General features: G+C 34.3%; 53 protein-coding genes, 1 tRNA gene and 1 pseudogene (2 of these 55 running past the window's edge). 16 read left to right on the top strand and 39 right to left on the bottom strand.

All coding sequences use genetic code 11. The annotated features are described in order from the left end of the window. Together ASE21_RS05225 and ASE21_RS05220 are read left to right on the top strand one after the other, a co-directional pair. Nucleotides 1-940 carry the 3' portion of an MFS transporter gene (locus ASE21_RS05225; RefSeq protein ID WP_057122336.1) on the top strand. 644 nt of this gene lie to the left of the window's left edge, so only the last 940 of its 1,584 coding nucleotides appear in the window; its start codon lies off the left edge, out of view; its stop codon occupies nucleotides 938-940. 299 nt (nucleotides 941-1,239) lie between these two features. Continuing rightward, nucleotides 1,240-1,767, top strand: a pseudogene (locus ASE21_RS05220) (HAD family hydrolase); the annotation flags it as partial. Between the two features lie 431 nt (nucleotides 1,768-2,198). On the opposite strand, the gene ASE21_RS05215 reads toward ASE21_RS05220, so the two are convergent. Then, complete coding sequence (locus ASE21_RS05215) at nucleotides 2,199-2,429, bottom strand: helix-turn-helix domain-containing protein (protein WP_057121515.1); 231 nt, start codon at nucleotides 2,427-2,429, stop codon at nucleotides 2,199-2,201. 86 nt (nucleotides 2,430-2,515) lie between these two features. On the opposite strand from ASE21_RS05215, the gene ASE21_RS05210 reads away from it, so the two are divergent. Continuing rightward, entirely contained in the window at nucleotides 2,516-2,755 is a 240-nt protein-coding gene (locus ASE21_RS05210) for a hypothetical protein (protein WP_057121514.1), read from the top strand. A 434-nt stretch (nucleotides 2,756-3,189) separates the two neighbouring features. Here the strand turns inward: ASE21_RS05210 and ASE21_RS05205 are convergent, their stop codons facing one another. Continuing rightward, nucleotides 3,190-3,663 (bottom strand): hypothetical protein, encoded by a 474-nt coding sequence (locus ASE21_RS05205; protein ID WP_057121513.1) that lies wholly within the window; start codon nucleotides 3,661-3,663, stop codon nucleotides 3,190-3,192. 79 nt (nucleotides 3,664-3,742) lie between these two features. Further along, nucleotides 3,743-3,827 (bottom strand) — tRNA-Leu (locus ASE21_RS05200). A gap of 109 nt (nucleotides 3,828-3,936) precedes the next feature. On the opposite strand from ASE21_RS05200, the gene ASE21_RS05195 reads away from it, so the two are divergent. After that, nucleotides 3,937-5,331, top strand: a complete 1,395-nt coding sequence (locus ASE21_RS05195) for a dipeptidase (RefSeq protein ID WP_057121512.1) — start codon at nucleotides 3,937-3,939, stop codon at nucleotides 5,329-5,331. A gap of 349 nt (nucleotides 5,332-5,680) precedes the next feature. Here the strand turns inward: ASE21_RS05195 and ASE21_RS05190 are convergent, their stop codons facing one another. Next, complete coding sequence (locus ASE21_RS05190; protein ID WP_057122335.1) at nucleotides 5,681-7,045, bottom strand: saccharopine dehydrogenase family protein; 1,365 nt, start codon at nucleotides 7,043-7,045, stop codon at nucleotides 5,681-5,683. Between the two features lie 187 nt (nucleotides 7,046-7,232). Here ASE21_RS05190 and ASE21_RS05185 point away from each other — a divergent pair, with 187 nt between their 5' ends. Both ASE21_RS05185 and pckA read left to right on the top strand, forming a co-directional pair. Beyond that, nucleotides 7,233-7,619 (top strand): DUF423 domain-containing protein, encoded by a 387-nt coding sequence (locus tag ASE21_RS05185; RefSeq protein WP_057121511.1) that lies wholly within the window; start codon nucleotides 7,233-7,235, stop codon nucleotides 7,617-7,619. Between the two features lie 206 nt (nucleotides 7,620-7,825). Further along, nucleotides 7,826-9,430: a phosphoenolpyruvate carboxykinase (ATP) gene (gene pckA / locus ASE21_RS05180; protein ID WP_057121510.1), complete on the top strand. Its 1,605-nt coding sequence runs from the start codon at nucleotides 7,826-7,828 to the stop codon at nucleotides 9,428-9,430. 119 nt (nucleotides 9,431-9,549) lie between these two features. On the opposite strand, the gene ASE21_RS05175 is transcribed toward pckA, so the two are convergent. Together ASE21_RS05175 and ASE21_RS05170 are read right to left on the bottom strand one after the other, a co-directional pair. Beyond that, a complete protein-coding gene (locus tag ASE21_RS05175) occupies nucleotides 9,550-10,608 on the bottom strand; it encodes a phytase (RefSeq protein ID WP_057121509.1) in 1,059 nt (352 codons plus the stop codon). A 74-nt stretch (nucleotides 10,609-10,682) separates the two neighbouring features. After that, nucleotides 10,683-13,493: a TonB-dependent receptor gene (locus ASE21_RS05170; protein ID WP_057121508.1), complete on the bottom strand. Its 2,811-nt coding sequence runs from the start codon at nucleotides 13,491-13,493 to the stop codon at nucleotides 10,683-10,685. Between the two features lie 230 nt (nucleotides 13,494-13,723). On the opposite strand from ASE21_RS05170, the gene ASE21_RS05165 reads away from it, so the two are divergent. Continuing rightward, nucleotides 13,724-14,824 carry a DUF4407 domain-containing protein gene (locus ASE21_RS05165; RefSeq protein ID WP_057121507.1) on the top strand — a complete coding sequence of 367 codons (1,101 nt, stop codon included), beginning with the start codon at nucleotides 13,724-13,726 and terminating at the stop codon, nucleotides 14,822-14,824. Nucleotides 14,825-14,966: 142 nt separating this feature from the next. Here the strand turns inward: ASE21_RS05165 and ASE21_RS05160 are convergent, their stop codons facing one another. The 7 genes from ASE21_RS05160 to ruvC all read right to left on the bottom strand — a co-directional run bounded on the left by ASE21_RS05160 (nucleotide 14,967) and on the right by ruvC (nucleotide 19,702). Further along, nucleotides 14,967-15,668, bottom strand: coding sequence for a PH domain-containing protein (locus ASE21_RS05160; RefSeq protein WP_057121506.1), 702 nt, complete (start codon nucleotides 15,666-15,668; stop codon nucleotides 14,967-14,969). 108 nt (nucleotides 15,669-15,776) lie between these two features. After that, nucleotides 15,777-16,145, bottom strand: a complete 369-nt coding sequence (locus tag ASE21_RS05155; RefSeq protein WP_057121505.1) for an MmcQ/YjbR family DNA-binding protein — start codon at nucleotides 16,143-16,145, stop codon at nucleotides 15,777-15,779. A 6-nt stretch (nucleotides 16,146-16,151) separates the two neighbouring features. Then, entirely contained in the window at nucleotides 16,152-16,502 is a 351-nt protein-coding gene (locus ASE21_RS05150) for a DUF4260 domain-containing protein (RefSeq protein ID WP_057121504.1), read from the bottom strand. After that, on the bottom strand, nucleotides 16,502-16,900 hold the full coding sequence (locus ASE21_RS05145) for a GNAT family N-acetyltransferase (protein ID WP_057122334.1): 399 nt from the start codon (nucleotides 16,898-16,900) through the stop codon (nucleotides 16,502-16,504). Before ASE21_RS05145 ends, ASE21_RS05150 begins: the two co-directional genes overlap by 1 nt. A 132-nt stretch (nucleotides 16,901-17,032) precedes the next feature. Continuing rightward, complete coding sequence (locus ASE21_RS05140) at nucleotides 17,033-17,809, bottom strand: cyclase family protein (protein ID WP_057121503.1); 777 nt, start codon at nucleotides 17,807-17,809, stop codon at nucleotides 17,033-17,035. Between the two features lie 78 nt (nucleotides 17,810-17,887). Continuing rightward, a complete protein-coding gene (hemW, locus tag ASE21_RS05135) occupies nucleotides 17,888-19,063 on the bottom strand; it encodes a radical SAM family heme chaperone HemW (RefSeq protein WP_057121502.1) in 1,176 nt (391 codons plus the stop codon). 84 nt (nucleotides 19,064-19,147) lie between these two features. Continuing rightward, nucleotides 19,148-19,702 (bottom strand): crossover junction endodeoxyribonuclease RuvC, encoded by a 555-nt coding sequence (gene ruvC, locus ASE21_RS05130; protein ID WP_073075455.1) that lies wholly within the window; start codon nucleotides 19,700-19,702, stop codon nucleotides 19,148-19,150. Between the two features lie 147 nt (nucleotides 19,703-19,849). Here ruvC and ASE21_RS05125 point away from each other — a divergent pair, with 147 nt between their 5' ends. Both ASE21_RS05125 and ASE21_RS05120 read left to right on the top strand, forming a co-directional pair. After that, nucleotides 19,850-20,794 (top strand): lysylphosphatidylglycerol synthase domain-containing protein, encoded by a 945-nt coding sequence (locus ASE21_RS05125; protein WP_057121501.1) that lies wholly within the window; start codon nucleotides 19,850-19,852, stop codon nucleotides 20,792-20,794. Between the two features lie 26 nt (nucleotides 20,795-20,820). Continuing rightward, entirely contained in the window at nucleotides 20,821-21,894 is a 1,074-nt protein-coding gene (locus ASE21_RS05120; RefSeq protein WP_242410229.1) for a glycosyltransferase family 2 protein, read from the top strand. 6 nt (nucleotides 21,895-21,900) lie between these two features. Here the strand turns inward: ASE21_RS05120 and ASE21_RS05115 are convergent, their stop codons facing one another. Both ASE21_RS05115 and ASE21_RS05110 read right to left on the bottom strand, forming a co-directional pair. Continuing rightward, nucleotides 21,901-22,386, bottom strand: a complete 486-nt coding sequence (locus tag ASE21_RS05115) for a hypothetical protein (RefSeq protein WP_057121499.1) — start codon at nucleotides 22,384-22,386, stop codon at nucleotides 21,901-21,903. 49 nt (nucleotides 22,387-22,435) lie between these two features. Then, nucleotides 22,436-22,819 carry a hypothetical protein gene (locus ASE21_RS05110; RefSeq protein WP_057121498.1) on the bottom strand — a complete coding sequence of 128 codons (384 nt, stop codon included), beginning with the start codon at nucleotides 22,817-22,819 and terminating at the stop codon, nucleotides 22,436-22,438. 45 nt (nucleotides 22,820-22,864) lie between these two features. On the opposite strand from ASE21_RS05110, the gene ASE21_RS05105 reads away from it, so the two are divergent. Next, nucleotides 22,865-23,365 carry a DUF456 domain-containing protein gene (locus ASE21_RS05105; protein WP_057121497.1) on the top strand — a complete coding sequence of 167 codons (501 nt, stop codon included), beginning with the start codon at nucleotides 22,865-22,867 and terminating at the stop codon, nucleotides 23,363-23,365. A gap of 283 nt (nucleotides 23,366-23,648) precedes the next feature. Then, nucleotides 23,649-24,251, top strand: a complete 603-nt coding sequence (locus tag ASE21_RS05100) for a DUF937 domain-containing protein (protein ID WP_057121496.1) — start codon at nucleotides 23,649-23,651, stop codon at nucleotides 24,249-24,251. A gap of 65 nt (nucleotides 24,252-24,316) precedes the next feature. Here ASE21_RS05100 and ASE21_RS05095 read toward each other — a convergent pair whose 3' ends face one another. The 8 genes from ASE21_RS05095 to ASE21_RS05060 all read right to left on the bottom strand — a co-directional run bounded on the left by ASE21_RS05095 (nucleotide 24,317) and on the right by ASE21_RS05060 (nucleotide 30,252). Continuing rightward, complete coding sequence (locus ASE21_RS05095) at nucleotides 24,317-25,225, bottom strand: pseudouridine synthase (RefSeq protein ID WP_057121495.1); 909 nt, start codon at nucleotides 25,223-25,225, stop codon at nucleotides 24,317-24,319. A gap of 220 nt (nucleotides 25,226-25,445) precedes the next feature. Beyond that, nucleotides 25,446-25,979 (bottom strand): hypothetical protein, encoded by a 534-nt coding sequence (locus ASE21_RS05090; protein ID WP_057121494.1) that lies wholly within the window; start codon nucleotides 25,977-25,979, stop codon nucleotides 25,446-25,448. Between the two features lie 6 nt (nucleotides 25,980-25,985). Next, nucleotides 25,986-26,942, bottom strand: coding sequence for a geranylgeranylglycerol-phosphate geranylgeranyltransferase (locus tag ASE21_RS05085; RefSeq protein WP_057121493.1), 957 nt, complete (start codon nucleotides 26,940-26,942; stop codon nucleotides 25,986-25,988). Nucleotides 26,943-27,002: 60 nt separating this feature from the next. Further along, nucleotides 27,003-27,593 carry a DUF502 domain-containing protein gene (locus ASE21_RS05080; protein WP_057121492.1) on the bottom strand — a complete coding sequence of 197 codons (591 nt, stop codon included), beginning with the start codon at nucleotides 27,591-27,593 and terminating at the stop codon, nucleotides 27,003-27,005. A 63-nt stretch (nucleotides 27,594-27,656) separates the two neighbouring features. After that, nucleotides 27,657-28,595: a mevalonate kinase gene (locus tag ASE21_RS05075; RefSeq protein WP_057121491.1), complete on the bottom strand. Its 939-nt coding sequence runs from the start codon at nucleotides 28,593-28,595 to the stop codon at nucleotides 27,657-27,659. 3 nt (nucleotides 28,596-28,598) lie between these two features. Beyond that, entirely contained in the window at nucleotides 28,599-28,904 is a 306-nt protein-coding gene (locus ASE21_RS05070; RefSeq protein ID WP_057121490.1) for a type II toxin-antitoxin system RelE/ParE family toxin, read from the bottom strand. Then, nucleotides 28,904-29,122, bottom strand: coding sequence for a hypothetical protein (locus ASE21_RS05065; RefSeq protein ID WP_057121489.1), 219 nt, complete (start codon nucleotides 29,120-29,122; stop codon nucleotides 28,904-28,906). Before ASE21_RS05065 ends, ASE21_RS05070 begins: the two co-directional genes overlap by 1 nt. Nucleotides 29,123-29,151: 29 nt before the next feature. Next, nucleotides 29,152-30,252: a diphosphomevalonate/mevalonate 3,5-bisphosphate decarboxylase family protein gene (locus ASE21_RS05060; RefSeq protein WP_057121488.1), complete on the bottom strand. Its 1,101-nt coding sequence runs from the start codon at nucleotides 30,250-30,252 to the stop codon at nucleotides 29,152-29,154. 141 nt (nucleotides 30,253-30,393) lie between these two features. Here ASE21_RS05060 and ASE21_RS05055 point away from each other — a divergent pair, with 141 nt between their 5' ends. Continuing rightward, nucleotides 30,394-30,870, top strand: coding sequence for a TspO/MBR family protein (locus ASE21_RS05055; RefSeq protein ID WP_057121487.1), 477 nt, complete (start codon nucleotides 30,394-30,396; stop codon nucleotides 30,868-30,870). A 43-nt stretch (nucleotides 30,871-30,913) separates the two neighbouring features. On the opposite strand, the gene ASE21_RS05050 is transcribed toward ASE21_RS05055, so the two are convergent. The 14 genes from ASE21_RS05050 to ASE21_RS04990 form a co-directional block, all read right to left on the bottom strand. Beyond that, the gene (locus ASE21_RS05050) at nucleotides 30,914-31,579 is read right to left on the bottom strand and encodes an MBL fold metallo-hydrolase (protein ID WP_057121486.1); all 666 of its coding nucleotides are present in this window, start codon (nucleotides 31,577-31,579) and stop codon (nucleotides 30,914-30,916) included. 60 nt (nucleotides 31,580-31,639) lie between these two features. Further along, nucleotides 31,640-31,885, bottom strand: a complete 246-nt coding sequence (locus tag ASE21_RS22215) for a hypothetical protein (RefSeq protein ID WP_242410228.1) — start codon at nucleotides 31,883-31,885, stop codon at nucleotides 31,640-31,642. A 24-nt stretch (nucleotides 31,886-31,909) separates the two neighbouring features. Next, entirely contained in the window at nucleotides 31,910-32,212 is a 303-nt protein-coding gene (locus ASE21_RS22210; RefSeq protein ID WP_242410227.1) for a Crp/Fnr family transcriptional regulator, read from the bottom strand. A gap of 2 nt (nucleotides 32,213-32,214) precedes the next feature. Then, nucleotides 32,215-32,862 carry an HAD family hydrolase gene (locus ASE21_RS05040; protein ID WP_057122332.1) on the bottom strand — a complete coding sequence of 216 codons (648 nt, stop codon included), beginning with the start codon at nucleotides 32,860-32,862 and terminating at the stop codon, nucleotides 32,215-32,217. Between the two features lie 7 nt (nucleotides 32,863-32,869). Next, nucleotides 32,870-34,078 (bottom strand): NAD(P)/FAD-dependent oxidoreductase, encoded by a 1,209-nt coding sequence (locus ASE21_RS05035; RefSeq protein ID WP_057121485.1) that lies wholly within the window; start codon nucleotides 34,076-34,078, stop codon nucleotides 32,870-32,872. A 178-nt stretch (nucleotides 34,079-34,256) separates the two neighbouring features. Continuing rightward, on the bottom strand, nucleotides 34,257-34,934 hold the full coding sequence (locus ASE21_RS05030; protein ID WP_057121484.1) for a glycerophosphodiester phosphodiesterase: 678 nt from the start codon (nucleotides 34,932-34,934) through the stop codon (nucleotides 34,257-34,259). Nucleotides 34,935-35,164: 230 nt separating this feature from the next. Continuing rightward, entirely contained in the window at nucleotides 35,165-36,832 is a 1,668-nt protein-coding gene (locus ASE21_RS05025; protein WP_057121483.1) for an alpha-amylase family glycosyl hydrolase, read from the bottom strand. A gap of 248 nt (nucleotides 36,833-37,080) precedes the next feature. After that, nucleotides 37,081-38,955, bottom strand: a complete 1,875-nt coding sequence (locus tag ASE21_RS05020) for a glycoside hydrolase family 13 protein (RefSeq protein ID WP_057121482.1) — start codon at nucleotides 38,953-38,955, stop codon at nucleotides 37,081-37,083. A gap of 25 nt (nucleotides 38,956-38,980) precedes the next feature. After that, nucleotides 38,981-39,523, bottom strand: coding sequence for a hypothetical protein (locus ASE21_RS05015; RefSeq protein WP_057121481.1), 543 nt, complete (start codon nucleotides 39,521-39,523; stop codon nucleotides 38,981-38,983). Between the two features lie 186 nt (nucleotides 39,524-39,709). Beyond that, nucleotides 39,710-41,824, bottom strand: a complete 2,115-nt coding sequence (locus tag ASE21_RS05010; RefSeq protein WP_057121480.1) for a glycoside hydrolase family 97 protein — start codon at nucleotides 41,822-41,824, stop codon at nucleotides 39,710-39,712. A 27-nt stretch (nucleotides 41,825-41,851) separates the two neighbouring features. Further along, nucleotides 41,852-44,155 carry a glycoside hydrolase family 65 protein gene (locus ASE21_RS05005; protein ID WP_057121479.1) on the bottom strand — a complete coding sequence of 768 codons (2,304 nt, stop codon included), beginning with the start codon at nucleotides 44,153-44,155 and terminating at the stop codon, nucleotides 41,852-41,854. Between the two features lie 189 nt (nucleotides 44,156-44,344). Next, a complete protein-coding gene (gene pgmB / locus ASE21_RS05000; protein ID WP_057121478.1) occupies nucleotides 44,345-45,004 on the bottom strand; it encodes a beta-phosphoglucomutase in 660 nt (219 codons plus the stop codon). Next, nucleotides 44,997-46,511, bottom strand: coding sequence for an MFS transporter (locus ASE21_RS04995; protein WP_057121477.1), 1,515 nt, complete (start codon nucleotides 46,509-46,511; stop codon nucleotides 44,997-44,999). The genes pgmB and ASE21_RS04995 overlap by 8 nt, the downstream gene beginning before the upstream one ends. Nucleotides 46,512-46,688: 177 nt before the next feature. Beyond that, on the bottom strand, nucleotides 46,689-47,720 hold the full coding sequence (locus tag ASE21_RS04990) for a LacI family DNA-binding transcriptional regulator (RefSeq protein ID WP_057121476.1): 1,032 nt from the start codon (nucleotides 47,718-47,720) through the stop codon (nucleotides 46,689-46,691). Nucleotides 47,721-47,955: 235 nt separating this feature from the next. Between ASE21_RS04990 and ASE21_RS04985 the strand changes: the two genes are divergently transcribed. From ASE21_RS04985 to ASE21_RS04970, 4 genes are all read left to right on the top strand, one after another. Then, on the top strand, nucleotides 47,956-50,937 hold the full coding sequence (locus tag ASE21_RS04985; RefSeq protein WP_057121475.1) for a SusC/RagA family TonB-linked outer membrane protein: 2,982 nt from the start codon (nucleotides 47,956-47,958) through the stop codon (nucleotides 50,935-50,937). A 35-nt stretch (nucleotides 50,938-50,972) separates the two neighbouring features. Beyond that, a complete protein-coding gene (locus tag ASE21_RS04980; protein ID WP_057121474.1) occupies nucleotides 50,973-52,577 on the top strand; it encodes a RagB/SusD family nutrient uptake outer membrane protein in 1,605 nt (534 codons plus the stop codon). A gap of 20 nt (nucleotides 52,578-52,597) precedes the next feature. Beyond that, nucleotides 52,598-53,695 (top strand): SusE domain-containing protein, encoded by a 1,098-nt coding sequence (locus ASE21_RS04975; protein ID WP_057121473.1) that lies wholly within the window; start codon nucleotides 52,598-52,600, stop codon nucleotides 53,693-53,695. 83 nt (nucleotides 53,696-53,778) lie between these two features. Next, on the top strand, nucleotides 53,779-56,655 hold the full coding sequence (locus ASE21_RS04970; protein ID WP_057121472.1) for an alpha-amylase family glycosyl hydrolase: 2,877 nt from the start codon (nucleotides 53,779-53,781) through the stop codon (nucleotides 56,653-56,655). Between the two features lie 109 nt (nucleotides 56,656-56,764). Here ASE21_RS04970 and ASE21_RS04965 read toward each other — a convergent pair whose 3' ends face one another. Both ASE21_RS04965 and ASE21_RS04960 read right to left on the bottom strand, forming a co-directional pair. Next, on the bottom strand, nucleotides 56,765-56,992 hold the full coding sequence (locus ASE21_RS04965) for a DUF6814 family protein (RefSeq protein ID WP_057121471.1): 228 nt from the start codon (nucleotides 56,990-56,992) through the stop codon (nucleotides 56,765-56,767). A gap of 13 nt (nucleotides 56,993-57,005) precedes the next feature. Further along, nucleotides 57,006-57,671: the 3' portion of an MFS transporter gene (locus ASE21_RS04960; protein WP_057121470.1), read on the bottom strand. 831 nt of this gene lie beyond the right edge of the window; only the last 666 of its 1,497 coding nucleotides appear in the window; its start codon lies beyond the right edge, outside the window; it ends in the stop codon at nucleotides 57,006-57,008.

The raw sequence follows: 57,671 nt of genomic DNA, 5'->3' as shown, positions 1-57,671 counted from the left end.
TTCTATTCTTTGCGGTGCCTATTTTTTTGTGTACGCCGAAAAAAAATATTGGTTCGAATCTTCAGAAATGGTTTTAATGTTGATGATTTCGCTCATAACCGGAGGTTTATTTATTTTTAAAGAACGTTTGGTAAAACGACCAAGTTTCAATTTTGAAGTCTTAAAATATGCCAATCTTAGAATTGGATTTTTATTGTTTTTTTTATTTTACATCAGCCGTGCCACATTGAGTTTGTGTCACGGGGCGATGTATTCGATTTGGAATTGGGATCCGTCGCGTGTGGCGGGCGTGCAGTATATTAACGGATTAGGAAATGTAATAGGGCTAATTTTAGCCGCTTTTTTTCTGATGAAATCCGTTTCCACCAAAATCATTTTCATGATTGGTTTTACGTTGATTGCGATTTTTCATTTTTGGTTTACGTTTTTATTTGTTCCCGATGTAGCACTGAGCGATATTATCATTCCGTATATTTTGCAGGGAATCGGTGTTGGGTTTTTATTTGTTCCGCTCATCTTATTTACCACATCATCTGTTCCGGCAAATATGGCGGTTTCTTCTGGAATTGTTGGGGTTTCAGGACGTTTTTGGGGAAGCACAATTGGTTTTTGCGTGATGCAGAATGCAATGGTATTTCTCAATAAAAAACACTTTTTAAAGTTAAGCCAATTTGTAACCGGAGAAAATCCCGAAGCACAGCAAAATATCGCCGCAGCCGCACAAAGTTTTATCGCAAAAGGATATTCTGCAGATAATGCGAATACTTTAGCCTTAAAAAAGGTTTTCGGTACAATTACGAAACAATCAACTTTACTGGCTGATATGGAAATTTACACCATTGTAGGCTACGGACTTGTGGTTTTGATTATTCTAATTGCATTAAATCAGCATTTGAGACAAACGATGACTTTGGTAAAAAGTAAAATTTGGATCGGATAAAATTTTGTTTCAGGTTTAAAGTTTCAAGTTCAAAGTTATTCCGTGTAGTTTGTTATTTCGACGAAGGAGAAATCTCCGCAAGTAACTCCGCAAAGTAAGGCCAATCTTTGTAGAGCTTCTCACGGAGATTTCTCCTTCGTCGAAATGACAAAAAATGAGAACAAAACTTTGCGTCTTTGCGACTTTGCGAGATTCAAAAAATCCTTTTAATCTTATTAATCTGTGGCAAAAAGAAAATTAAACTTTGCGGTAACCAACACTTATCAGTACCTTGCAAACTGTAAAACAACAAAATAATTATGAGCCAAAAATGTGTAATTTTTGATATGGACGGCGTAATCTGCCACACCAATCCGCATCATGTAGTCGCTTTTGAAGAATTTTTCGATAAATATAAAATTCCGTACACCAATGAAGAATTTGAAGAACATATGTACGGAAAACACAATAGTTATATCATGACACATTTTTTCAAACGTCCGATAGAAGGAGAAGAATTATCCAGACTCGAAGACGAAAAAGAAGGAATGTTCCGTGAGATTTATAAAGACAAAGTGGAAACGATTCCGCACTATTTGAGATTTCTGGATGAACTAAAATTCCACGGATTTAAAACGGCCGTTGCCACTTCGGCGCCGAGAGCAAATCTCGATTTGATTGCCAATTTTCTGAAACTCGACCAAAAAATGGATTCGATGATGTCAAGCGAAGACGTAACAATGCATAAACCAAATCCGGAAGTTTACCTGAAATCGGCAGAACGTGTTGGCGTTTCTCCGTCGGATTGTGTGGTTTTCGAAGATTCTTTCTCGGGAGTTACAGCGGGATTAAATGCCGGAATGAAAGTCGTTGGCGTTTTGAGTACGCATACTAAAGAACAATTGCCTCCATGTGATTTTTATATCAATGATTACAGCGAAGTCAATGTTGATAAGGTTATTGAAATATTAGGGAAATAAAATTCGAATTTTTTATCCCGAAGCTTCTGGACCAAATTCCAAATCGATACGAGAAACCTTTGTTAAAATTTTAAACTTTGACAAAGGTTTTTTTTGTATAAAGCAACCCCAAAGTTTGTCATTTCGACGAAGGAGAAATCTTCGCAAGTAGCTCCGTTTTAATAGGCTAATCTTTGTGGAGTTTCTCGCGAAGATTTCTCCTTCGTCGAAATGACAAAACTAGATGAATTGCCTCCTGCTTTAGCTGGAGGTTTTTTTATGGTCTTGAAGGAAAATAGCTTTAGCCGAAAATTAAAGTTCTATTTCAAAGGAAAATTCAATAACTCTTTAGGCTCAACATCCAAAGCATTGGCAATTTTTACAAGAGTTTTTATCCCAGTATTTACTTTCGCAACTTCTAATCTTGCTATTTGAGATTTGGTAATATTACAGTCGTCCGCTAAGCCTTGTTGGGATAAGCCTTTCTTTTCACGTAATTGCCTAACGTGAATACCAAGATTTACAAGAAAAGTTTCTTCTGAAATATTCATATTTCAAAAGTGGAAAGATTTATTTTGTTCATGTAGGCTAATTCGCCTACAAATTATTATATTTGCATCAAATAAAAAATAAGACAATGGCTACAAATAATCTTTCGAAAGAAACCGAAAAAAAGCTTTTAAACTTTTTCAATGAAGTAATCGATCCTAAAGATTTGGTTAAAGCCATAAGGCAGTTAAACTATATTATTGCAATAAGCATTGTAGCAGAAGATGAATTTGGAACAACCTATTCTCAGAGTGAGAATTTAGAAAAAGGTTTTAACTGGTTAAATGAACTGGCAGAAATTCTCCTCCCTTATTTGGAAGTTAAATAATTAAATATGTTTTAAAAACAGCTCATTTCGACGAAAGGAGAAATTAAGCAAACCGACAAATTTGAGATTGTCTTTTCAGTTTTTTCATTATGTGTACCTGGTCGTAATGCTTAAATCTTCTTTCGTCCAGGTGAATGAAAAAGAGAATATTGATTTTTAGTTTAAAAATATAGCCAATGGTTTCAATCATTGGAACGCATTGATTATGGATTTTGTATGTGTCCACGTGGTTGAAACCACGGGTTATGTTTGAGAAACAGTTTTTTAAAAATAGATAATGTCAACTCAAAGTTTGTCATTTCAAGGAACGAGAAATCTTAGCGAGAAATTCGGCAAAGATTGGATTATCGTTGTAGAGCTACTTGCGAAGATTTCTCGTTCCTTGAAATGACAAGATTGTGGCTAAATATTGGGTGATTTTGCTGAGGTTAAGCTCACTTATAAGAAATTCTTAATTCCATTTCATTTTCTTTTACGAATTTTAAGAAGATTATTAAATCGACGATGCTATTAGTATTCCAGTCGGTTTTTTGCTTCTCATTCATTCTTTGAAGAGTTATTAAGAAATTATCAATCGACCAATCTAAATCATTTTCATTGATTAAAAGATCAATATCATCCCAGCGCCAGCCTTCACATTCGTTGTAATCTTTGATGAATTTTGGTAAGTAAGTAGGGTTTAAATGGTTTGTTAGTTCACATATTAAGAAAAAAAAGAAGCCATCCCACATGCTGAAAAAGTAAATTCCATTTTCACCTTGTTTTAGTGTGATTTCACTTAAAGCTCCATCTGGATTTTTTTGAATGTTTCTTCGAAAAGGGATGTTTTTAGGATTAGTATAAAACCTGATTTCCGGCTCACCTAAAAAATCTGAATAATAATCTAATTTTAAGTCTTTGATTTTCATTGTGATTATGTGATTAGGATATATGAATCAAATATATGTAAAACAAAAAAGCTTCTGAAAAATCTTCAGAAGCTCTTTTTGGTGCGGATAATAGGACTCGAACCTACACGCCTTGCGGCACCAGATCCTAAGTCTGGCATGTCTACCAATTTCACCATATCCGCGTAATTGTGGGTGCAAAGATAAGCATACTTTCGAATATTCAAAGAAAATTTTCAAAAAAATTATTAATTCTCTTTTTTGTACATTTGAATTTCTATAAAAATAATTTAAATGGAAAATATTAAGTCCTACGTTCAACAACATAAAGATCGGTTTATCAATGAATTGATCGAATTATTAAAGATTCCGTCGGTTAGCGCCGACACTGCATATTCACAAGATGTTATTGATACAGCAGACGCTGTAAAAGAAAGTTTATCAAAAGCAGGATGCGATTTAGTCGAAATTTGCGACACTCCGGGTTACCCAATTATTTACGGAGAAAAAATAATCGACCCAAATCTTCCAACAGTTTTAGTTTACGGACACTACGATGTTCAGCCGCCGGATCCGTTAGAATTATGGACTTCACCACCATTTGAACCCGTTATAAAAACTACAGATATTCACCCAGAAGGCGCAATTTTTGCACGTGGTGCCTGCGACGACAAAGGCCAGATGTACATGCACGTAAAAGCACTGGAATATATGGTGCAGAATAATGAACTTCCGTGCAACGTAAAATTCATGATCGAAGGAGAAGAAGAAGTAGGTTCTGCAAGTTTAGCCTGGTTCGTAGAGCGTAATCAGGAAAAACTAAAAAACGACGTAATCCTGATTTCAGATACCGGAATGATTTCTAACCAACAACCGTCGATTACGACAGGTTTACGTGGTTTAAGTTATGTTGAGGTAGAAGTTACGGGACCAAACCGCGATTTGCATTCTGGTTTATACGGTGGGGCAGTTGCGAACCCAATTAATATTCTGGCAAAAATGATTGCTTCACTTCACGACGAAAACAATCATATTACAATTCCGGGATTCTACGATAAAGTTCAGGAATTATCTGCAGAAGAAAGAGCCGAAATGGCAAAAGCACCTTTCAGTTTAGAAAAATATAAAAACGCCTTAAACATCGCCGATGTGTATGGCGAAAAAGGATATGTAACCAACGAAAGAAACTCAATCCGTCCAACATTAGACGTAAACGGAATCTGGGGCGGTTACACCGGAGAAGGTGCTAAAACCGTTATCGCGAGTAAAGCTTTTGCGAAAATCTCAATGCGTTTGGTTCCAAATCAGGAATGGGAAGAAATTACAGAATTGTTCACAAAACATTTCACAAGCATTGCTCCTGCCGGAGTAACGGTAAAAGTAACGCCTCACCACGGCGGACAGGGTTATGTTACGCCAATTGACAGTATTGGATATCAGGCGGCAAACAAAGCATATACTGAAACTTTTGGTGTTCCGGCAATTCCGGTTCGTTCCGGAGGAAGTATTCCAATTGTGGCTTTGTTTGAAAAAGAATTAAAAAGCAAAACCATTTTAATGGGATTTGGATTAGACAGCGATGCAATTCACTCGCCAAACGAGCATTTCGGAATTTTCAATTACCTGAAAGGTATTGAGACAATTCCTTTGTTTTACAAGTATTTTGTCGAGCTTTCTAAATCATTTTAGATTTTCACTTTGTCAAAAGTTCTAAACTTTGACAAAGTTGATTAGATACAGAATCCGTTCAGCAATGAGCGGATTTTTTTATGGAATTTGGATTTTAAAATTAAAGGGCACTAATTTGGGCGTTGCCTTCGGCCGGGCTATCCGCTATATCTTTTTATTTTTAAAGAAAAAATAAAAAGGATACCGCTCCTATCCCTAACGCATTCAGGAAGCGATAAATTTAGTTTTCAAAAGCAGAAATCAGGAGAATCTCAAACCTTTGTCCCTCAAATAAAAAATCCGCTTCTAAAAAGATAGAAGCGGAAAAATAAACTAAAAAAAATTCTAAAAATAAAAAATGGGATCAGGACTAAAATAAGTCCGGATTATATCCAAAATAAGGCACGGTTTGTTCATTAAAAATAACGCCGTATTCCTCTAATTCCTTTAATATAGGTTCATAAACTTCTTTTTTTATTGGAAGCTGAACGCCTGGTGTTGTAATTTTTTCATTTAAAATCAGCAAAGTTGCTATAGCAACCGGAAGGCCAACTGTTTTTGCCATTGCGGTATAAGTCTGATCGTCGCCAATGCAGACCATTTTTGAGTCAATTTGCTTTTTCTCACCATTTAGTTCGTAACCAAATTTATGATACATCACAATCATATCTTTGTCGTCTGGTTCCAGAGCCCAGCTGTCGGTTAAGATTTTTTCTAAAATTTGAGCCGGTGTAGCATTTGGCAGGTTAACTTTTTTGTTGGGGTTAAATAAATCCAGTTCTAAAAGTTTGTCCCACATAATGTCATCCTGATCGATTTTAAGGATAAAACGAGTTTTAATTTCAACAGAATCAGTTGGATGATAAGGAAGAAACGAATTCATAAATTGACGATAACTCATATTTTCAGAATCTTCGATAATATAACTGTCATCTGTCATTCCAAGCTGAACAAACATATTCCAGGCTTTCGAAAAACCAACTCTTCGAATTGTTCCGCGGTATAAAGTCAGGACATCGTCAAGACCATAAACAGATCTGTATTTTAGCGAATCGCGGTTTGAATACGCCTCAAACTTTCCGTAACCTTCGACTTCAAGAAATTCTGTACGACGAAATAAAGCGCTGTACGGAATATATTTATAAGTACCTTCCTGAATAAATTTTGCTGCACCGCCTTGTCCGGCCAAAACCACATTTCTGGGAGCCCAGGTAAATTTATAATTCCATAAATTATTGTCAGATTCCGGAGCAACTAAACCGCCGCAAAACGATTCAAACAAAATCATATTGCCTCCTTTTGACCTGATTTCGTCAATAACTTTCATGGCACTCATGTGGTCGATTCCGGGATCAAGACCAATTTCGTTCATAAAAATTAAGTTATTCTTTTTGGCTTCTTCATCAAGTGCCTGCATAGCATCACTTATATAAGATGCCGTTACAAGATGTTTTTTAAAGTAAATACAATCTTTGGCAACTTCAATATGCAGATGTGCAGGAAGCATCGATATTACGATTGAAGCTTTTTCTATGGCAGCCCGTCTGTCTTCAGTATTAAAAATATCTAAAGCAATTGGAGTTGCATTAGGGTGTTTTTGTGTTTTTTTCTCGGCCAGAGCCAAAGATAAATCGGCAACAACCAGATGCAGGTTTTCGGTTTCTGATTTTGCAAGTAAATAACGAATCAGCGAAGATGCTGATCTGCCTGCTCCAATTATTAAAACACTTCTCATAATCTTAATATTTAACACAAACATATTAAAATGTTATAAATATAACAAATATAATTTCAAAAATGACATTTATTTAATTTGTAAATCAAGAAAAAAAGCCGATATTATAGAAGAAATATTTTCGAAAACTAAAATGAAATTGAATGGGATGAAGTATTTTTGTACCCAAATTAAAAGTTTAGAAAATATGAAAAGAAGAATTGTTTTAACTGGAACCTTTATAGGAATGTTAGCTATTATTTTTGGTGCTTTTGGAGCGCACTTACTAAAAAAATATCTGACTGTCGAAGAGTTAAATACTTTTGAAGTGGGTGTTCGTTACCAAATGTACCACGCGCTCTTTTTACTTTTTCTTTCTACACGAAAAGATATCGCTGAAAAAACTGTCAAAGTAATCTATAATTTAGTTGTTGCCGGTGTTGTTCTGTTTAGCGGATCTATTTATTTGTTAGCTGCAAAAAGTCTTACAGTTTTTGATTCTAAAATTATCGTATTCGCAACACCTTTGGGTGGTTTCTTATTAATTATTGGCTGGGCGCTATTATTTCTTACTATTTTAAGGAAAAAATCATAAAATCCAGAAAAAAAAATTCTGTGTAAAAATTAATCTTTAATTTTGTCTCATAATTAACATATAACGTTACTTATGTGAATTTTTATTGCTTTTTATCTGCTTTGATAAAAAATATAACAATTTGCAAACTTGGGCTTTACGTTTAAGAATTAGTAAAATTATATTTTGTTGCACCAAAAAATAACATACAACACAACATTAAATTTATGGACAATAACACACTTTTCGCGCAATCGATTTCGTTAAAAGAATTAGGAATAGAAAATGCAACGGTTCGTTACCAGTTATCAGCAGATGAACTGCATGCGATAACTGTGCAGTCAGGACAAGGTGTTGAGGCCTCTACAGGTGCTTTGGCGATTAATACAGGTGAATTTACAGGACGTTCTCCACAAGATCGTTTTATTGTAAAAGACAGCATTACAGAAGATAAAGTATGGTGGGGAAATGTGAACATTCCTTTTTCATCAGAAGCTTTTGAGAAATTATATAACAAGGTAACAAAGTTTTTATCAGACAAAGAAGTATTTGTGCGTGATTCCTATGTTTGTTCAGATCCAAATTACAGACTAAACGTTCGCGTTGTTACAGAAACAGCATGGTCAAATTTGTTTTGCTACAATATGTTCCTGAGACCAGAAGAGTCTGAACTGGCAAACTTTACACCAGAATGGACAGTAGTGTGCGCTCCAAGTTTTATGGCAGATCCTGCTGTAGACGGAACACGCCAGTCTAATTTTGCTATTTTGGATTTTACTAAAAAAATCGCTTTAATTGGAGGAACGGGTTATACTGGAGAAATGAAAAAAGGGATTTTCTCTGCTTTAAATTTTATTTTACCGGTTTTTGAAAATACATTGCCAATGCACTGCAGTGCTAATGTTGGTAAAAATGGCGACACAGCTATTTTCTTTGGACTTTCGGGAACAGGAAAAACAACCTTATCTGCAGATCCGGAACGTAAATTAATTGGAGATGATGAACACGGATGGACAAGCGAAAATACCGTTTTTAATTTTGAAGGTGGATGTTATGCTAAAGTAATCAACCTAACAGAAGAAAATGAACCGGATATTTTTAGAGCAATCAAAAAAGGTGCGCTTTTAGAAAATGTGGTTTTTAAACCGGGAACTAAAGAAGTGGATTATGATGATGTTTCGATTACTCAAAATACACGCGTAAGTTACCCAATAACACATATTGATAATATTCAGCCGGATTCTATTGGTCATAATCCAAAAAATATATTTTTCCTTACAGCAGATTCATTCGGAATTCTGCCTCCAATTTCAAGATTAACGCCTGGTCAGGCTGCTTATCACTTTATTTCCGGATATACGGCAAAAGTAGCCGGAACAGAAGCAGGAGTAACAGAACCACAGCCCAATTTTTCTGCTTGTTTTGGAGCGCCTTTTATGCCTTTACATCCAACAAAATACGCTGAAATGTTAAGCAAAAAAATGAAAGATGCTGATGTAAAAGTCTGGTTAATCAACACAGGATGGACAGGCGGTGCATACGGAACAGGAAGCCGTATGAAACTAAAATATACCCGCGCGATGATTACAGCTGCATTAAACGGAGAATTGGATAATGTAGAATACCAAAATCACGCAGTATTTGGAATTGCTAAACCACAATCTTGTCCAAACGTTCCAGAAGAAATTTTAAATCCAAGAAATACTTGGGAAGACAAAGATTTATACGATAAAAAAGCGCTGGAATTAGCTCAGAAATTCAAAGCTAATTTTGCCAAATTTGAAGAATTTGCGAATGCTGAAATTTTAGCAGGCGCACCGATTACAGAATAAAAGGAATTTATTAATTCAAATAAAAAAGCTGTTCAGTTTTGAACAGCTTTTTTTGGTTTCCAATCGCAGAAAAAAAATAAACACTAACACGAATACTGCGACTGAAAACGCTTTAAAAATTATTTTTTAGCTTCGTCGATACGTTTTTGGATTAAATCCCAGGCATAATAATGGAACGTCATTCCGTTGCTCATGGCAACAAAAAGTCCATTTTTGTAAGCTCCGCCTAAATTAAGGCTTGTTACATCGGCACCGTCGCATTCAATTGTAGAAGTTGGAACTTCTGCTAATAATGGATGTTTGTTTGGATTTCCACCTGAACCTTCTCTCGGGTAAACCATAAAAGAATTGGCTTGCTGGTTTGAAACTAAAATATATCCCGTAGAATCTGTTTTTTTGTAAATCGCGATTCCTTCATGATCTGCCTTAAAATCTTTTTGACCAAAGAATGCCAGTTCTTTATTGTCATTTAGCGCAGGATCTGCTTTATATTTTCTAATTCCGGCTTGCTCATCACAATAGTAAACAAATCCTAATTCGTTATCAACTGCAATGGCTTCGATTTCTTTTTTGCCACTATAGGTTCCAAATTTGCGAACCACTTTTGCAGCTGCAAATTTTCCATTTCCCAAAAGTTCATACTGCCATAAGTAATTTCCCGAAGGGCCTGTTTTTCTTCCCACAACAGCAAAAATTTTCTTATCGCCCGGACGTGTGTACAAAGCAACTCCCATAGGGTCTCTTTCTGCATCTCCTTCAAAAACAGGAATTCCGCCATTGTCAATAGGTTCTAAATCCGGCAGGCTGAAGATTCTTATTTTGTTGCTTTCACGTTCTGTTGTAACGGCGATATCTACTTTTTTTCCATCAATAATTAATCCGTAAGCGATATCTACATTATTTGGTCTTTTTAACGGAATGGATTTTTTGATGATTTTCCCGTTCAAATCAAAAGCGTACAATCCACCATTTGTATCTTTATCTGTTCCGACAATAATACTTTTTGAAGCATCTGACGGGTGAATCCAAATGGACGGATCGTCTGTATCATGAGGTAAAGCTTCTGTAACAGCAGTTGGTTTTACGGCATTTGGCGAAACAGCTGCTAATTTATCGTCTTTACAAGCTGTGAATGAAAGGCTTAAAAGTAAAAAAACAAGTATTGATTTATTTTTCATTCTGGTATTTTTATTTAAATGAATTAGACAGAACCGCTAAGTCCTGTCTAATTTAATAGTTTTTACAATTGATTTTACAAGTCTAATTTCAATCCGAAATTATAACGGGGCTGATAATATTCAACTTGTTTTGTATGGGCAGAAACGCCTTGGTAGTAGCGTAACGGCTGATTTGTTAAGTTATTGGCTTCAGCAAAAAAGCGAAGTTTTGGCGTAATTTTATAAGCAGCATTTGCATCTAAGAAAAACTGCTTGTCGTAATAACTGTCTTTGTACGATTCTGAACCTAATTCGTCTAAATAATCAGATGTAAAGTTGGTTGAGATTCTGGCAGAAAAACGCTTGTTTTCCCAGGATAAAGATCCATTAAACATATGCGGAGTTGTTCCCGGAAGGCTGATATCGTTTCTTTCGTTTCCGTCTTCATCGGCAATTCCTTTTGCTTTAGATTTTGTATAAGTATAGTTTAAATAAACAGCAAAACCTTTTAAAAATTGACCCGGAAGAAAATCTAACTGACGCTGAAATGCAACTTCAAAACCGTAAACATCAACGGTGTCGCCATTTCTCGATTGTAAAAATGACCAGTTTTCGCCAACCGGAATCGGGTTTACCTGATTTGGAAAATCATTTGCAAACTTCACACTGTTGTATTGATTATCACTGTAATTGTAAATGAAATCATTTAATCTTTTGTAAAAAACACCTCCGGAAATTAAACCAACAGATTTGAAATAATTCTCTGCCATGAAATCATAATTATAGGAGTATGTCGCGTCAAGATCAGGATTTCCGGCTGTAATTTCTTTATCAGCAGCAATGTTGTTTACATAAGGAGCCAGCGCGTAATAGTTAGGTCTTGCTAAAGCTGTTGTTGCGGCAGCTCTTAAAACTAAATCTTTTGTAGCATTATACTGAAAAGAAATGCTTGGCAGTAAATTAGTATAAGAGTTTGTGTTGTTGATTTTACTTTCTAATTCTTCTTCATCCAAAACGCGGTTTCCTGTATAATCAATATGAGTGTTTTCCATACGGAAACCTAAAACCATAGAAAGTTTGTCATTAAAATCCTGGTCCCATCTTACATACGCTGCATAGATTCTTTCTTTGGCATTGTAATTTACAGCCAGATATTCTGAAGGATCTGCTTCTTTATCAAACAATGCGGCATTGTTTAAATCTAAACTTCCCAGGAAAGCTGCCGAAGCAAAAGCTCCCGGAACATATTTGCTTCCAGGATTAAAGTTTTTTCCATCATAATAACTGTTTGGAACTTCAGATAATAATTCCATTCCGTCATTAACAGGCTCATAAGAATAGAACATATTGTTTCTCTCTTTTTCTTTCAGACGAAGTCTTAAACCCGTTCTAAGTCTTCCTTTTTCTCCAGCAATTACAGAGAAAGGAAAACGGATATTTACTTTTGCACCAAATTCGCTTTCACTTGTTTCATCTGTGTTTTCGGTAACAGAATCAAATTTAAATTCATCTGTTGCTTCTCCAACAGTTGTCATTAAAGGAAACCGGGTGTCAGATAAATCTTCAAACATTTCTAAACCTTTCTGACGGTATTCAATATAACGTTCACCCGGACGGTATTCTCTGGCTTTTGCATAGTTTGCAGACCAGTCTAAATCTAAAGTAGAATTGATTAAATGTTCTCCACGAAGTGAATAATTCTGCACTCTTTGGTCTTCCAGTCTTCTGTTTTTGTTTCGGTTATTGTCTAAACCGCCTTTTGTCTGACGCTTAACCCTGCCTTCAAAACCAGTAATTTCTTCTCCGTTATAAATAGGTTCGATGTCATCGTAAGTGGTTCTGAAACGATTTTCCCTATCATCTCTCCAATTGTAAATGGCATTGGCAAAAATGGTGTTGTTGTCATCAAATTTATAATCTAAAGCAACAGATCCGCTTCGGCGAATACGCTGTACATCGTATTTTCTAATTTCTGAAGCTTGTAAATATTCATTTCCAAAATCATCTTTTACCCATTCGTTTTCGATATTATCAGATCCGTAATCTACATTATTGTAAGAACCGCTGAAAACGGCTCCTAATTTATTATCAAAAAAGCGATTTCCATATACAAAACCAGCCGTATAACTTGCGTGTTCACGAATTGGTAAATAACCTCCTGCAAGCGTTGCAGAAATTCTTTCGCCATTTGGAGTTGCTCTTGTAATTAAGTTTACAGAACCTCCAATTGCATCAGCATCCATATCAGATGTCAGCGTTTTGTTTACTTCAATTGTCGAAATCATATCAGACGGAATCAAGTCCATTTGTACATTTCTGTTGTCTCCTTCTGCAGATGGAATCCTGTCACCATTAAGAGTAACCGAGTTTAAAGACGGAGCAAGACCTCTAATAATAATATTACGGGCTTCACCCTGATCGTTTTGCATGGTAATGCCGGGTACACGTTTTAAAGCGTCTCCAACATTGGCATCCGGAAAACGACCCATTTGATCTGATGAAATTACGTTTCCGATATTTTTATTGTTTTTTTGCTGATTCAGTGCTTTTGCCTGCCCTTTTAAGATGTCTCCAACGATAACTTCACTAAGTTCAGTTCCGGAAGTTTTAAGTGCAAAATCTACTACATTATTTTTTCCCTGCTCTACAGTAATTTCATGCGTTATAGAAGTATATCCAATATATTTTACTTCAACTTTATAAGTTCCGGCGTTTATATTTAATAATTCAAATCGTCCGTTGTAGTCAGAAACTGTGTATTTGTTTTCTCCAACAATCTGAACCATAGCTCCCGGCAGAGGAAGTTTGTCATCTGCATCAAGCACTTTTCCTGAGATTATGGCTTTTTGCGCATAACCGGAAAGGGCTAAAAACAGTAACATTAATACTAAATAGAATTTTTTCATTTTAAGTTTAGTTTGATTTCTGCGAAACTATAATCTTTATATTATTAAAACTCTTGTAAAAAATTAACATAGTGTTATGATTGGCTGGGCTTTTCCGGATTTCATTAAACTTTAACTAACATTCAGGCTTCAAATAATTGATTTACAAGTAAAAACAATTGAATATTTCACTGTAATTAAAAATTTGGCGCTAAATTTGCCGTATCAATCACAATCAAAAATCATCAATCATGTTAAAACAATTTTTTATCCTTTGTTCCGGTGCCGACCGCGATTTATTAGAAGGATGTTCAGAAGGTGAGCAAACCAAATATGTTGGTATTGGCGCTACCGTGTTTTTTACTGCTGTAATGGCATTTTTAGCCAGCGCTTATGCTCTTTTTACTGTTTTCGATTCCATCTACCCGGCTTTAATTTTTGGATTTGTATGGAGTTTGCTTATTTTTAATTTAGATCGTTTTATCGTTTCTACAATTAAAAAGAGAGATCGTTTTATGGATGAGTTCCTACAGGCGACTCCGCGTATTATGCTGGCTATTATTATTGCAATTGTAATTTCGAAACCATTGGAAATTAAAATTTTCGAAAAGGAAATCAATACTGTTTTATTGAAAGAGAAAAACGAAATGGAATTAGCCAATAAAAAACAAATTGGAACTTATTTCAAAACAGATTTAGATAAAAACAAAGCAGAAATCGCGGCCTTAAAAGCAGATATTTTAAAGAAAGAAAAAGAAGTAAACGCTTTATATTCTACTTATATAACAGAAGCGGAAGGAACTGCCGGAACTAAAAAGCTTGGAAAAGGTCCTGTTTATAAAGAAAAACGAGAAAAACACGACGCTGCTCTTAAAGAATATGAAACTTTAAAAGCAACAAACGAAGCTAAAATTGCCGAGAAAGAAAAAGCAGGTAAACAGCTTCAGGCTGATTTAGATAAAAAAGTTTCGCAGACACAGCCTATTATTGAAGGTTTCGACGGATTAATGGCGCGTATTAATGCATTGAATAAATTGCCGTGGCTTCCGTCATTTTTTATAATGCTGTTGTTTTTAGCCATTGAAACTTCGCCAATTATTGCCAAATTACTGGCTCCAAAAGGGGAGTTTGACTTTAAACAGGAAGAAGCCGAAACAGCGATGAAAGCGACTTTGGAACAAAATAAATACCAGCGCGAATTACTGAAAAAGACAAGTGCAGAAATGCACGACAGAGTTTATGCTGATATTTCAGAAGATAAAAGTCTTTACGATTTACAACGCAAAAATGCCAAAGAATTACTGGAGATGCAATCGAACAGCTTTTTAGATAAGCAGAAGGCTACGTTATAAGTAGAAAGTTATAAAGTCGAAAGTCAAAAGTCGAAGTAGGGATTTAAAAATATAAAGCCAGAAATAGATTCTATTTCTGGCTTTATTTATTTTAGACAAAGTCAAAAAGATTAAGGCTTTTGACTTTCGACTTTATGACTAATTACATATAGCTCAATATTTCTTTTTTGTAAGCATCATATTCTCCCTGCATGATTAAACCATTATCAAGGAGTTTTTTGTAATTCTGCAATTTATCAAAAAGTTCTTCTTTAGATAATTCGCTTAATTTACGATCTCCGGTCGGAGCCTGAGCCTGAATTGGTTCAATTGTTTCATAAACCGGGGCAGCGGGTAAAATTTCTGCAAAACTGGTTACTTCTTCCGTTTCTACTTCTTCGATTTCGTCTTCAATTTCTGGTACTGCTTCTTCTACAGTTTCCTGAACCGGAGCTGCAGTCTGAACAGGATTTTTTAATAAATCCAATTGCTCTTTAGCATAAGTGTAAATTTTTCTGGCCTGAATTTTTGGAATATAATCAATAGAAACTGCTAAATCTGTTTTTGTTCCAAATGAAAATTCAGAACCTAAAATATTTTCTTTTACAAAAGTACTCGCAATATCATCCCAGGTATAATCTGTAAAATCCATGGAAAGACCTAAATTTTTAGGTTTACAGATAATAATACGTTTGTTTGTTAAAACAATGCTGTCAGGAAAAACAGTAATAGCAGGCTTTTTTTGCACTGCAATATATCCAACTTCTTCGCCTTTCATTAATAAGTCTGAAAGTTTTGAAGTGATTTTTTCAATCGCTTTTGGATCTTGTTCTTCGTTCAAAAATTTTTTAAATTGTTCTTTCATGGTGTTATAAGTTGCTAATTTACACAGTAACTAAGTTGCTGAGTTTTTTTCTTACGATGCAAATGTAATGCCTAATTTTTTAATTGCTCCGCCTGTTTGGTAAAAATTTTACCTCTGGTCAATAATTTCATTCTGAATTTTCTTTGTCAAACTTTTGAAAACCAATTCATATGAATGATCAATAAGTTCTTTGACAAATTTAAGCGGAAGATTTCCATTTAAAGCTACGGTATTCCAATGTATTTTACTCATATGATAACCGGGTTGTATCTCGTCATACTCCGCTCTGAGCTCTTGTGCGCGATCTGGATCGCATTTTAAATTAACCGACTGCTCGTTCTTTTCCCATTGTGAAAGAGAAGAAAGGGCAAACATTTTTCCGCCAACTTTAAACACCAAAGTATCTTCATCAAAAGGAAAATGCTCGCTGACCCCTTTTTTAGAAAGACAATATTCGTAAAATGTTTCTAAATTCATGATTGTTTATTTACCAATTTCACCTAAATGTGTGTATTTAAATCCTTTTTCATATTTTAGTCCGTAACCGAAAATCCGGTCCATTGCCGAATGTGAAAATAAAATAATTCCGGCTAACTGAATGACTTCACTACTTAAATAATATCCTAAAGCATAAATTAAAAGTGCAATTCCTTTGTGATGAAATAAGTTGTAAAAAAATGCACCGGCTTTATTTCCAAAAAGATAGCCCAGCATGGACAAATCCGGAGCTAAAATTAAAACCAAAAACCACCACCAGTCAAAATGCAGGCGGTTGAATAAAAAGATTCCGAGAATAAATAAAGCTGTTTCTTCTAGTTTAATAATTGTGTTCATCATACTATTTTTTCCATCATTTTTTCTGGATGGCTGAGTTTTGTAAATCCAAATTTTTCATATAAAAAGTGAGCATCAGTTGTGGCCAATCGCCATATTTTTACTTTTTGGAGCTGAGGTTCATTCATCATTTTTTCAATTAAAATTGACGAATATCCTTTTCCGCGATGTTTTTCATCAATAAAAACGTCCATTAAATAGGCAAAGACCACATAATCAGTAATGACACGTGCAAAACCAATTTGTCTATCATCTAAATAAATTCCAAAACAAACTGAAGCATCAATTGTAGCCTGTACTTCTTCAATAGTTCGTCCGGCAGCCCAATAAATGTCTTTCAAAAAGTTTTGTATAAACGGAACGTCGAGTCTAGTTTTATCTGTTGAAACAGTTATCATTTTATTTGTTTTTTTGCCGCGAATTACACGAATTTTGGTAATTTCTTTTTTATTTTTCTTTTTGCCACAGATTAAAAAGATTTGGCAAAGCCCAAAATAAATTAGCGAAATTCGTGTAATTCGTGGCAAACATTAAATTTTATATAAAATTGGTTTTGATGGCGAAGCATCATTTTCAAACGAAGCGATTTGAAGATTTAGCATATAATTTCCATCTTCAATTTCATCCGGAACATAAATCATTTCGGTAATTGTGGCATTTAATCTTGCATCAGGATTTAAATGAAAAATATCTTTTACATTCCAAAATGCTTTATGAGCCAATAATTTTCCTTCGTCGTGTTCTTTGTCAACGCTTGGTAAATCTATTAATAAATGCTGAATTTCGCTTTCGCGGATAAAAACCGAAGCTTCTTCTGATAAATATGGCGGATTTGTATTGGAATATTTTCTTGATTTTTTGTCTTTTAAATTCGGAATTGTTCTAATAATTAAAGCTTCCGTTTTCATGTGGAGCGAAGTCGAATTATTTGTTCCATTGAGAAAAGTAGAAATGTGTTCTTTCGTAATAACAAAATCTTCTCCAATTTTTTCAGGCTCAATTGTAATCAGTTTTGCCAAAAAGAAAAATTGTTTCAGTGATTGATTAATGCTGTAAAAATCATTCGTAATATGGCCCAGACATTCCGTGTGCGTTCCATGCCCATGCGGATTGAAAAATATATTATTAAAATTCGTAGATGATTTTCCTTCAGAAACTTTTCCAATCCAGTCGCCAAAAACTACGGGCTCAATAACAGGTTTTTCGATGTACCAGGCTATTGGGTTTTCATCGGTATTTGTTAATGGAATAGAAATATCAATGGGTTTTGATAAGTCAATTTCGAAGTTGTGGATTTTTGCTAACACAATATTTGGGTTTTATACCGTAAGACGTTAAGTCACAAAGTTTAAAATAATTTGTGCTTGTGCCTTTTGGCTAATTCTTTATTCTTCCAAATTTAAATAAAAGAGATCACTTGCAATTCCATCCGTTAAAAATTTTCCTTTCAAAGTAGGTTTTAGAATGTTATTTTCAATTGAAAGCAAATCATCATTTAAGAATCTTTGAGATTGTTTTTTCAGGTAATCCAGGTACTCTTTTCCAAATTCATTTTCAATTCTGTCTAAAGAAACGCCCCAAATTGTCCGCAGTCCCGTCATAATATATTCATTATAACGATGAGAAACAGTCAGTGTTTCCGTTTCAACAGGAAGCTGATTGTTTTGAATTGATTTTAAATAAAGTGCATTATTAGCGATATTCCAGCCTCGTTTTTTGCCATCGTAGCTATGCGCCGAAGGTCCGATTCCGATATATTTTTTGCCCAGCCAGTAAGCCGAATTGTTTTTGGAGAAATAATTCTCTTTCCCAAAATTTGATAATTCGTAATGAATAAAACCATTTTGCTGCAGCATTTCGACCAAAATCATAAAATGACTGGAAGCAGTTTCGTCTTGAGGTTCAGCAATTTTTCCGGTTTGGATTAATTTGCTCAAAGCCGTTTTTGGTTCAACCGTTAATGCGTAACTGGAAATATGCGGAATGCCGAAACTCAAAGCAGTTTCGATATTTTTTTTCCACATTTCGTCGCTCATTCCCGGAATGCCGTAAATCAAATCAAGCGAAATGTTGTCAAAATATTTTGTTGCTTCTTCCAGACATTTTTTGGCTTCCGCCGAATTATGAGCGCGATTCATCATTTTCAAATCTTCTTCATAAAAAGACTGAATTCCGATGCTCAGACGATTAATCCCAATTTCACGATATTCTTCAAAAATGCTTTTTGATTCCGCTCGAAGTGACAAATCTGTTAAATCATCGGGATTTGCTTCCAATGTTATTTCAGGATTTTCCGCAACTTTATAATTTTCAAAGATAGTATTAATCAAAAATCTTAACTCTGAAATCTGCAATACTGACGGAGTTCCGCCGCCAAAATATATTGTTTCAACTACATTGTCACCCTGAGCAGAATCGAAGAACTCATTTTTGCGCATGACAATTTCTTTGGCCAAAGCCAAAACCATTTCGTCTTTCTTTTTCATCGAAGTCGAAAAATGAAAGTCGCAATAATGGCAAGCCTGTTTGCAAAAAGGGATATGAATATAGATACCGCTCATTTATTTAATTAGATAATGTGTCAATTTTGATAATTAGATAATTGTTATAGATAACGAATAGAATTATCTAATTGACTAATTATCTCATTTTCTAATTTTGTCTTCATTTTGTTTTACAAAAGCGTCCCAGCCAGAATAACTTTTGCCTGCCACAACTTTTCCGGAATTAAAAAAATGACAGACCGCCGCCGCCAAACCATCTGTTGAATCCAGATTTTTTGGTAATTCTTTTAAGCCTAAAAGCTGCTGCAGCATTTTGGCAACCTGTTCTTTGCTGGCGTTTCCGTTTCCGGTAATAGCCATTTTAATTTTTTTAGGTTCATATTCTGTAATCGGAATATCTCTCGAAAGTCCTGCGGCCATTGCCACACCTTGCGCACGACCAAGCTTTAGCATCGATTGCACATTTTTGCCAAAGAAAGGCGCTTCAATCGCAATTTCATCCGGATGATGTGTTTCGATTAATTCTATAGTTCGTTCAAAAATAATTTTTAGTTTTTGGTAATGATTATCGTATTTGGATAATTGCAGTTCGTTTAACTGCAGGAATTCCATTTTTTTATTGATGACTCTAATCAATCCAAAACCCATAATTGTGGTTCCGGGGTCAATGCCTAATATGATGCGTTCTTTTGTCAAGAGGATTTTATTTCAGGTTTTATTAGTTTCAGGTTTTAAGTTTTGTCTCTGAATATGTTCTGAGACTACATTATCTGAATATCGAATATCATTTTCTAATTTACTACTTGCACATTTTCTAATTTGCAAATTGATTACTTTTGCGGCATGATTTCAATTCCTCACAAAGCTAAGCAATTCCTGGTTCTTCTGGCTAAACTTTTAATTGTTGGCGGTGCATTTTATTTTATTTACAATCAGCTGGCTAATAATGATAAACTGGACTGGCAGAAGTTCCTTGTTTTATTTCGTAAAAACCAATCGGTTCTTGGGATTTCCTTTATATTGCTTTTGAGTATTTTGAACCGTTATTTCGAGATTTTAAAATGGCAGATTCTTGTCAAAGTAATCCAGAAAATATCAGTTTATGAAGCCGCAAAACAGGTTTTGGCCGCTTTAACAGCCGGAATTTTTACGCCAAACGGAGTAGGAGAGTACGCCGGAAAAGCATTGTATTACCCAAAATCTGAAGCAAAAAGAGTTGTTTTTCTAAATCTGATCTGTAACGGAATCCAGATGATTCTCACGATTATTTTTGGAATTTTTGGACTGTTGTATTTCAATGCACAATTTAATGTCATTACCACCAAAACGGTTTTAATTTTATTTGGAGGATTTTTGCTGATCCTGATTATTTTATTTTCAATCAAAAAAATAAAAGTAAAAGGCTATTCTATTGAAAAACTAATTCATAAAATTAATGAAATTCCAAAGTCTATTCACCAAAAAAATATTCTTCTGGGTATTTTGCGATATATCGTTTTCTCGCATCAATATTACTTTTTGTTTTTAGGTTTTGATGTCGATCTTCCGTACCTGACTTTAATGGCAGCCATAACTTCGGTGTATTTTTTAGCTTCTTCCCTGCCAACATTTCAGTTTTTAGATTTTGCTGTAAAAGGAAGTGTCGCCATTTATTTCTTCGGAATTCTGGGTGTAAACGAATGGATTGTAATTTTTATAAGTACATTAATGTGGTTTCTAAATGTGGTTTTGCCTGTAATTATAGGAAGTTATTTTGTGCTGAATTTTAAAACCAAAACCACAGAATGATTTTTGCTTTTTTCGCCATATTAACAATGTATATCATAAGTATTAGTTGGCTTGTTTATGGCTTTTTTAAAATAAAGAACTATCAAAAATCAGATTTAAAACCACAGACGAGTTTTACGATCATTGTTCCGTTTAGAAACGAAGAAGAGAATCTTCCCAGACTTTTAGACAGCTTTTCAAAACTAAATTATCCTACAGATTTATTTGAAGTTATTTTAGTTGATGATAATTCGAGTGAAAAATTTGAAGTTTCAGGTTTCAGGTTTCAGCTTTTAGTAACCGATAACATTCGCATTTCAAATTCTCCTAAAAAAGATGCGATTACAACCGCAATGGCGCACGTAAAAACCGACTGGGTAATAACAACAGATGCAGATTGTGTCGTTCCTGAAAACTGGCTTTCTACATTTGATAGTTATATTCAGGAAAATAAAGTTTCCATGCTTGCCGGAGCAGTTTCGTATGAATGCAAACCATCCTTTCTGCATCATTTTCAGCAATTAGATTTAACAAGTCTGCAGGGTGCCACAATTGGAAGTTTTGGTTTAGGCAGAGGTTTTATGTGTAACGGAGCCAATTTTGCGTACAAAAAAATGTTGTTTGAAAAGCTGGATGGTTTTGATGGAAATAATAAAATTGCAAGTGGCGATGATGTTTTTTTACTTCAAAAAGCTATTGAAAAATTCCCGGCAGAAGTACATTATTTAAAAGCCAAAAATGCAATCGTAATTACAAAACCAACAGAAAACTGGAAAGCATTGTTTCATCAGAGAGTGCGCTGGGCAGCAAAAACAAGTTCCTATAAAAGTGCTTTCGGAAAGTTTTTGGGTTTAATCGTTTTCTTTGGGAATTTAAGTTTTGTAATATTATTTTTCTTGTTTCTTTTTGGGATTTTTGGCTATCCTTTTCTGGTTTTATTTGCTTTTTTTAAACTTACAATCGATTTTGTTTTGCTTACAATTACAAATCAGTTTTTGACTAATACTAAAATTAAAAGCCTTTTATTGAGTAGTTTATTCTATCCTTTTTTTAGTTCGGCTGTAGCGTTGTATAGTTTGTTTGGTTCTTACGAATGGAAAGACAGGCGTTTTAGAAGTTGAGTTGAATTATTTTTTGCCTTTTTCCTTAATAATAACCGGTAAAATAAACTGCGTTTTTACAGGAAGTCCGCGTTTTATGGCAGGATTAACTCTGGGGAAATCAACCAGACGTGCATGAAGAATACTGTCAATTCTAATAGTGTCGTAAGCCACAGAATCTTTTTGGAATTTTGGTTCGAATTTCATTTTCGAATTAGGAAAAATAGTCACTTTTACCTGAATAGTATCCAAATCAGGATATAAAATAGATAAACTGTCTACATCTAATTTTTCCTGAATAAGCTGTGACATAACATCAAAAAAACATTTCTGGCGTTCTTTCTTTTCGTTTATGGTTTCGCAGCTGGCTACAGTTGGGTATTCATCAACTTCTTTCCAGTTAATAGATTTTAATTCTTTCTGAAGTAATTCTTTTTCAGACGGAACCTGCTTGTCAATATATTGACAAGAATTTAAAAATAGAAAAGCTATAAAAATAAAAAACTGCTTCAAGGATTTGATGTTGAATTGAATAAATGAGATTTGAAATATAAAAATACGATTATTTTTTTTGAGAATCTTTGTATTTTAAATAATCTTCATACCTTTCTGAAAGCCAATGTTCTTTGTTTTGGGCAGCAACATCTTTTTGATCAGGATATAATTTTGCAAGACGATCAGAGAATGCAGCAATCTGAACCGTGTAATTGTAAAATTGAGTTTTAGTTAAAGTAATATTCGGGTCATTTTTACGGTTAAAAAACTCAAAGAAAAGCGTATCGAATTCCTTCATTGAGAAATTTAATATCTTTTTCTTATTGCTGTTGTAAATGCTATCCTGCAGGAGCTGGTCTTCTGTAGAAAGTTGTTTGGTTTGCGCGCAGGCAGCATTATTTATTGAAAAAATAAATATTACAAATAAAATGAATTGTGAAAGGCTGCGCATTTTTTTATTTAATCGAAATTTGTAGGTACAAAATTACAAAATTATATGGATTTATTATTGTTGATATTAGGTTTTATATGCATGATGGTGGGCATTTTTGGGAGTTTTCTTCCCGTTTTACCGGGACTTTCCAGCTGTTGGGTTGGTCTGCTGTTATTGTATTTAACAAAAGCGGTTGAAAACAATTACTGGCTTTTAGGAATAACGCTTTTACTAACCATAATAATTACGGTTTTAGATTATATTATCCCGGCACAAGGCACAAAAAAATTTGGCGGTAGTTCTTATGGAGTGTGGGGAACAAACATTGGTTTAATTGTTGGCATTTTGGCTCCAATACCTTTTGGAGTTATTATTGGGCCATTTGTCGGAGCATTAGCCGGAGAATTACTTTATGATTCTACAAACCATAAAAGAGCATTTAAGGCAGCCACAGGATCTGTTTTGGGATTTCTCGCTTCGAGTTTTATAAACTTTTTGTTTTGTATTATCTATTTAGGAATATTTATTCACACAACATGGGAATATCGAAACATATTATTTTAATTATGTAACAAATTCTTAGCTATTTTCTTATTTTTTATTTTTTTTAAGAAAATTTTTAATTTTTTTAGAAAAAGAAAACTTTTCACTTTGATTACGAAAGGGTTATATTTACTGGCATTAGCACATTTTCTCTTTAACTTACCCTAAAAGTTAAGTGTAAAATCATAACTTATTTTTTGGATATGTTAAAATATTTTATATTTTTAACATGATAAACGATAAAAAGCCCCACTTTATCGATTATTTTGAATGAGTATAAATTATTATCTAATAAGTTATGAGTATGACCCCAAACCTACAAATTGAGCTTAGACGTTTTATTTCTTCAAACGTAGTTTCAAAACTAAACAAATTTTATTTTGAAAATGATGCACTCCTAATTAAGGGAATTGATGTTTCAATCGGTACAGTTTTAATGGGTCTCTATAATAAGGCCGAAGAATCAGGCTTTTATAAAGAAATCGTCTCGCTTATAGAAGATACTTCAAATTTTTATCAGGAAGTCGATTTTACTTCCGGCAGAATTTTATCAGTCGATGATTGTTATCGCTTGGAAGGCAATACATTGCTAAAAGAAATCTTTAACAACAAAAAAGGAAGAATTTCTGAAATGATCTCCAACGAAGTCGGGATAAAAAGTGAAACTGCCCGCGAAATTCTTAACTTCTCTGCACTGCTTGTAGTCTCTTATCTTAAAAATAATATCCAGTTACTTGACAGTTTAAAATTATTGTTGGAAGAACAAAAAAGAGATATCTTAAACAGCATTCAGCCCGGAATAAAAATCATCTTAGGATTTTCATGTTACGAATCAGTTGATGATAAGAACCAAAATATCGGAAGATCAATTTTTACACTTTTCGGACATAATTTTTTTAGTTTCTGAATAAAAAAAATCCCATTTTACAACGTAAAACAGGATTAATATCTAAAATCAAAATTTGAAAAGTTTTAAGAATTTTTCAAATTGATAATTTCCTGATCTGTCAAAAAGCGCCAGTTTCCTCTCGGAAGGTTCTTTTTAGTTAAGCCAGCAAAAGCAACACGGTCAATACGCAGCACATCATAATCAAAGTGTTCAAAAATCGCACGAACAACTTTTACATTCGATGAACGAAGTTTAAGGCCCACTTCACTTTTTGCTTCTTTTTCAATATAACTGATTTCTTCAACAAATACACGGTGTCCGTCAAGAACCAAGCCTTTACTTATTTTTTCTAAATCCTCAAATTTTAAGTTTTTATCTAAAGAAACCTGATAAATTTTAGACGATTTCTGATTCGGTAAAGTAAACTTACGAATCATATCCGTATCGTTTGTGAACAACAACAAACCAGTTGTGTTTTTATCCATTCTTCCAACTGGACCAATTTTAGAATTTGTAGCGCCGCGAACAAGTTCCAGAACGTTACGATATTCCTGACCTTCGTCCAGGGCAGTTGTAAAGTTTTTAGGTTTGTTCAGTAAAATATATTCCTTTTTTTCAGGAGTTAAAACAACACCGTCAAAATTCACAACATCATTTAATTTTACTAAATATCCCATTTCAGTAACCGGAACGCCGTTTACTTTCACGTTTCCAGACTGAATATATATATCCGCATCACGACGAGAACAAACTCCCGAATTTGAGATATATTTGTTCAGACGAATTTCGTCAGAAGCCTTTTGTCTCTTTGCCGGCTGATTTTGTTTTCTCAATTTCTCAGCTGCTGCTTCCTGCGCTGCCTTAACTTCAGGTTTCACTTTTTTAGGCCCTTGCGCACGCTTAGCCATAGGAGGTTTTGGCTTGCTTGAGTTTGATCTTGAGCTATTTGGTCTCGATCCGCCTCTTTTATTATTGCCTTCCTTATTGTTCATAAATTCTGTAATTTGTGCAAAGATAGTTTTTTCCTGCTAATAAATCTTAAGTTCAATGTTCTTAGATTAATAGCTGTAAATTTTAAGATAGTTTAAAGCACCACAATTGGCATTTTTTTAAACATGGTTTCCCGCTTTCCGTTTCAATCTTTTATTTTTTAAGAAAAAAATAAAAGGATTTCCACTTCAATCGGGGCTAAGTTCAAACATTAGGCTTCTTTTATTTAATTTTTTTGTTTTTTACAGAATAGATTTTAATTCCATTGTCCGTAATTTCTTTTTCGAATTCATCCGTAGTTCTACAAAAAAGATCTGCACCATTGAGTCCAGAAGGTGACATTCTGTTTTCATCAAGCACATAACCATTATCTAAAACAATATATGCTGATTGTGTATCGTCAAAATTCATTGCTTCATCCAGAATATAAAAAATGTCAACAATTTTAGAGTTGTAAATTATTGCTTTCCATTTATCTGATATTGCTTTTGAATTTTTCTCAATACCAGAATTTTCGAAATCTTTATCACCAGAAAATGGAAAGCAAATTATTCCATTTTGTTCTAACCTTATAAATGTTAAGCTGGTGTCTAGCCAATTGTTAATTCCTTCTTGTCCATAAAGTATTTTAACGTCCAGAATTTTATCTCCAAGTAATAAACTAATATCTCTTTTATCTCTAATAGATTGGATATCAGTAAGTATTGATTCAGCGGTTTTTGTAGTTTGGAATAATCTAATTATTCTTTTAATCATAAAACATTAATAATTAGATATCAATTCGCTTCCATGCCACAAAACACTCGGATTAATCAAAACAATGCAGAAAACCCCGGAAACAATAAGAAATTTTAAAACATTATGCAGTAACAAAAATTGCTGTTTAGAATTTGATCTCCACAAATAAAGCAGGAAAAAAAGCAAAACAATAAAACAAACATAAAAGTAAATGTCCATATAACCCACATCGTAAATATTCACTAAAATATAAACCGGAATTATAGTCAAAAATGTCAAAACACTGATAATTTGTTTGGAAACTCTTTCGTTGTAAGTAATTGGAATTGTATGATAATCATTTGCTAAATCGCCTTTTAAATTCTCCAGATCTTTTATCATTTCGCGAATCAAAAGCAATAAAAACAAAAACATGGCATGTGCCAAAATTACGGCAAAATGACTTCTGTGATTCTCAATTTCTTCAAACGAAATCGAATTGTAGAAATACAATAAAATGGCAAAAAACGGGATAACAGCCATGAATGCTGCAGTCAGATTTCCAACAATAGGATATTTTTTTATTTTATGAGAATAAAACCAAATCAGGAAAATATAAGCAGAAAAGAATAAAAAAGCGCGCCACGAAACAATCGAAGCCATTAAAACAGCCAGAAAATTCAAGCTGAAATAAACCGTCAGTTTTGTTTTCTGACTAACCAATCGATCCAGCATTGATTTATTGGGACGATTGATTAAATCTTTCTGACTGTCATAAAAATTATTGATAATATAACCCGAAGCAATTGTAATGGCAGAAGCAAACACGATTAAAAACAAATAAAAATCAAGCAGTATATCCAGCGCCCTTTTTTCTGGAGCAAGAATAAAAATTGCCGATAAATATTGAGCCAAAATAATTATAGGAATGTTGTAACCGCGTACCACAGAAAACAAACTAACAATTTTCATTACTAAAAGTCTGTGCTGTCTGCTTAACATAAAATAGATGTTGTGGTTTAAATTAAAATGAAGTTAAATGATATTTTTGAAATCTGAAATTTAGAGCTTGTTTTTTAACAATTCTTTAGTGCCATACCCTAATTTTCGAATAGAAGCCAGCGCTTGTTTTTGTGTTATATCCACTTCTTTAATATCTTGTTTTTGTACAAAACAAACTGAACCACTCCACGGATTTGGTGCATCAGGAATAAAAACCGTAAAATTGTTTTCGTCAATTTGTTCAATGAGAAAAGCAAACTGCCAGCCGGCATCAGTAGGAACGAGAATGACTTTTAGATCTTCTTTTGATTCAAATCCCATGATACTTTCGTTCATACTTTTCATGAACGAATAACCGGGAATAAAACTTAAAATGCCATTTTCTAATTTTTGAATCAGTTTTTTTGCTTTAGCAGTTCTTGCCAGTAAACCTGCTGTAAAGCAAATCAGGATTATAATTATTATGCCGATAAGTTCCTGGAGTGCGATTCCCAAAACATGTACTCTGGGCATATTCTTTACAAGCGGAAGAGTAACTTTTTGGATTATTACATATCCTTTTTCAAGAACAATCAGCAGTACTGCTAATGGTGCCAGAAATAAAATTCCTCCTAAAAAAGTAGCTTTCATTATTTTTAAAATGCTTTTCATAACTAACTTTTTAGGATGAATACTTATGAAAAATTTACTCCAATAATTTCGGCTTTTAAGAATTTAAAACTGATATACGACTTCTAGCTTATAATCTTTTAATGAAATTTTGGCACGCTCTAAATCTTCGGTAAACCCAAGGATATAGCCGCCGCCGCCTGAACCGCAAAGTTTTAAATAATAATCGTTAGTATCAATTCCGTGCTGCCAGATTCCGTGAAATTGTTCCGGAATCATTGGTTTAAAGTTATTTAAAACAACTTTAGAAAGTTTTTTAGTGTTGCTAAACAAAGATTTCATATCACCATGCAGAAAGTTTTCTACGCAGGCATCAGTATACTTCACAAATTGATTTTTTAGCATCGTACGGAAACCTTTGTCTTTAAGGTTTTCCATAAAAATATTAACCATTGGAGCCGTTTCGCCAACAATTCCGGAGTCTAATAAAAAGACAGCACCTTTCCCGTCAAAACTTTGAGTCGGAATCCCGGTTGCTTCAATATTGTCTTTAGAATTAATTAAAATCGGAATGCTCAAATAACTGTTTAAAGGATCCAGACCAGAACTTTTTCCGTGGAAAAAACTCTCCATTTGAGAAAATATATTTTTTAATTGTAGTAGTTTTTCGCGGGTTAAATTCTCTAAAACCGTGATTTTGTTTGTAGCATATTTATCATAAATAGCGGCTACAAGTGCACCGCTGCTTCCAACACCATATCCTTGCGGAATGCTAGAATCGAAATACATTCCCGTCTCGACATCATTTTTCAAAGTTTCCAAATCGAAAGTAACCAATTCCGGCTGCTGTGTCTGCAATACTTCAAGATAAGAAGCAAAACTTCTTAAACTTTTGTTTGATGAAACAGCTTCTGCAGAAGGTTCTTCGCTTTTTTTCAAAGCACCATTATAAAAATTATAAGGGATAGAAAGTCCTTTAGAGTCGCGGATAATTCCGTATTCTCCAAAGAGTAATATTTTCGAGTAAAATAATGGTCCTTTCATTTTTTATTTTGTGTCTTTTTTTATTTTATTTGGGTCTTGTCTGGTATCAATAATATTGTGAATTCTGATTTCATTTGCGCCAAAACTATACAAGAAACTTGATTGTTTTGTTATAACACATTTTCGATATTTTTTATTTACAGATGATTTGGGAAAAATTTCTGGATTCATAATTATTATTGAAATTGCTTTTTGAAATTTCAATAAGAAAATTTCTTTCGATTTTTTAGACCATCTGGCTTCAATAAATTTTAAAACAGAATCTAAATTCTTTTCAGCTGTTTTTGAAATATTTACTTTAAGATTCACTACTTGTATTTTTTCATCACATCTTCAAAACTTGAAAATTCTCCTCTTTCAAATTCTAATTCACTTTGAGCTATATCTTCTTTTTGTGAATCAGTCAAATCATCCCACCAATCTTTATGCTCTTTTTTGAGAATTTTTCGAATAGATTTTAATATAGCTGGATTTTCTGTTTCAACTAACAGTTTTATTAATTCGAGCTTTTCTAATTGAATGTTCATGATAAAAATTTACCTAAAGATACGCAAAATTACAATGCAATTGCACCGTTTCCAATTTCGTCGCAAATGTACTGACCATTCTGACAAAATACAACTAATTTCTCCTGAATAAATTGTAGTACTTTTTCTTTAACGTTTTCAGGATAAAGCACATGTACATTGGCACCGGCATCAAGTGTAAAACAAACTGGTATCTGCGTTTCTGTTCTAAATTTCCAAATTGCATTAATGATTTGAAGCGTATTTGGTTTCATCAAAATATAATATGGCATTGAAGTCATCATCATAGCATGTAAAGTTAGTGCTTCACTTTCTACAACTTTGATAAATTCTTCAATATTTCCGCTTTCGAAAATTGAAATTAATAAATCCAGATTTTCATGCGCCTGTGCAAAACGTCGTTCCGCATACGGATGGTTGTGCATTAAATCATGCCCTACAGTGCTCGAAACTTGCTTTTCGCCTTTATCAACCAATAAAATAGTGTCCTGATAATTCTTGAAATTTTCGTGAATAATATATGGAAATTCAACTCCAAATAAATCGGTACTTCCTTTAATATTCTTCTGATTTCCCCAAACTACAACATTTCCTTTTACACTGCGGCATGCGCTTCCTGAACCTAAACGGGCCAGAAAAGAGGCTTTTTGATAGAAATATTCGTCAGTCATTTCCGGATTGAGCTGTTTTTCCAAACTCATAAAATTCATTGCCAAAGCTGCCATTCCGGAAGCCGAAGAAGCAATTCCCGAGCTATGCGGAAAAGTATTTTGTGTATCAATCGTAAAATGATAATCTTTTAAAAATGGCAGATAAACTTCAATTCGTTCTAAAAACTTCTGAATTTTTGGTTTAAAATCTTCTTTTGGTTTTCCTTCAAAAAGTAAATCAAAAGAAAATCCATTTGTCACATTGAGCGAAGTCGAAATGTCTTTCTTCGAAAAAGCAACTTTAGTAATTGTTTTACAATTGTTTAGTGTAAAACTTACAGAAGGATTTGCCGGAATCTGGTTGTCTTTTTTCCCCCAGTATTTTACTAATGCAATATTGCTGGGAGCGCTCCATTCAAAATTTCCGTTTTCGATTGTTGAAGTATATTTATTTGGAATAAAATCAGCTGCTGTAAACATGAATTATAAAATTTTGGCAAAGATAGTTTTTTCGCCATATAAGTCATATAAGAAATTATAAGCAGCTTTATTAAATGAACTTACAGGACTTACATGGTTTAAATTTTCTTTTCCTTATTTTTGAATACAAAATTTAAGAAAATGAACAAGATCGTTAAAATCATAATAGCTTTAATTATTTGTTTAGCAGTAGGATATTCTGCCAGTACAGTAACCAGACCAAGTGTAGAATCGTGGTATCCAACAATTGAAAAACCAATTTTTAATCCGCCAAACTGGATTTTTATGCCGGTTTGGACTCTGCTATATATTTTTATGGCAATTGCAGCGGCATTAGTTTGGGATAAAATCAAAGAGCAGACCGAAAAGGTAAAAACAGCACTTCTTTTCTTTTTGATTCAATTAACCCTCAATGCTATTTGGTCTTATTTATTTTTCGGATTAAAAAATCCGCTTTTGGCTTTAATAGAAATAATAATTTTATGGCTGATGATTTACGAAACGTACTTAAAATTCACGAAAATCAATAAAATATCAGGTTACTTATTGGTTCCTTATCTGGCGTGGGTTGCATTTGCAATGGTTTTGAATGCCAGCATTTGGTGGTTGAATAAATAGTTGAATTGTGGAAATTTCCAGAATTATTAAGGGAAAGTAAAAATCAAAAGCGATTAATAAACATTTCCAATTCCCCATTATTAATTAAGACAGGTCCATGTCCAAGACAAAGAATTTTTGGTTTTAAAGAAGCTAGTTTTAAAATTGATTTCCGATTAATTTCCTGATTGGTTGTAAATAAATTTGGTGGTTCATGAAGCCCGACTTTTGCCGTCAATAGATTCATATTGGTCATGATATCTCCAACAATTAAAACGCCGTCTTTTTCTCTAAAAAAAGATAAATGACCTTTTGAATGTCCCGGAGTTTCAATTACCGTAAATCCCCCGATTGTATCATTTTCTTTTAGAGTCTGAGAAACAGGATGCCCTTTTCCGGCCCAGAAATTTTGCTGTAATTTCGAAATAAAATGATTTGGATTGGGATATTCAAACGTAACATTTCCATTTTCAGCAAAAGCTTTTTCAGGTTCACTGCATAAAAGCGGAATTCCTAAACTTTCGCAGATTAATTTGCTGCTTCCCTGATGATCGGCGTGGGCGTGTGTAAGTGCGTGTTTGGTTATGGATTTGTTTTTTAAAGCTTTTAAAATCGTACTTCCGGAACTTCTAATTCCGGAGTCAATCAGAACATCTTCAATTACATAACAATTTATGGCGTTTCTGGGAAATAACGGAATTTGGGAAACGTCCTGCGCAATATTCTTCATCTTTTCAAATTTTATTTTGACAAAGATTTAAATTCCGTTTTTTAATTTACTTGATAAATGTTAAGAAATACTTTGACGAATCCTGCTCAGCGATTCGGGAGTGATTCCCAGAAAAGATGCAATGTAAATTAATGGCGTTCGCTGAATTATTTTGGCTGGAGCCGATGCTAAAAAAGTCTCATATTTCTCCTTTGCAGGAATCATTTGAAGTTTCAAAACCCGATCAGCCATGCAAAGGTAATTTTGTTCGGCTAGAATTCGGCCGACGCGTTCCCAATTCGGAATTTCGGTATATAAATGCTGCATTTTTTCAAAAGTAATCGAAAGAACTTAACAGTCTTCAATGCACTGAATATTTTCAAATGATTTTGCCTGATTTATAAAGCTGGAATAAGAAGCAATAAAACCATCATCGCAGCTTAAATAAGTCGTAATTTCTTTTCCGTCTTTAAAATAATAAACTCTTGCTAAACCATTTAAAATGAAAAAAATCCTATTACTGATTTTCCCTATTTCAGAAAGATATTCCTTAGAATTAAATTTTTCATGTTCAAAGCAAACAGCAATTTTTTCCATTTCATTTTCAGAAAAAGAGGCAATTGCTGCGATTTGTTTTTGTAATGAAGGATGCACTTTTATAAAATTTCAATTAATTCCGAAGCTTTATGAATCACGACTTTTGCACCGTGTTGTTTCAATTCTTCTTCGGTCCGGTAACCCCAGGTAACCCCAACAGGAAACATATTAGCATTGACTGCCGTCTGCATATCAATATCGGAATCGCCTACAAAAAGCACTTCTTCCGGACTTAAATTCCATTTTTTACTAATCGCCAAAGCCTCAAACGGATTTGGTTTTTTCAGTTCTTCCGTGCTTAAACCAACCGCTTCATCAAATTGTTGAGGAAATATTTCTGAAACTATTTTCTTCGTCAATTCATCTGCTTTATTAGAAAAAACAGCCATTTTGATATTTTCCAAAGCCGGATTATTTAGTAGATCTAAAATGCCGTCGTAAGGTTTTGTTTTTAAAGTGCAGATTTTTCGATATTCGTTGATCATACAATCAAAACAAATTTCGATTTGTTCGTCAGAATTATGTGTTTCAGGCAACGCTTTACTGACCAGATTTCGTAAACCGCTTCCGATAAAATATTGATAGGTTTCGTAAGTATGAGTGGGGTGATTTAAACCCGTTAAAACAACATTCATTGCATCTGAAATATCGTGTAATGAATTGACTAATGTTCCGTCTAAATCAAAAATAATTCCTTTAAATTTCATTTTATTCTTAAATATTATTTGCCACAATAAAGCCGCTTGTCCAGGCATTTTGAAAATTAAAACCTCCGGTAATAGCATCAATATTAACAATTTCACCAGCAAAATAAAGGTTAAGGTGAATTTTGCTTTCCATGGTTTTAAAATTGATTTCCTTTAAATCGATTCCGCCCGCGGTTACAAATTCTTCTTTAAAAGTACTTTTTCCGTTTACCTGAAATTTTGCTTTTGTAAGTTGTAAAGCCAGATTTTGCAATTGATTTTTAGATAAATCAGCCCATTTGGTTTCTTCATTAATATCCGAAGCCAAAACCAGACTTTCCCATAAACGATTTGGAAAATCAAAAGGAGATTTTTTAGAGACTGCTTTTTTAGCATGTTCTTGCTTTAAATCTTTGAGGATTTTTTCTGCGTCTTCTGTGTCAACATCATTGAGCCAATTTATAAAAATCGTAAACTGATAATTTTTATCGTGTAAAATCCTCGCGCCCCATGCCGAAAGTTTTAAGATTGCAGGGCCGCTCATTCCCCAATGCGTAATTAACAAAGGTCCTGTCGATTCTAATTTTGTATCTTTTACATTGACTGTAACTTGTGCTGCAACGCCGGGTAATTCTTTAATTCGGGAATCTTTGATGTTGAAAGTAAATAGGGAAGGAACAGGGCTTACAATGGCGTGACCTTGTTCCTGAAGCATTTCCCAAATTTTAGGATTGCTTCCGGTTGCCATTACTAATTTTTCACAAGTGTAATTTTCACTTTGTGTATCAATTTTCCAATGGTTTTCTTTCTTAAAAATGGACTGAACACTTTGCCCAGTCAATACTTTTATACCTAATTTTTCGGTTGCTTTTAAGAAACAATCAATTATGGTTTGTGATGAATTTGAAACGGGAAACATTCTTCCGTCGTCTTCAATTTTAAGTTCAACACCGTGTTTCTCAAACCATTCAATTGTATCGCCGGAACAAAATTGATGAAAAGGCCCGCGGAGTTCTTTTTCGCCTCGAGGATAGAATTTTACTAATTCATTCGGTTCAAAACAGGCGTGCGTAACGTTGCATCGTCCGCCTCCGGAAACACGGACTTTAGAAAGTACTTCTTTTCCTCTTTCTAAAATGGCGATTTTTAGTTTCGGATTTTTTTCAGCAATATTAATCGCCGTAAAAAATCCTGCGGCACCTCCGCCAACGATTATTATGTCGAAATTTTTAATCATAATTATTTTTGGTTGCCACGAATTTCACGAATTGGCACTAATTTTTTTTGCCACAGATTAAAATGATTTACACAGATTTTACAAATTTAAGCATGAATAAATTAATTCGTGGAAATTTGTGTAATTCGTGGCTAAAGAAAAAATCCTTTTAATCTGTGAAATCTGTAGCTGATAAATATTATATTTTATTTGGAAAATCAGTAATGATTCCGTCTACTTTATAACTTTTTATTTTTTGAATGTCTTCTTCAATATTTACCGTCCACGGTAAAACTAGAAATCCTTTTTCCTGAATGGCTTTTGTGTTTTCCTTATTCAATAAATGATAATACGGATGAATGGCTTTTGCTTTTATGGTTTCGGCGAAAGCCACAGCCAAATGCAGATTGGTTTCTGTTAATACGCCAATCGGGATTTTTGAATCTAAATTATGCACTTGCTGTAAAGCATTCCAGTCAAAACTTGAAACAATAAAGTGCTCGTAATTCCATTTTTTATCGGAAATATATTCATGGATTAATGAAACGACTTTGGTTAAAGTATCGGCATTTTTTAATTCAATATTGATAAAACATTTTTTATTGACAAGATCAAAAACTTCTTTTAAAGTTGGAATTTCATATTGATCGGCAATGCGGAAAGACTTTAATTCGGATAAAGAAAATGAATTTACGGCTCCTTTTCCATTGGTCATTTTATCGATAGTTTCATCGTGAATTACAATAACATGTCCGTCAGCACTAAGGTGAACGTCAAGTTCGATTCCGTCAGCATTTAAGTCTAAGGCTTTTTGAAAAGCTTTTAGCGTGTTCTCAGGTTCATATGCTTTTGCGCCTCTGTGTGCTATTTTTAGCATTTTCTAGAAATTATTTAACCGCAAAGGTCGCAAAGTTTTATACAAGGTTTGCAAAGAATTTATTAAAAATATTTTGCCACAGACTAAAGAGATTAACACAGATTTGTTTGCTACGAATTTCATGAATTTCACAAATTTTAATAATAGAATTAATTAGTGAAAATTCATGAAATTAGTGGCTAAAGAAAAATCCTTTTGATCCAAATAATCTGTGGCAAAAAACTTTAAGTTTAAATTTTCTCCAGTAAAACAATTCCGTATTTACTATCTATAATTACTTTTCCATCCATAACTTCAGTTTCCTGATCAGAAAAGCAATCTTTTACTTTCGTTCCGTTTTCGAAAATTGAACTTACCGGAAGTTCTTTTTTTCCTTCCGGTAAATCCAAACCAATTATCACTTTATCTGTAAAGGATTCATGAGAATAAGTTCTTGAAAAGACGTAATGTTCACTTTCAATTTTCGAATGGATTCCGGCACCAACGGCAGGATGGTTTCGTCTAAACTGACCTAATTTCTGCCAGTGCCAAAGCATTCTTTGTGTCTCAGGGTTGTTCTGAATATCGTCCCAATTCATATTCGAACGCAAAGTCGCGTCGCCCTGAGTTCCTTCAATTACCAAAGAACGATTCGATTCGTCTCCATAATAAACCTGAGCCATTCCGGGAGAAAGCAACAATTTCGTTCCGGCTTCGAAACCTTTTACGCGATAGGCATCAAAAGGCTGTCCGTCGTCGTGTGAAGACACATAATTAAGAACAGAATAACCTTTTAATTCATTCTGTAAATGATTCGAATATTTTGAAAATAAAGTTTCATAATCGCTTTGTCCGGCATTCCATTTAAACTCAAAATTGATCATGCTGTTGAAGCCATTTTGAAAATAATTGACTTTTCGGTCTCCAAAATCATAATCCTGACCACCGGTGATTCCATAACCGTAAACTTCTGCAATCGTATAAAACGGATTCTGATCTAAAACCTGAAGCGGGTGATGTTGTTTCCAATTCGCGAAAGCGTATTCGCATTCTTTCTTAAAATCGGACCAAACGCCTTCTTCTGTATGTTTTACAGTATCGGCACGGTAACCGTCAATTCCGAATTCGGTAATGTAATCGGTAAGCCATTTTATGATATAATATTTCGGACTTCTCGGATATCCCGTTCTTTTGAAGAATGCATCGAGAGAGGCAATTTCTTTTTCGTAACGGCCTTCTTTTTTCCATTTTTCAATTAAAAAAGGAGGAAGTTCAACGTTTTGCGTACTTTCGGTTTTTACATCCGGAAGATTTTCTACCAAAGTACACATTGTTGTGTTTTCGAAAGATTTATAATCGCAGACAATTCCGGTACGAACCCAGTCAGAGGGCCAAACGGGATCTTCTGGAGTTACTGGTCCCGTATGATTGATTACGCCATCTAAAACAATTCTGATGCCGTGTTCGTGTGCTTTTTTTACCAGATTGGCAAGATCTTCTTTTGTCCCGAAGTTTGGATCTAAAGCCGTCCAGTCTCTTGCCCAATAACCGTGAAATCCATAACTCAACCCAGTTCCTTCGTCAACACCATCGTGAATCTGTTCTACAATCGGCGTAAGCCAAATTGCATTAATCCCGAGTTTATCAAAATAACCTTCGTCGATTTTTTTGGTAATTCCGATAATGTCACCACCTTCAAATCCGCGGAGTTTGCCGGGAGTTTTAGTTCGGTTAAAGTTGATGTCGTTGGATTTATCTCCGTTGTAAAAACGGTCTGTAAGTAAAAAATAAACATTTGCGCCTTCCCAAACGAAAGGTGTTTTCGAAGTATTGTCTTTATTCATTGAAACTGATTTTGAGCCAGAACAACCCATAATTATGAATACTAAAGATAAAGAAAGGATAGCGTATTTTTTCATTTATTTTGGATTTAACAAAGTATTATTAAAATCTATTCTCAAAAATGAAAGCCACAGATTAAAGGATTAAAATGATTTTTAAATCTGTGATAATCCTTTAATCTGTGGCTAAAAATATTAATTAGTACAAATTGTAGAGGCGCACCGCAGTACGTCTCACGTCCAATTGTCTATGTGTTTGAATATTCGTTACGGATACACGTTGTGTTAGACGCACTGCTGTGCGTCTCTACGGAATATCTTTGTGTTTATTCTAACTCTAAAACAACTGCCGATTTTGGTTCCAAAGTAATTTCAGAACTTAAATCAAATGTTTTTCCGGTGATAACATCTTTTCCTGATTTAAAGTTTTTGATATTTTCTTTAAAACGGTTTGTTTTTACAACTTGCTCTTTTGCATTGTTATTGAAAACCACCATTACGGTTTTTGCATCTGTATATCTGAAATACACATAAGTATTGTTTTCCGGAATGTAATGTGTCATTTTTCCGAAGTGAACGGCTTCGTTTGTTTTTCTCCAATTGAATAATTTTGAAGTGAAATCAAAATAAGCGGCTTGTTGTGCTGTTCTTCCTTCTTTTGTGAAAGCATTGTTTTTATCTCCAGCCCATCCGCCTGGGAAATCCTGACGAATATCAGCATCACCTTTGCTCTTATCTCCGCCCATTCCAATTTCTGAACCGTAATAAACTTGTGGAATTCCGCGAACGGTAGCCAATAAAGTCATCGCCAATTTGTATTTCGGAAGATCATATTTAAATTTATCATTCATACGATCGGTATCATGATTTTCTGCAAAAACCAAAATGTTATTGGTGTTTGGATATAAATAATCCATAGCAAAATTGTTGTAGAATTTAATCAATCCGCTGTCCCAGTTTGGTTCGTCTTCGTTGAATGCCGAAGTCACCTGACTTTGAAGCGTAAAATCCATAACACTAGGAAGGTTTGAATTGTAGTTTTCAATCGCTCCAATTTTACTGTCTTTCTGCCAAAACGATAAATTCGCCTGATTGTGCATCCAGATTTCTCCAACAATATTAAAATTCGGATATTCATCTGTAATCGCTTTTGCCCAATTTGCCATTGCAGTTTTATCCGAATAATTATAAGTGTCTACACGAAAACCATCAAGATTAGCAAATTCAATCCACCAAATGGCATTTTGCGTTAAGTATTTCGCAACAAGCGGATTTCTTAAGTTCAAATCAGGCATAGAAGGCACAAACCAACCATCAACACAAACTTCCTGATCTGTTTTTGAAGCATGAATATCTGTAATAACCTCACGTCTGTGGTGCGTTTGAGTATAGTTTTCAAATTGATTAATCCATGATTTTGTTGGCAGGTCTTTAATCATCCAATGTGTAATTCCCCAGTGATTGGTTACATAATCCATAACCAGTTTTAGGTTCTTTTTGTGCATTTCTGCAGATAAGCGTGCGTAATCGTCATTGGTTCCGTAACGCGGATCAATTTTATAAACGTCCGATTGTCCGTACGTATGGTACGAATGCTGTTTGTCGTTGTCTTCGCATAAAGGCGTGCTCCAGATTGTCGTTGCACCAAGAGACGAAATATAATCTAAGTTTTTGATAATTCCTTCGATATCTCCGCCGTGACGTCCACCTGGTTCTGCGCGGTTTCCTTTTTCAGTTAAAATAGGATCGCTGTCGTTTTTCGGATTTCCGTTAGCAAAACGATCCGGCATAATTAAATACATCATGTCTGATGCGTCATAACTTTTTCTGTCGGCAGAATTGGCTCTTCTTTCTTTAAGAGAATATTTTTGAGTGAAAGCAACTTTGTTTTTCAATTTAAAGGAAAAAACAAGTTCTGATGCTTTAAGATTTTGTGTGTCGATGGTAATGAAAACGTAATTCGGATTTTCAGTTTTTTCTATATTTTTAATTGAAACATTATTAGAAACCGAAGCCTCGTATTGTGCAATGTTTTTTCCGTAAAACATAATCTGCAGTTCCGGATTTTTCATTCCGGCGTACCAGAAAGGTGGTTCTACTTTTTGGATTTGCGCTTTTGCGGAAGCGGAAAACAGGAGAACTAAAAGAATTAGTTTATAGAAAATGTGGTTTGTAGTAAAGTATGTTTTTTGGATATTCATAATTCGTATTTTAATTAATGAAGATTTAATTGTTGATGTTTTTTATCGGAGGAGGCGGTGGTGGTGGAAAAACGGAATCTGAAGTTTTATAAATAAGATGTTTTTTAGTCTTCTTTAAATGAAGGTTTTTCTTGACTTTATTTATCCATCCTGCAATTGAATCAATCTCTTTCGGAGTTTCATGGCTATGAGCAAATATTGTTTTGCTTTTATTGTCTTTTTTTACAGAAATTGCATAACAACTTCCATCAGTATAATTTTTGTAGTATTCTGATTTATATTTAAAGAGATTGACTTTTTCTATATAATTATATAGTTTTAGTTTTTCTTCAGAATTCATAATTCCATAATATTGTGTTTTGCTTTTTGGATCAGAAATACTGTCGTCAAAATCTTTCGCAATCCATTCTTGATATACATAAACAGTATCATTGTCGGTAAATTTAAGAGAATAAACTTCACTAAATGTTCCTCCAAAAGAATATTCTAGCGAATCAAAAGTTTTCTCTTTTTTATCACAACTTAAAAGAAATAAACTTGAAATGATTATTGTAAATGATTTTTTCATAATCTGAATTACTGAAAAATTATTCTTCCGCAAGGTTTTCAAAACCTTGTAGGTATAGCTTGAAGTAATTTATAGATAAACTTCAAGTGTATTTAAACCTACAAGGTTTTAAAAACCTTGCAGGTTGTGTAGACTTTAGAAAAAAAGACAAGCAATCTTGGGGAGGATTACTTGCCTTTTAGGGTGTTATTTGGTTTCAATAATACTTATTGCATATCCTCCTCCGGGAGCAGATAATTGCGATAATTTTGATTTGTTTGTCACAGCAATTTTCTTGATTGTATAAGCCTGCGGATTTGTTTTGTAGTGCGCATCTTTTGCATCAGCATAAATTGTTGCAGTATATTTTTTGCCTTTTTCAAGGAAACTGAAATCGATGTTTGACGTACGAGAAGTTTCTCCGTTTACGTTTCCAACGAACCAGTTGTTTGTTCCTTTTGCTTTACGGGCAACGGTGATAAAATCTCCAGGTTCAGCCTCGATATATTTACTTTCTGACCAGTCAACCGCTACATCTTTAATGAATTGGAAAGCATCTGGAAAACGGTTGTAGTTTTCCGGAGTATCAGCCGCCATTTGTAACGGACTGTACATCGTAACATACAATGCCAATTGGTTGCAAATTGTACTGTTTACATGCGATTTGTTATCCGGATTCATTTTGCTGATATCCATTTCGAAGATTCCAGGTGTATAATCCATTGGACCACCGATTAATCTTGTAAATGGCAATACTGTAACGTGATTTGGTTTTGAACCTCCAAAAGCCTGATATTCTGTTCCTCTTGCTGCTTCGTTTCCAATTAAATTAGGATAAGTCCTGCAGATTCCTGTTGGGCGTACTGCTTCATGAGCATTCACCATAATTTTATAATCAGCTGCTTTTTCGATTGCGTATTGATAGTGGTTTACAATCCATTGATCGTAATGATTTTCACCGCGAGGCAAAATATCTCCAACGTAACCGCTTTTTACAGCATCATATCCATTGTCTTTCATGAATTGATATGCTTTGTCCATGTGGCGCTCATAGTTACGAACAGAACCAGAAGTTTCATGGTGCATAATGATTTTTACCCCTTTAGATTTTGCGTATTCGTGTAAACCTTTTACATCAAAATCAGGGTAAGGTGTTAGGAAATCAAAAACATAATCTTTAGAATGTCCAAACCAGTCTTCCCAGCCTTCATTCCAGCCTTCAACCAAAACAGCATCGAAACCATTTGCAGCAGCAAAATCAATGTATTTTTTTACGTTAGCATTGTTTGCTCCGTGTGTTCCGCTTGGTTTTGCTTTTGAGAAATCAGAAACTCCCAATTGTACCGTTGGGAAATCGTTTGTATAGGACCAAGAGCTTTTTCCTGTAATCATTTCCCACCAAACACCAACATATTTTACAGGTTTAATCCACGAAGTATCATCAATTTTTGAAGGATCGTTTAAGTTTAAAGTCATTTTTGAAGCTAAGATTTCTCTCGCGTCATCACTTACCATAATCGTTCTCCATGGCGAGTGACTAGGTGCCTGCATATAACCTTTGTCACCTTTTGCATCCGGCGTTAGCCAAGATTCGAAAACCATGTTTTTATCGTCCAGATTTAAGTGCATGCAAGAATAATTGATCAAGGCCGCTTCGTGGAGATTGATGTAGATTCCTTCATTTGTTTTCAACATTAAAGAAGTCTGAACTCCTGTTGGCGAAAAAGACTTTTGAGAAACGTTTGCCGTATATGCTTTTTGAGATAAACCTCTAATTTCAGATAGTTTAGATTTTGTGTAATCGTATTCCTGAGTATCATAATCTCCCGGAATCCAAAAGGCAGTATGATCTCCAGTCATGGCAAATTGAGATCTTTCTTCTTTGATTACAAAGTAAGTAAGATTCTTTTGAGCCGGGAATTCATATCTAAATCCTAAGCCGTCATCAAACAAACGAAAACGAATTATAATTTGTCTGTCAGTACTTTTTTGGTTTAAAGTAACAGCCAGTTCGTTGTAGTGATTTCTGATGTTATCAACTTCTCCCCAAACTGGTTTCCAGGTTTCGTCAAAAGTTGAAGTTTTAGTATCAGCAATTGTAAAATCGTTTAGTAAAGATTTTTTGTCGTCTTTTAACTCAAGACCTAATTTACTGGTTTTTACAACCTCTTTATTTTTGTATTTTAAATTGTAAGTTGGAGTTCCATCGCTTTGAAGCGAAAATTCCATTACGAACTTGCCTTCGGGAGATTTTAATTGCTGCGCTTTAGCAATCGTGCTAACCGCAAACAGAACTAAACTTGCGAAAAATAAGTTTTTCATGTTTTTAAGTTTTAAGTGTATTGTAATTTAGTTTATTTGTACAAATTTACTTGCAATTACAGGATTTCCGTTAACTACAATTGTTAAATCTTGATCGCCGTCTACTGTAAAAGTCGTTTCGTCATGATTTACAGCTACTTTCAAAATCTGATTTCTGAAATTGATTTTAAAAGAATAGCCTTTCCATTCTTTTGGGATTTTCGGTGAGAAATGAAGCTGATCGTTTTTAACACGCATTCCGCCAAAACCTTCTACGATACTCATCCAGGTTCCGGCCATTGATGTGATATGACAGCCTTCTTCTACTTCTTTGTTATAATCGTCCAAATCCAGACGAGACGTTCTTAAATAGAAAGTATAAGCCATATCCATTTTGTCCAAAAGCGCAGCCTGAATGGAGTGCACGCAAGGTGAAAGTGAACTTTCATGAACCGTAAATGACTCATAAAAGTCAAAATTACGCTCTAATTCTTCTCTTGAAAAATGATCTTCGAAGAAATAGAAACCTTGTAAAACATCGGCTTGTTTGATGTATGGCGAACGTAAAACACGATCCCATGACCATTTTTGATTAATTGGTCTTTGCGAACGGTCCAAATCTTTTACCGGAACCAAATCTTTGTCTAAGAAGCCGTCTTGCTGTAAATAAATTCCAAGTTCTTTTGAAACCGGGAAATACATATTATCGGCAACTTTTTTCCATTCTTTAACTTCTTCAGAAGAAAGATTTACTTTTTCAAAAATACGTTTGTGGTCAGCCGGGTATTCCAGTGCCACTTTATTGATTTGATCTGCAGCAAAATCAATACACCATTTTGCAATATAATTGGTGTAGAAATTATTGTTGATGTTATTTTCGTATTCGTTTGGACCAGTTACGCCAAGAATTACATACTGATTTTTGTCTTTAGAAAAAGAAGCTCTCTGATGCCAGAAACGCGCAATTCCGATTAAAACTTCTAATCCTTTTTCCGGGATATAAGAGTAATCTCCCGTATAACGGTAATAGTTGTAAATCGCAAAAGCAATCGCTCCATTCCTGTGGATTTCTTCGTGTGTGATTTCCCATTCGTTGTGACATTCTTCACCATTCATGGTTACCATTGGATACAATGCAGCGCCATTTTTGAAACCTAAATTGTCTTTCGCATTTTCAATCGCTTTATCCAGTTGATTGTAACGGTATGTCAATAAGTTTCTGGCAACCTGCTGATCTTTAGTAGCCATATAAAATGGAATACAATATGCTTCCGTGTCCCAATATGTTGATCCGCCGTATTTTTCTCCGGTAAATCCTTTTGGTCCAATGTTTAAACGGCTGTCTTTTCCGGAATACGTTTGGTTCAATTGGAAAATGTTGAAACGGATTCCCTGCTGTGCTTTTACATCGCCTTCAATAGTAATATCCGACATTTCCCAGATTTTTGCCCAGGCGTCGATTTGCTTATCCAATAAAGTTTCGTATCCTGAATTAACGGCAGCCTTAATTACTTTTTCTGCTGCTGCTAAAGTGTTTTCGTGGTTTAAAGAAACGGTATAACCACCAATTTTCTGGATCGTTGAGGTTTGTCCTTTTGCAATAATAGTTCCGTACGTATATTGAACTTTTTCTGAATTTGAATCGATTGTTGAAGGAGAAACGTGAATATTTTCACCATTTGCAAAAATCGTATTGTGCATGAAAGTCGTAACTTTAAAATGCGTTTTAAAAGTCTGCGCTGTTACAAAAGCTTCATTTGTACCTTTTTTTACTTCGAGCGGTTCCCAGAATTTTTCTTCCCAGTTTGCATCTTCATTGGTCACACCGGCATCGATATAAGGCTTGTATACAATTTTTGCATCTTTGTTTAAAGGCGTAATATCAAATTTAATTACTCCCGCTTCATCCAAATCCAAAGAAAGAAAACGACGGACATTTACAGCAATTTCAGTTCCGTTTTTAAGAACGGCTTCAAAAGAACGGTTGTACCATCCTTCTTTCATATTCAATTCTCTGCGGAAATTTCTGACTTCGGTACAAGTATTCAGATCCAGATTTTCTTCGTTGATTATAACGTCAATTCCAATCCAGTTTGGAGCATTTAATACTTTGGCAAAATATTTCGGATAACCGTTTTTCCACCAGCCCACTTTTGTTTTGTCCGGATAATAAATTCCGGCAATATAACTTCCCTGAAAAGTTTCACCGGAATATGTTTCTTCAAAATTCGCACGCTGTCCCATAGCACCGTTTCCAATACTGAACAGACTTTCCGATGATTTTACTCTTTCGGCATCAAATCCCTCTTCTATAACCGACCAATTGTCTGGTTTTATATAATCTTGATTCATTTGTTTAATGAGATAATTTGGCAATTAGATAATTAGATAATTTGTCAATGGGTGATTTGATAATTATGGTTTGACTTTTTAGTTCTAATTATATAATTGTGATTGTTTTACGATTTTACTTTTTGATTGATTATTTATTAATAATTAGAAAAAGTATCTATTGATTCATTTTCTAATTATCACATTTTCTTATTGACTTATTAATCCGTTAATAAAGTTTTCATCTATTTCAGTGAAATCTTTAAAAATGAAATCAGCCTCATGTAAAATTGTTTCCTCACCAATTCCAACACTTACCATTTCTGCGATATTTGCTGCCTGAATTCCGGCAACAGAATCTTCAAATACAATTGAATTTTTTGGATCAATATTTAATAATTGAGCCGCTTTTAAGAAAACTTCAGGATCTGGTTTTGCGTTTGTAACGTCATTTCCGTCAACAATTACATCGAAATACGAAATGATGCCTGTTTTTTCTAAAATTGGTCTTGCATTTTTGCTGGCAGAACCCAATGCAATTCCCTGGTTTTTATCTTTTAATAGCTTTAGAATTTTTAAAACTCCAGGAAGAATCTCGCTTTCGTCCATGTCAACTAAATAAGATAAGTAATCTTCGTTTTTTTGAATTAACCATTTGTCCTTGTTTTCCTGCGAAGCCTGAACATTTCCTAATCCAAGTATAATATCCAACGACCGAATACGGCTTACGCCTTTTAATAGTTCGTTGTCCTCATGCGTAAAATTTATATTTAGAGATTGTGCAATTTTCTGCCACGCTAAAAAGTGATATTTAGCGGTATCTACGATCACTCCGTCAAGATCGAAGATGAATGCTTTTTTATTATTCATGAATTTCAATTTTAGTTCTGCTATTTACTCTAAGCGTAAGTAATCCTGCAAATATCATCGATACACCTCCAATTATTAAGGCGTAAATAGGTTCATTGTTAAAAAATTGTTTTACAACAAACCCTAATATTGTTGCGGCCACAATTTGAGGGATTACTACAAAAAAGTTGAAAACACCCATATAATAACCCATTTTTGCAGCTGGTAAAGCACCAGAAAGCATTGCGTAAGGCATAGATAAAATACTGGCCCACGCAATTCCGACACCAACCATAGGAAGGAGAAGCATTTGCTTATCGCTTATGAAATAAATTGAAATTAAACCAACACCTCCGGCACAAAGTGCTAATAAATGTGTTGCTCTAACGCCTACTTTTTTCGCAACGATTGGCAGTAAGAAAGCTACAGCGGCAGCGATTCCGTTATAAACAGTAAATAAAACAGAAACCCAGTCAGCAGCATCATTGTATACTTTTGAAGTTGTATCTGTTGTGCCAAAAATATGTTGTGTAACAGCTTGTGTAGTATAAATCCACATAGAGAAAAGCGCAAACCAGGAAAAAAACTGTACCCAGGCCAGTTTTTGCATTGTTCTTGGCATGTTCAATAAATCGGTCATGATTATGGTAAAACCATTTTGAACATTTTTAGTTCGTAATTGTGATGTAATGATGAACAATACGCCCATGAAAATCAATCCGATAAATAAAATATAGAGTTCTTTTGCCAGGTTGTTCTCAAAAATTAAAAATGAAACAAGTCCGCCAATAAATGCAAATACTAATCCTAAAAATAATTGCTTTTTGATCGTAACACCTGATCCTGAATTTACAGAAACATTTTCAGAATCTTTTTTGCTGTTAGCTTCAAATGCATGAAGTTCTTCGGGAGTATATTCAGTTGTTTTAAAAACAGTCCATAAAACGGAAAGTAGAAAAACAATCCCGCCAATATAAAAAGACCATTTTACGGCATCCGGAATAATTCCTTTTGGTGCAACGTTGCTGACATCAAAAACATTTGTGAAAAGATAAGGTAAAACAGAACCTACAACAGCTCCGGTACCAATGAAAAAACTCTGCATTACAAAACCTAATGCACGCTGGTGGTCTGGTAAATTATCGCCAACAAAAGCTCGAAAAGGTTCCATCGAAACATTTATCGATGCATCCATTATCCATAAAGTTCCTGCCGCAATCCATAAAGTAGGAGAGTTTGGCATAATGAATAATGCAATAGAAGATAAAATAGCGCCAACTAAAAAATAAGGGCGGCGTCTTCCTAAACGTGTCCATGTTCTGTCACTGAAATAACCAATAACGGGCTGAATAATTAAACCTGAAACCGGCGCAGCAATCCATAAAATTGGAATTTCATCTATTTGGGCACCAAGGGTTTCAAAAATTCTTGAAGTGTTTGCATTTTGCAATGCAAAACCAAACTGTATTCCCAAGAAACCGAAACTCATGTTCCAAATTTCCCAGAAACTTAATTTACGCTTTTCCATTATCGTAATTTATGAAAAATTATACGATAAGCGCTTTGCTTATCAAAACTTACTGTTTTTTCGAAGTAAAAGTAAAAGCCTTGACGGGCGTAAAAGTAGTATTTATTTTTTTATTTATGCTAATAAAAAAGCCATAAATATTTTTTATGGCTTTAGAAAGTGTTGATTTTAAGAAAATTAATCAGTAGATTCTCTTTTTATCAAATGTGTTTCAATAACTTCTGTAGTATAGTTTTCGTTTTCTTCTTCGTCATCGTCATGTTCTGCTTCCAGCCTTTCTATAAGCATTTTGGCAGCTTTATTTCCCATTTTTTCTCCACTCTGACTTACTGTTGTAATACTTGGAGTTGAATATTTTGAAATGATTCCATCAGTAAAAGCAATTACAGCCAAATCTTCCGGAACTTTAAGTCCCATTTTATTTGCAGTTTTGATAATTGTCACCGCAAAAAGCTCATTTACTGCAAAAACAGCATCAAAAGCACGATCATGCAGAAGTTGACTAATTGTGATTTCGCAGGTATCAACATCTTCAATTTTAATAATTAAATCTTCGTTGAAAGGTAATCCGTTGTCTAATAATGCTTTTTCGTAACCATCGGTTCTCAGTTTTCCAACACTAACATAATCGACAGTAGTAACTAAGGCAATCTTTTTTCTACCGTTATCAATCAGGCTTTGAACAGCTTCGTATGCCGCTGCTTTATCATCAATAATAACTTTATCGCATAGAATGTCGTTGGTAACGCGATCGAACATAACAACAGGCATTCCCTGATTTATGACCTCAGTAATGTGGTGAAAATCGCCTTTAAACTGCGTTTCTTTGGAAAGAGACATGATAAAACCATCAATACTTCCGTTGGCCAGCATTTCCATATTTAAGACTTCTTTATCAAACGAATCATCAGATAAACATATCACAACACTGTAGCCATGTTCATTTGCAACCTGCTCAATTCCATTGATTACGGTAGAGAAAAAATAATGTACAATTTCCGGAATGATAATACCAATACTTTTGGTTTTTCGGTTTTTTAAACTAAGGGCAATATTGTTGGGTTTATAGTTATAAAACTTTGCAAAAGCCTGCACTTTCAGACGTGTTTCTTCTCCAATTTCAAGGCTGTTTCTAAGTGATTTTGAGACAGTTGAAATAGAGACATCAAGTTCCTTTGCAATCTGTTTTAAGGTTATTTTACGTTTCATAGCGGTTTTTAGAAAAAATCTAATTGATAATAAAGGTGTATAATATTTTTGGTATTGACAATTTTTGACTTAAAAGATTACAAAAAATAGAAAGTTTTCAACACTACCACGTTTTCGTAAACCAATAAAAATTGCCTCCTGTCGATCGTGTTAATAAATTCCTAATTTTGAAATTCGAAGTAAAATTAAAAACTTAACTAACAATCACAAACTCAAACTAATTTAAACAAAAAGTATGAAAACAATTTACAAAAAGTTGTTATTTTTATTCCTATTGTTGCCGTTTACTGTGTTAGCTCAAAACACTCTAAGCGGGACTGTTGTAGATAAAGCAACAGGTCAGCCAATACCAGGGGTAAATGTAAATGTTCAGGGTGCTCCAAGCGGCGCATCTACCGGATTTGATGGTAATTACCAGCTGTCAAATGTTAAAAGCGGAAGTAAAATCGTTGTTTCTTTTATTGGATACAAAACGCAAACGATTGATTACGCCGGACAAAAAACTTTAAATGTTTCTTTAGAAGAAGATACAAACCAGCTTCAAGAAGTTGTAGTACAAGTTGGTTACGGAACTGTTAAGAAAAAAGACGCAACAGGATCTGTTTCTCAAATTTCATCTAAAGAATTTAATAAAGGTATCAATGTAACTCCAGAGAGTTTAATTGGAGGGCGAATTGCTGGTGTAAATGTTGTTGGAGGAGGAGCTCCAGGAGCAAAAGCAGATATCAGAATTCGTGGGGGATCTTCTTTAAGTGCTTCAAACGATCCATTAATTATTTTAGACGGGCTTCCGTTAAGTAATGCTGTTCCAAGTGGTGCTACAAGTATTTTGTCTACTATTGATCCTAATGATATTGAATCATTTACGGTTCTTAAAGATGCTTCTGCAGCGGCGATCTACGGTTCTCGTGCAGCAAATGGTGTAATCGTAATTACTACTAAAAAAGGAACAAAAGGTGGCGTAAAAGTTAATTTCAGTTCTCAGGTTGGTGTAAATACAGTTGCTAATACAGTAGATGTTTTAAATGCAGATCAGTTCCGTGCTTTTGTAAATGAAAAGGGATCTGATGCTCAAAAAGCATTAATGGGAACTGCAAGTACAAACTGGCAGAAAGAAATCTTCCATACAGCGCTTACAACAAATAATAATATTTCTGTGAGCGGTGCTTTATTCAATAAATTGCCAGTACGTTTATCTGTTGGAAATGTTGATAATCCTGGAATTTTAAGAAACACTTCTTTTGAAAGAACTACGACATCGATATCGTTAAATCCGGTTTTATTTGATAATCACTTAAAAATTGATATTAGCGGAAATTTATCTTTCAGCAAAAATCAATTCCAGGATGAAGATGCAGTAATTGGTTCTGCAATCAGTTTTGATCCTACACAATCTCCTTATCAGGCAGGTTCTCGTTACGGAGGATATTTTGAATGGTTAGAAGCAAACGGAAACGTAGCATTATTACCTGCTAAAAACCCGCTTGCGAGAATAAATCAGGAAGATAAAAGATCTAAATCTACTAGAAAATGGGGTAATATTAGTGTTGACTATAAATTTCACTTCTTTGAAGATTTAAGAGTTGTGGCAGAAGCTGGTATTGATAGATTTGACAGCAGCGGATACAATAGACAAAGTACAGAAAGTGTTTTAGGATATCAGCCAAACCCATTCAGTAATGGAAACTGGGTAAATTTAGGAAACTATGATACTTATACTGATGATCTTCAAAACAAAAATTTAAATACATATTTTGTTTACAGCAAAAATTTAGGAAAACTTAAATTGGATGCTACAGCTGGTTACAACTATCAGTTGTTTCAAAAAGAAAAATACCAGTCGGGAGCGCTTACACAACCTGCTGCTACAAGAAATGAAGATGTTATCACCGATCCGGATATTAATTTACAATCATTTTTTGGTCGTTTGAATTTAGGTTGGGACAGTAAATATTTATTGACTTTAAACTACAGAAGAGACGGAACTTCACGTTTTTCTGAAGAAAACAGATGGGGTAACTTTATGGGAGGTGCTTTTGCTTGGAATGTTGCAGAAGAGTCTTTCTTAAAAGATAACGAAACACTTTCAAGTTTAAAATTAAGAGTAGGTTACGGTACTACAGGTCAGCAGGATATTTCTGCTCAGTATGATTATTTACGAAGAGTAACCCTTGGTACAGTTAATACTCAATATGTATTCAATGGTGTCGTTTACAGAACAGCTAGACCAGAAGGATATAACCAAAATATTAAATGGGAAGAGTTAGCAGAGATGAATATCGGTGTGGATTTTGGATTCTTAAATGATAGAATTACTGGTTCTGTTAACTATTTCGATAAAAAATCAACTGATTTATTAGCTGATGTATTGGTTCCAGATGGAGCTAACTTAAGAAATCAAGGATTTAATAATATTGGTGATTTAAGAACTAAAGGTCTTGAGTTCAGTCTTCAGTCTGATATCATCAAAAAAGATAATTTAACCTGGAATGTTGCAGTTAATGCTACTTATTTAGATCAAAAAATTGAAAGTTTAGGTCAAACAGTTGAAGGTTTCCAGGGTTATGAAGTAGGAGATAACATTAAAGGTGGAAATGGAAATAAAGTATTAATCAATACTGTTGGTTATGCTCCGAATTCATTCTTTGTTTATGAACAATTATACGATGCGAACAAAAGACCAATTGCTGGTGCGTATGTAGACAGAAACGGAGATGGTAAAATTGATGCCTCAGATCGTTACAGATACAAAAAACCAACAGCAGATTACACATTTGGTTTATTCTCTACATTAAACTACAAAAAGTTTGATTTTACAATGAACTGGAGAGCAAGTTTAGGAAATTACATTTTTGATAACGTAAATTCTAACATGGGGTATTCTGATGCTGCTTTAAGAAGACAGACAGATTTGTCAAATGTAAGTTCAGATTACTTAAACACAGGATTTAGATATGAAGATAACGGAACACAGCGTTACTTATCTAACTATTATGTAAAAGATGCTTCTTTTATAAAATTAGACAACGTGACTGTAGGCTATACTTTAGATAAAGCTTTATTAAAAGCGGCATCTTTAAGATTCTCAGCAGGTGTTCAAAACGTTTTTGTACTTACAAAATATGATGGTTTGGATCCGGAGAAATTCAACGGAATTGATGGTAACGTTTACCCAAGAGCTAGAACTTTCTTGTTTGGAGTAAATGCAAGTTTCTAATCGTACATTGAAAAACAAAATTTAAAACATACAAAATGAAAATATCATTTAAATATATATCTTATTTCTTCCTATTCATTCTGGGAATAAGTATGACGCTTACTTCGTGTACTGACGATTTAAACGTTACGCCAAAGGATGATGATGAATTTTTATCTGAAACCTTTTTTCAGGATCCGGCATCTTATAAACAAGTATTAGCAAAGCTATATGCTGGTTTGTATGTAGGAGGGAATGACGGTGACGGACAGGCTGACATTGCAGGTCTTAGCGGGGATTTTAGCAGTTACTTACGCCTTCTTTTTGTAACTCAGGAATTTACAACAGACGAAGCGATTATTGCTTGGGCCGATGGTACTTTACCAACGTTAAATACACAAACATGGTCTCCTCAAAATGAGTTTTTATATGGAACTTATTCTAGAGCATCTTATCATATTAGTTTAGCAAATGAATTTTTGAGACAAACTACAGATGAGAAATTAACAGCAAGAGGTGTTGATGCTAATTTGAAAACTGAAATTGCCACTTTTAGAGCTGAGGCACGTTTTTTAAGAGCTTTTTCTTATGTTAATTTAATGGATTTATTTGGTAATGTGCCAATTACTACAGAAGCTGATCCAGTTGGATTCTTTTATCCGGTACAAAAATCAAGAGCGGAAGTTTTTGCTTTTGTAGAGTCTGAATTAAAAGATTTAGACAGCAGTCTTCCAAATGCAAGAAGTAATGAATATGGAAGAATAGACAAAGTTGCAGCTAAATTTCTATTAGCTCAGATTTATCTAAACTCTAAAGTATATACTGGAACAGAAAGAAATAATGAAGTAGGTACTTTATGTACTGAAATTATTAATTCAGGTTACACATTTGCAAATGTTCCTTATGCTTATTTATTTTCAGCAGATAATGATAAAAATGGTGCTCAAAACGAAGTTATTTTCCCAATCGTTAGTGATGGAAATGCTATTAGAGCAACTGGTGGAGGAATGAGTTTTATTCTTCATGCCTCTATTGGAGGAAGCATGGATGCTGCTTCAAGAGGTATGGACGGAGGATGGCAGGGAATCAGAACTCGTAAAGAGTTTGTAGCCCTTTTCCCTGATGTAACGGCAACTGCAGATAAAAGAGGAACTTTCTACACAGATGGTCAGTCTTTAGATATTAACAACGTTGGAACTTTTACAGATGGTTACGCCGTAACAAAGTATATCAACAAAAAATCTGATGGTTCGCCAGCTCAAAGAACTGACATTCCAGATACTGATTTCCCTGTTTTCAGAATTTCTGATGCTTATTTAATGTATGCTGAAGCGGCAGTTAGAGGAGCCAGCACCGCCAATATCGGAACTGCGGTAGGTTATATTAACCAAATTAGAACAAGAGCGCAAGCCTCTACAATATCTGCAGCAAATTTAAATCTTGATTTTATCCTGGCAGAAAGAGGAAGAGAATTGTTTTGGGAATGTCATAGAAGAACAGATTTAATTCGTTTTGGTAAATTCACAGGAGGATCTAAAATCTGGCAGTGGAAAGGTGGTACTATGAGTGGTACTGCTACAGAATCATACAGAGATTTAATGCCTATTCCGGCAAAAACAATTCAGGCAAATCCAACTTTGAAACAAAATCCTGGTTACTAATATCTATATAAGACAGTAATATGAAAAATATTTATAAAATTTTAATCGCGTTTATTGGTGTATTAGCGGTTTCATGTAACGCTGATGCTGTAGACGAAAGACCAGTTCTGGATTCTGTTAAAGTACCAGAAATTACTGCACCTGCAACAGGACAGACTTATGTTTTGGATGTTGAAAAAGCACAAGAAGAAGTGGCTAAATTTACTTGGTCAGCAGCAGAATATTCAACAAATGTAGTAATAAAATATACCCTATTGATTGATAAAAAAGGAGGAGACTTTACTACGGCAAAAACGCTTGCATCTACAACGAATGTTACAGAAGCTTCAATTTTAGCCAAAGATTTAAATCAGGCTGCAATTGATCTTGGAGGTAAACCAGAAATAGCAGCAATGTATGATGTAAAAATTGCTTCAAATGTATCTGGAGGATTTGTACAAACAGGAAAAAATGTAATCTCAATTACTGTAACTCCTTATGTTGGAAAAGTAGATTATGACTTTAATGACTGGTATTTAGTTGGAGACGCAACTGTTTCTGGCTGGGATAACAATAAAGGAAACCAAATCTTATTCAGAAGCGGAACAAATGCTAACGAATATAAATTTACAGGATACTTTAAAGCAGGTGCTTTTAAAGCTATCAAAAATTTAGGGAATTGGGCTCCAATGTACGGAGGTGCGAGTGGAAGCTTAGTGTATAGAGGAACAGAATCTGATCCGGATCCTGCCAGCTTCAGTATTGCAGCTGACGGTTATTACACATTTACTATGGATGTTCAAAAGCTGACTTATTCTTTAGTGCCTTACGCTGCTGGTGCTGGTGCTGCAACTTACTCAACAGTAGGTATTATCGGAAGCGCAACTTCTAAAGGATGGGATGCTTCTACTGCAATGGTAAAATCTTCTTTCAATGGACATATTTGGTCATTGGGTGTAACTTCACTTAATGATGGTGAAATGAAATTTAGAGCTAATGATGCATGGGATGTTTCATGGGGTGGAAAAACTCCTTTCTCTGGAGGAGGAACAGGTGATAATATACCAGTATCAAAATCTAAATATGTTATTTATTTTAATGATTTAGACGGAAGTTATCTAATGATTCCTAATCAATAATAAACTTCTTAAATAATTAAAGAGGGCTATCTCAGGATAGCCCTTTTTTAATCAACTAACTATTTAGCTAACCACTATATATTATGAAAAGAACTTTACTTATACTTTTTTTATTGATGTCTTTTGCTGTTTCTGCCCAAGTGCAAACGGTAACATACTCAATAAGTCCAGCAGCATTTGATGATACGACATCAATTACTATTACAATTAATGGCAGCAGTGTCAATGAAACTTCTTGGGGAATAAGTGCAACTCATGCTTTGTATCTTTGGTCCTGGTCTTATGATGTAAATGATACAAATCAATCCGACAGTCCGTCTAATGGATCTTGGACAGCCTCAAACGAAGCCAGTAAATTTACATATAATGCAGGTACAGATACTTACACAAAAACTTTTACACCATCTGTATATTTTAGCAGAAACGGAATAGGAAGAATAGGTTTTCTCGTAAAAGCAAAAGACGGAACAGGTGATAAAAAATCTCAGGACATTTTAGTTGAAGTAGGATCTTTTCAGGTAACATTAACTTCTCCGGCAGAAAATAGTGCAACGATTATTTCATCAGGATCTAATTTTAATATCACAGCAACCAATACCAATGGAACTGCGAGTTATTCTTTAAAAGCAAACGGAACTGTTATTAATACAAATACAGGTACTGCGAGTTATTCGTATTCTCACACCAATATTATTAACAATCAAAACTATGAATTGACTGTAACTCAGGGAGCAGTTACCATCGTAAAAAAGTTTTCGGTTATTGTAAATCCAAATACAGTTTCTCAGGCAATGCCGGCAGGTCTAGTTGACGGAATTAACTATAATGCTGCGGATGCTACAAAAGCAACATTGGTTTTAGATGCACCTTTAAAAGATTTTGTTTACGTTGCAGGAAGTTTCAATAACTGGCAGCCAACTTCGGCGTATGCCATGAAAAAGGACCCTGTTTCTGGTAAATTCTGGTTAGAATTAACCGGTTTAGTTTCGGGAGTAAATAATACATATCAATACTGGGTCGTAGATGCTACTCCGTTGGCAAATTCTCCCTCTTTAGTAAAAACGGCCGATCCATATTCGACTTTGGTTTTGTCTCCATACGATGATCCGGGAATTCCGGCAGCTTCTTATCCAAATCTGCCTGCTTATCCTGCGGGACAGCAATTTGAAGTTACGGTTTTAAAAACAGGCCAGACTCCATATAATTGGCAGGTTACGAACTTCACTAAACCAGCAAAAGAAAAATTAGTGGTTTATGAAGTTTTGGTTCGTGATTTTGATGCTGCCCGTAATTATCAAAGTTTAATTGATAAAATAGAATATTTTAAAAATCTTAAAATAAATGCAATCGAATTAATGCCTGTGATGGAGTTTGAAGGCAATGAAAGCTGGGGTTACAACACTTCATTTCATATGGCTTTGGACAAATTTTACGGAACATCTGATAAACTAAAAGAATTAATTGATGTGTTTCATCAAAACGGAATTGCGGTTATTCTTGACGTGGCGTTAAATCACGCTTTTGGCAGAAATCCGATGGTAAGAATGTGGATGAACGATCCTGATGGAGATGGTTTTGGATCTCCTACGGCTGAAAATCCTTATTTTAATATGGTGGCAAAACATACTTACAGTGTTGGGGAAGATTTTAATCATCAGTCCCTTAAAACACAGTATTATGTAAACAGAGTAATTAAACAATGGATCGAAGAATACAAAATTGACGGTTTCCGCTGGGATTTAACGAAAGGATTTACACAGGCTTGTACAGCATCTGATGAATCTTGTACAAATGGATACCAACAGGATAGAGTTGATGTTTTAAAAAAATATGCGGACTTTTCATGGAGTTTAGATCCAACACATTATACCATTTTTGAGCATTTAGGAACTGACACTGAAGAAAAGCAATGGGCAGATTACAGAATTACTGAAACCCCAAGCAAAGGAATTATGATGTGGGGTAAAATGACAGATCAATACAATCAGTTATCGATGGGGTATGCATCTGACAGTAATATTTCGAGAATGCTGAGTGCAAATCGTGGTTTTGCAGCAAATCGTTTGATGGGTTATGCCGAAAGTCATGATGAAGAACGCTTAATGTATAAAAATGTTCAATACGGCGCTTCCAATGGTTCTTATAATGTAAAAACAGTAAATACAGCATTGTCAAGAATGTCTGCAATTGGAGCGGTTTCATTATTGGTGCCTGGGCCAAAAATGATTTGGCATTTTGGAGAATTAGGCTGGGAAAAATCTATTTATACTTGTAATGATGGAACAGTAAACGATGCTTCAGCAACAATTTCAGGAGATTGTAAATTAGATACAAAACCACAGCCGCAATGGGTGAATAATTGGTTAGGAGATTCAAATCGTAATAAAATCTATAACGATTGGGCAAAAATGATAACCCTTAAAACTGTAGAGCCGGTATTTTTAGGAACTGCAACAATGACAAATGCAAATTCATTGACACAAAATATTAAAATTACAAATGCTGGTTTAGCTTCTACACAATTAAAAGATGTAGTAATTTTGGCCAATTTTGACACTTCAGCCCAAAATGTAGCAACTGGTTTTCCATACACAGGAACTTGGTACAATTTAATGGACAACACAACAATAAATGTTACCGATGTAAATGCCGCAATAAGTTTATCGGCCGGGGAGTATAGAATTTATGGAAATAAAACAGCAAATCTGGCAATTGAAGATTTTGAAAAAGGAACTGCAGTAAATCTGTATCCAAATCCGGTTTCAAATTATTTTACTTTAAATACTGCTTTTACAAAAGTTCAGATTTATTCAATTTCAGGTCAGTTAGTAAAGAGTTTTAATTCAAATGGAAATACTGATTTTCAATTTGGCGTAAGCGAATTACAGACAGGTTTATATATTGTAAAAGCTTCGAACGGAGACAACAAAGTTCAGGTAATGAAATTTATCAAAAAATAATTTAAAAATATATTTCAGGCATTAAAATTTGGTTTGGTTAGTAATGCGAAAGGGCTGTTCTATTGAAAAATAGACAGCCCTTTTCTGGTTTAGTTATTTATTGTTTTTGTTATTTCTTCCTGTCGTTATATTCTCCTATTACAGCAAAATAGCCAAATGTTCCCAGTCCCAGAACAATAAGAGGGGTGAGGATAAATAGAATAATGATACCAAAGACTAAATCATCTTGCTGATCCGATAATAATTTAGGTAAGCCAAATTCAAACACGCAAAAATAAGCGGCTGCAACTGCTAAAATAACCCATAAAACGCCTAAAGTTTGTTTGATTTTGTCCATGTTTTTAAAAATGTTAAAGATGATTAATTTTATTTTTGTTGTCTATGTAAATCATTCCAATCACAAAACAGATCGAAGCGATAATAATAGGATACCAAAGTCCGTCAAGATAAAAATCGCTTTTTCCGGCTTCTTTTGCATGTGTTACAAAATAGGTTGAAATCGCTGGCAGTAATCCTCCAAAAATCCCATTTCCTACATGATAAGGAAGTGACATTGAAGTATATCGAATTTTAGCCGGAAACATTTCGACTAAAAATGCCGCAATTGGACCATAAACCATTGTAACAAATAATACCTGAATGAAAACTAAAAAAATTAATGTCCACTCATCTTCAGAATTGATATTAATAATAACGCTACTTTGAGATTTCTTCTTATTGGCAAAATCTGTCTTTTTTTCTATGTACGAAGTTCCATCTGTATAGGTTTTTGAAATTGAAGTAATTATATCATTGTTTTTTGATGTTTCAACACTTTGGGTTGTTTTTTCTACAATTTCGGTTTTATAAGTAACATCAGTTGTATTGTACATCATTTTGTAAATAGGTCTGTAAAACAAAATGGCAAGCAGCATTCCGGACATCATAATATATTTTCTTCCGGCTTTATCGCTTAACCATCCAAAAACAATAAAAAAAGGCGTTCCTAATAAAAGTGAAATTCCCAGTAAACTGTC

This window comes from Flavobacterium sp. Root901 (genome assembly GCF_001429765.1).
Lineage (GTDB): Bacteria > Bacteroidota > Bacteroidia > Flavobacteriales > Flavobacteriaceae > Flavobacterium.
The sequence above is the reverse complement of the archived record's forward strand: the minus strand, read 5'-3'. Positions and strand labels throughout refer to the sequence as shown.

Excerpts from the sequence above, each read along its gene's own strand:
- ASE21_RS05215 (WP_057121515.1), bottom strand. The coding sequence starts at position 2,429 with ATGAATATTTCAGAAGAAACTTTTCTTGTAAATCTTGGTATTCACGTT.
- ASE21_RS05210 (WP_057121514.1), top strand. The coding sequence starts at position 2,516 with ATGGCTACAAATAATCTTTCGAAAGAAACCGAAAAAAAGCTTTTAAAC.
- ASE21_RS05205 (WP_057121513.1), bottom strand. The coding sequence starts at position 3,663 with ATGAAAATCAAAGACTTAAAATTAGATTATTATTCAGATTTTTTAGGT.
- ASE21_RS05195 (WP_057121512.1), top strand. The coding sequence starts at position 3,937 with ATGGAAAATATTAAGTCCTACGTTCAACAACATAAAGATCGGTTTATC.
- ASE21_RS05190 (WP_057122335.1), bottom strand. The coding sequence starts at position 7,045 with ATGAGAAGTGTTTTAATAATTGGAGCAGGCAGATCAGCATCTTCGCTG.
- ASE21_RS05185 (WP_057121511.1), top strand. The coding sequence starts at position 7,233 with ATGAAAAGAAGAATTGTTTTAACTGGAACCTTTATAGGAATGTTAGCT.
- pckA (WP_057121510.1), top strand. The coding sequence starts at position 7,826 with ATGGACAATAACACACTTTTCGCGCAATCGATTTCGTTAAAAGAATTA.
- ASE21_RS05175 (WP_057121509.1), bottom strand. The coding sequence starts at position 10,608 with ATGAAAAATAAATCAATACTTGTTTTTTTACTTTTAAGCCTTTCATTC.
- ASE21_RS05170 (WP_057121508.1), bottom strand. The coding sequence starts at position 13,493 with ATGAAAAAATTCTATTTAGTATTAATGTTACTGTTTTTAGCCCTTTCC.
- ASE21_RS05165 (WP_057121507.1), top strand. The coding sequence starts at position 13,724 with ATGTTAAAACAATTTTTTATCCTTTGTTCCGGTGCCGACCGCGATTTA.
- ASE21_RS05160 (WP_057121506.1), bottom strand. The coding sequence starts at position 15,668 with ATGAAAGAACAATTTAAAAAATTTTTGAACGAAGAACAAGATCCAAAA.
- ASE21_RS05155 (WP_057121505.1), bottom strand. The coding sequence starts at position 16,145 with ATGAATTTAGAAACATTTTACGAATATTGTCTTTCTAAAAAAGGGGTC.
- ASE21_RS05150 (WP_057121504.1), bottom strand. The coding sequence starts at position 16,502 with ATGAACACAATTATTAAACTAGAAGAAACAGCTTTATTTATTCTCGGA.
- ASE21_RS05145 (WP_057122334.1), bottom strand. The coding sequence starts at position 16,900 with ATGATAACTGTTTCAACAGATAAAACTAGACTCGACGTTCCGTTTATA.
- hemW (WP_057121502.1), bottom strand. The coding sequence starts at position 19,063 with ATGAGCGGTATCTATATTCATATCCCTTTTTGCAAACAGGCTTGCCAT.
- ASE21_RS05125 (WP_057121501.1), top strand. The coding sequence starts at position 19,850 with ATGATTTCAATTCCTCACAAAGCTAAGCAATTCCTGGTTCTTCTGGCT.
- ASE21_RS05120 (WP_242410229.1), top strand. The coding sequence starts at position 20,821 with ATGTATATCATAAGTATTAGTTGGCTTGTTTATGGCTTTTTTAAAATA.
- ASE21_RS05110 (WP_057121498.1), bottom strand. The coding sequence starts at position 22,819 with ATGCGCAGCCTTTCACAATTCATTTTATTTGTAATATTTATTTTTTCA.
- ASE21_RS05105 (WP_057121497.1), top strand. The coding sequence starts at position 22,865 with ATGGATTTATTATTGTTGATATTAGGTTTTATATGCATGATGGTGGGC.
- ASE21_RS05100 (WP_057121496.1), top strand. The coding sequence starts at position 23,649 with ATGACCCCAAACCTACAAATTGAGCTTAGACGTTTTATTTCTTCAAAC.
- ASE21_RS05095 (WP_057121495.1), bottom strand. The coding sequence starts at position 25,225 with ATGAACAATAAGGAAGGCAATAATAAAAGAGGCGGATCGAGACCAAAT.
- ASE21_RS05090 (WP_057121494.1), bottom strand. The coding sequence starts at position 25,979 with ATGATTAAAAGAATAATTAGATTATTCCAAACTACAAAAACCGCTGAA.
- ASE21_RS05085 (WP_057121493.1), bottom strand. The coding sequence starts at position 26,942 with ATGTTAAGCAGACAGCACAGACTTTTAGTAATGAAAATTGTTAGTTTG.
- ASE21_RS05080 (WP_057121492.1), bottom strand. The coding sequence starts at position 27,593 with ATGAAAAGCATTTTAAAAATAATGAAAGCTACTTTTTTAGGAGGAATT.
- ASE21_RS05075 (WP_057121491.1), bottom strand. The coding sequence starts at position 28,595 with ATGAAAGGACCATTATTTTACTCGAAAATATTACTCTTTGGAGAATAC.
- ASE21_RS05065 (WP_057121489.1), bottom strand. The coding sequence starts at position 29,122 with ATGAACATTCAATTAGAAAAGCTCGAATTAATAAAACTGTTAGTTGAA.
- ASE21_RS05060 (WP_057121488.1), bottom strand. The coding sequence starts at position 30,252 with ATGTTTACAGCAGCTGATTTTATTCCAAATAAATATACTTCAACAATC.
- ASE21_RS05055 (WP_057121487.1), top strand. The coding sequence starts at position 30,394 with ATGAACAAGATCGTTAAAATCATAATAGCTTTAATTATTTGTTTAGCA.
- ASE21_RS05050 (WP_057121486.1), bottom strand. The coding sequence starts at position 31,579 with ATGAAGAATATTGCGCAGGACGTTTCCCAAATTCCGTTATTTCCCAGA.
- ASE21_RS22215 (WP_242410228.1), bottom strand. The coding sequence starts at position 31,885 with ATGCAGCATTTATATACCGAAATTCCGAATTGGGAACGCGTCGGCCGA.
- ASE21_RS05040 (WP_057122332.1), bottom strand. The coding sequence starts at position 32,862 with ATGAAATTTAAAGGAATTATTTTTGATTTAGACGGAACATTAGTCAAT.
- ASE21_RS05035 (WP_057121485.1), bottom strand. The coding sequence starts at position 34,078 with ATGATTAAAAATTTCGACATAATAATCGTTGGCGGAGGTGCCGCAGGA.
- ASE21_RS05030 (WP_057121484.1), bottom strand. The coding sequence starts at position 34,934 with ATGCTAAAAATAGCACACAGAGGCGCAAAAGCATATGAACCTGAGAAC.
- ASE21_RS05025 (WP_057121483.1), bottom strand. The coding sequence starts at position 36,832 with ATGAAAAAATACGCTATCCTTTCTTTATCTTTAGTATTCATAATTATG.
- ASE21_RS05020 (WP_057121482.1), bottom strand. The coding sequence starts at position 38,955 with ATGAATATCCAAAAAACATACTTTACTACAAACCACATTTTCTATAAA.
- ASE21_RS05015 (WP_057121481.1), bottom strand. The coding sequence starts at position 39,523 with ATGAAAAAATCATTTACAATAATCATTTCAAGTTTATTTCTTTTAAGT.
- ASE21_RS05010 (WP_057121480.1), bottom strand. The coding sequence starts at position 41,824 with ATGAAAAACTTATTTTTCGCAAGTTTAGTTCTGTTTGCGGTTAGCACG.
- ASE21_RS05005 (WP_057121479.1), bottom strand. The coding sequence starts at position 44,155 with ATGAATCAAGATTATATAAAACCAGACAATTGGTCGGTTATAGAAGAG.
- pgmB (WP_057121478.1), bottom strand. The coding sequence starts at position 45,004 with ATGAATAATAAAAAAGCATTCATCTTCGATCTTGACGGAGTGATCGTA.
- ASE21_RS04995 (WP_057121477.1), bottom strand. The coding sequence starts at position 46,511 with ATGGAAAAGCGTAAATTAAGTTTCTGGGAAATTTGGAACATGAGTTTC.
- ASE21_RS04990 (WP_057121476.1), bottom strand. The coding sequence starts at position 47,720 with ATGAAACGTAAAATAACCTTAAAACAGATTGCAAAGGAACTTGATGTC.
- ASE21_RS04985 (WP_057121475.1), top strand. The coding sequence starts at position 47,956 with ATGAAAACAATTTACAAAAAGTTGTTATTTTTATTCCTATTGTTGCCG.
- ASE21_RS04980 (WP_057121474.1), top strand. The coding sequence starts at position 50,973 with ATGAAAATATCATTTAAATATATATCTTATTTCTTCCTATTCATTCTG.
- ASE21_RS04975 (WP_057121473.1), top strand. The coding sequence starts at position 52,598 with ATGAAAAATATTTATAAAATTTTAATCGCGTTTATTGGTGTATTAGCG.
- ASE21_RS04970 (WP_057121472.1), top strand. The coding sequence starts at position 53,779 with ATGAAAAGAACTTTACTTATACTTTTTTTATTGATGTCTTTTGCTGTT.
- ASE21_RS04965 (WP_057121471.1), bottom strand. The coding sequence starts at position 56,992 with ATGGACAAAATCAAACAAACTTTAGGCGTTTTATGGGTTATTTTAGCA.